Raw genomic sequence first — 57,671 nt, 5'->3', positions numbered from 1 at the left:
CGTGTTTATGTGATGGATGGCAATTTTTCTATGTGGAAGGCACGCGGTTTGCCTGTCACAGATGTGATTCCGGAATATGGTCCCGTGTCGTTCGAACCGGTGGTGCAAGCAAATTGGGTTGTCGATGTTGATGATGTTCGTGCGTCGCTTGGTTCGTCGGAACGGATTGTGGTCGATGCTCGTGCCCCGGAACGATTTAACGGTGAGAGTGAACCTATGGACGGCAAAGCGGGTCACATCCCAGGTGCGCAAAACCGGTTTTGGAAACAAAATTTGGAAGGTGGCCGGTGGAAGTCTCGCGATGAATTAGAGCGGCGATTTTCTAACTTACATGATGAAGAAGTCATTGTCTATTGTGGATCCGGTGTGAGCGCCTGCCCAAATATTTTGGCGATGCAGGAAGCCGGCATTCAAAACGTCAAACTGTATCCGGGCAGTTGGAGCGATTGGATCAGTTATGACAATAACCCCATTGAAACAGGTGAATCATAGAAAGTGTCAAAGGCTGCTCTGTTTAGGGCAGCCTTTTCACTTGAGGACGCGCTGTCCCATAGAGGTTGCGCTTGTCCCATAGAGGACGCGCTGTCCCATGGGTGTCCCGTACTGAAATAAAAGAGTCCCGTATTGAAAAGATTCTGTCCCGAAAGTCAAGGATCTTGGAACGTACTTGTCCCATAGAGGTCGCGCTGTCCCATGGGTGTCCCGTACTGAAATAAAAGAGTCCCGTATTGAAAAGATTCTGTCCCGAAAGTCAAGGATCTTGGAACGTACTTGTCCCATAGAGGTTGCGCTGTCCCATGGGTGTCTCGTACTGAAATAAAAGAGTCCCGTATTGAAAAGATTCTGTCCCGAAAGTCAAGGATCTTGGAACGTACTTGTCCCATAGAGGTTGCGCTGTCCCATGGGTGTCCCGTACTGAAATAAAAGAGTCCCGTATTGAAAAGATTCTGTCCCGAAAGTCAAGGATCTTGGAACGTACTTGTCCCATAGAGGTTGCGCTGTCCCATGGGTGTCCCGTACTGAAATAAAAGAGTCCCGTATTGAAAAGATTCTGTCCCGAAAGTCAAGGATCTTGGAATGTACTTGTCCCATAGAGGTTGCGCTGTCCCATGGGTGTCCCGTACTGAAATAAAAGAGTCCCGTATTGAAAAGATTCTGTCCCGCAAAGCACGGATCTTGGAACATACTTGTCCCATAGAGGACACGCTGTCCTATGGGTGTCCCGTACTTGTCCCATTGAGAGCATGTATTTCATCTGGTTAATTTTAACGCCATTTGCATCAAGTAACTGACCCCTTCGGCTATTCAATTAAGGTGAATCATGAGATAATAAACATTGGATTATTAGATTTGGAGTGATCGGTTATGGCATTACGTCTGTTGATTGGACGGTCGGGCACAGGGAAAACACAACAGGTACATAAGGAGATCATTGCGGAACTGAAACAGCGGCCGCAGGGTAAGCCGCTGATTCTGATTGTGCCCGATCAAATGACGTTTGCCACAGAATATGATATTGCGACAGCGGCAGGTCTCGGTGGCACAACGCGCCTCCACGTATTGAGCTTTTCCCGGCTTGCCCTTAGAGTGCTGCAGGAAACTGGTGGAGCGACGCGTCAGCACCTGTCACAGGTAGGCCTATCGATGCTGCTAAGGCGACTCGTCGAAAAACGAAGTGACGAGCTGCGCATTTTTCAGCGTGCTGGTGAACAGAAAGGTTTTTACGATATCCTGCGCCAATCGATTGCTGAGTTTAAACGGTATTGTTTATCAGCGGACGATGTTTTCCAGCAATATAAACAATTAGAAACAATGGAGCGGCAAGATGAAGTGCTGACGAAGGATAAACTGCATGACTTACAACTGATTTATACAGACTTCGAGCAGGCGTTGCTAGATAAATATGTTGATTCGGAAGACTACTTAAATTTACTAGCTAGGCAACTGCCAAAATCCCAGTGGCTCAAAGACGTTGACGTATGGATGGACGGGTTTGATCAGTTGATTCCACAGGAACAAGAAGTCGTCCAAGCCTTACTCGAAACCGCCTCCGATGTTGCGGTTACCTTGACAATGGATACACACGGGCTTCATTCAGGTGCTGGGGAAATGTCCCTGTTCCAAAAGCCGGTTCAAACTTATCAGCAACTGCAACAATTGGCAGTGGCCTCCGGTGTGACCGCCCGAGAACCTGAAATGTTTACCGATCCACGGCGATTCCGCCAGCAGGCGTTAGCCCACCTTGAACAAAACTATGAAAAACGACCGGCGCCTGAAGCAGCAGCTGGGCCTGCGATTCGGATGACGGAGACGGTTAACCGCCGTGAGGAAGTTGAGCAAACGGCACGGGAGATTTTAAAACTCGTTCGCGAGGAGAGTTACTGCTATCGTGATATCACGGTTTTAACCCGTGATTTAACTCTCTATTATGATCTAGTTGATTCCATCTTCCAAGATTACGAGATTCCGGTGTTTCTTGACCAAAAGCGGCCGATGCACCACCATCCGCTGATTGAATTTATCCGCTCGGCTTTGGATGTCATTCAGCAAAATTGGCGGTATGAAGCAGTTTTTCGTTGTGTGAAGACCGATTTGTTATTTTCAACCGATGCTGATTGGTCTGTAGAACGAGAGAAAATGGATCAGTTAGAAAACTACGTGATCGGCTTCGGCGTCCACGGTTCCCAGTGGCGGAGCTCGGAACCATGGATCTACCGGGAATACCGTGGGCTCAGGGAGGAGGACATCCCGCAATCGAAAGAGGAGAAACAACATCAATATAAGCTCAACCAATGGCGCGAAATAGTTCGCCGGCCGCTGATGCAATTGGAAAAAGACTTGTCTAAGGCGAAGACAGTGATCGATAAATGTACGGTACTCTATCAATTTTTAGAAACGATGAATATTCCGGAGAAAATTGAAAGCTTACGAAACCGCGCGGAGGAAGCGGGCCGATTGGATGAAGCACGGGAACATGATCAAGTTTGGCGGACGGTGCTTGATTGCTTGGATCAGCTGGTTGAAACGGGTTCGGATGATGCTTTGTCGTTGGAGGTGTTCATCAATGTTTTAGATACCGGGCTTGATTCGTTAACGTTTGCGCTTGTGCCCCCGGCGCTTGATCAAGTGTTGGTCGGTAGCATGGATCGAACGCGTATGTCCGGCGCCAAGGCCGTATTTATTGTCGGCGCCAATGAAGGCTTGTTGCCGATGACACCCACGGAAGATCACATCTTAAATGATGATGATCGTGCGGTGCTGGAGACTTATGAATTTAATATCGAAGAGACGAGCCGGGATCAACTGCTACAAGAAGAGTATATGATCTACAAAGCATTCGCGGCACCGAGCGAGCGTCTCGTGATTTCCTATCCGTTAGCAACGGAAAATGGTGACGCACTAATGCCATCAACAGTTATTAACCGGATTAAGCGACTGTTTCCGGACATCACGCCTCTTTTAATCACTGGTGATGCCCATGAACATAATGTGATGACCCAGCTTGATTTTGCTAGCCGGCCGATGAAGGCGCTCAGTCATACCGCAGCGCAAATTCGCCGCTGGCGGCGCGGTTATCCGATCTCAAATATTTGGTGGGATGCCTATAACTGGTTGGTAACAAATGACTGGTGGGCGGACAACACGAAGCAAGTGTTAAGCAGTCTATTTTATTATAACCGTGAACAGCCGCTTGAGCCCGATGTTGCCCAAGCGTTATACAGTAGTCATATCAAGGCGAGCGTGTCACGGATGGAACTGTATAAATCCTGTCCGTTTGCCCAATTTGCTTCTTACGGGCTAAAGTTGAAAGAACGGGATACTTATCGTTTGGATGCGCCGGATATCGGACAATTGTTCCACTCTGCGTTAAAATTAATGACGGAAGAATTAATGAAGCACAATCGTCAGTGGTCAGAGCTTAATGATGATGAATGTGAAGCTTTGGCCCACAGGCAAGTCGAGCAACTCTCGCCAAAGCTGCAAAAACAAATTCTATTGAGCTCAGCGCGCCATGAATATTTGCAGCATAAATTGTCGCAGGTCATTATTCGCGCGGCGAAAACGATGCGGCAGCAAGCTAAAGCAAGTGGTTTTTCTCCCGTCGGTTTGGAATTACCGTTTGGTCCTGATCAACCTTTGCCGCCGCTAACGTTTGAACTGCCTAATGGTTGTCAAATGGAGATTATTGGACGGATTGACCGCGTGGATCGGGGTTATAGTGACCAAGGCATGATGCTCAGGATCATTGATTATAAATCAAGCGCCACGGACTTGAATCTATCGGAAGTCTATTATGGATTGGCGCTGCAAATGCTCGCCTATCTGGACGTTGTGATCACCTATGCGAAGGAATGGCTGGGTGAGGAAGCGGATCCTGGTGCGGTTTTATATTTTCATGTCCATAATCCGATGCTGAATGATCCTGAAGGGGCGGCTCAATCTGTTGAGCGTGAATTGCTTAAGCAATTTAAAATGAAAGGTCTTGTACTGGAAGATGAGGACGTTGTTAAAGGCATGGATCAAACGCTTGAGTCCGGAAATTCCGACATCGTCCCGGTCGGTTTGAAGAAAAATGGCGGATTCTACAGTTCGTCTTCCGTTGCCAGTCCTGATGATATGGCCTCCTTGCGGGATTACGTCCGGGAAACGATGGCAGATATCGGGACGAATATCACGGACGGTGATATTGACATTTCACCTTATAAACTTAAGAACAAGAAGCCTTGCGAGTACTGTGCTTTCAAATCGGTGTGTCAATTTGACGAGTCGCAGCCGGAAAATGAGTATCGCGCACTCAAGCAAACCAAAGACAAGGACATTCTGGAACAAATCAGAAAGGAGGATGACGACGGTGACCAAAATCAATAAACCGGCGGAGAGCATATGGACCGATGAACAGTGGCGGGCCATTAGTGAAGACGGACAAAATATGCTCGTGGCTGCCGCGGCAGGCTCGGGAAAAACAGCCGTCCTTGTTGAACGGATCATTAATAAAATTGCCCGGGAAGACGCACCTGAGGATGTGGACCGGCTGCTGATTGTGACATTTACAAATGCTGCCGCCGCAGAAATGAAGACGCGGATTGGTCAGGCATTGGATCAAGCGTTGGCACTAAACCCCGGTTCACTTCATTTGCGCCGGCAATTAACGTTATTGAATAAAGCATCGATTATGACGTCGCACTCGTTCTGCCTTTCTGTTGTACGTAAGTACTATCACCAGCTTGATCTCGATCCGGCGTTTCGCATTGCTGATGAGACAGAAGTGGAACTCATTCGTGAGGAAGTCATGGAGGAGTTGCTTGAAACCTACTATGGCGGGGAAAAGCAAGCTCTTTTTTACGAATTAGTGGACCGGTATACGAATGACCGTAGTGATGCGGAGATGCAGGCGCACATCACTCGTCTCTTCAATTTTTCTATGAGTCATCCTTGGCCTGATCGTTGGTTAGATGAGCTTGCAGGCGCTTATCAAATCGATGAGACGACAACGCCGGAGGATTTGCCTTGGATTCCGCCGCTAAAAAACGACATTCGCCGGAAACTTGACGGCATGATCGCCATGATTGATCAAGCTGAGATGATCGCCGATCAACCAGGCGGTCCAACGCCTTATCTAGCCAACCTTAGTGATGACAAGCTGCTGATAAGACAATTAAGAGATAGCTGCGAGCAACATTGGCAGGACATGTATGAGCAATTTTCCGCAGTTTCATTCGGACGGTTAAAAGCTTGTAAAGGTGAGGAATATGATGGGCATTTGATTGATCAAGTTAAAGCGATGCGCGATCAATATAAGAAGGAAGTTAACAAACTAAAGGAAGAAATGTTCACCCGTTCACCTGACGAGCAATTGGATGATCTCAACACGATGCAGCCGTTTATCAACCTATTGGTTGAGCTTGTGAAAGATTTTAAAGCGAAGTATGAAGCGGCGAAAAAAAAGAAGGCGGTCGTTGACTTTAATGATCTTGAGCATTATTGTCTACGGATTTTGCGCGGAGAGCAGGCTGAACCGGGGTTTGAGCACCCATCAGACATTGCCCGGCAGTATCGTGCTCAATTTTCGGAAGTTCTTGTTGATGAATATCAGGATACGAATATGGTTCAAGAAACGATTTTACAATTGGTGTCTCATGATGAACATGAAGGCGGCGGGAATATGTTCATGGTTGGCGATGTTAAACAGAGTATTTACCGTTTCCGCTTAGCTGAGCCGACGCTATTTATGACGAAGTACAAACAGTTTAAAGACGAACAAACGTCGGGAGAACGGATCGACTTATCCAGGAATTTTCGCAGCCGCACTGAAGTGATTGACGCGACCAATGATGTATTCAAACAAGTGATGGATGAGGCGGTTGGAGAAATTGACTATGATTCGGATGCCGAACTGAAAATGGGAGCGAACTATCCACAGGGGGCACGTCCTGGTGAGTTGCTCTTGATCGACCGGGGTGAAGCTGCTGAGGATGACGATCAACAAATGGAAGATTACCAGACGGCAGAATTAGAAGCGCATCGTATTGCAGGTGAGATCCAGCGTTTAATTGGCAAAACGGGTGAGGAGCCGCTTGAAGTTTATGATAAAACCATCGACAGGATGCGGCCGGCGCAGTACAGTGATATGACGATTTTATTACGGGCGGCTCGGAACTGGGCCCCGGTGATCACTGATATTTTAACGCAAAAGGGCATCCCGGCACATGCTGAACTCTCTGGGGGTTATTTTGAAGCGATTGAAGTGTCCGTCATGTTGTCACTCTTGCAGACCATCGATAACCCTTATCAGGATATCCCGTTGTCTGCTGTTCTGCGCTCGCCCATGGTCGGTTTGACAGGCAATGAAATGGCCCGGATCCGGGTGGCCTCGAAGGACACACCTTATTATACGGCGGTTCGACAATATGCTGACAATCATCATGATCATTTGGCTGAAACATTATCCATGTTTCTCACCCGATTGAGAGAATGGCGTGATCGGGCCCGCAGCGGGGCACTCGCTGATTTGATTTGGCAAATTTATCGTGAAACGGGGTATTTCGATTATGTCGGAGGATTAATGGGTGGCAATCAACGTCAAGCGAACTTAAAAGCTTTGTATGACAGAGCACGACAATATGAGGCGACATCGTTCCGCGGTTTGTTCCGGTTTTTACGCTTTGTGGAACGTCTAAAAGACCGGGGCAGTGACATGGGTGAGGCGCGTGCATTAAGCGAGCAGGAAGATGTCGTACGTGTGATGACGGTGCATAAGAGTAAAGGATTGGAATATCCGATTGTGTTTGTCGCTGGTATGAGCAAACCGTTTAACCGGATGGATCTGAATCAGAAAGCCCTTTTGCATAAAAATTTGGGATTCGGAACGAAATACATTGATCCTGAGCAGCGCTTGACTCGACCGACGTTACCTTTTGTAGCGATTAAATATCAAATGCAGCAGGAAATGCTCGCTGAAGAAATGCGGGTTCTATATGTCGCGTTAACCCGTGCGAAAGAAAAACTGTATTTAACCGCAACTATGAAAGATGCCGCTAAGACGGTGCAGACATGGGAGCGGATGTTGGCTGAACAAGATTGGCTTCTGCCTGAACATGAACGCCGGATGGCCAAGAGTTATTTGGATTGGCTAGGTCCAGCGCTCGTCAGACATCCAGATGTTGAAGCATTACGGCAGCTAATGAATGATCAGCCAACACTTGGCACTGTGCTTGACTTTCGATCATCGTGGTCAGTTCAGTTATCGGCAGCCAAGGATGTCGTCAATGAAGACACGGTGGATGATGATGAATCGGAAATTTTGTCACGTCTTCAAGCATGGCAACCGGTTGACTCGGCGTCAGCTTATCAGGATGAACTCGCCCGGCGGCTAGAATGGCGGGAAGCGCATCAAGATGCCAGCTCCCATATGGCGAAGCAGACAGTGACTGAAATTAAGCGGCAACAAGAGATCACTGCAGGCATCGATTCGGATGACCAGTTTATTCGCCGTTTCCGGGATCCAATTGCTGAACGTCCCCGGTTTTTACAGAAGGATCGCGTATCAGCGGCTGAGGTGGGGACCGCCACCCATGCTTTGATGCAGCATATTTCTTTAGCCCAGGAGCCCAGTAAAGAAGGGATCAATAGGGAGATTCAACAATTGGTCAAGCGCGAATTATTGACGGATGAAGAAGCGGAAGCCATTGATACTGACCGTGTGTTTGCCTTTTTCCAGCAACCCATTGGTCAAAAATTGTTGCAAGCTAAGCGGGTTGAACGCGAGTTACCGTTTAGTTTGACGATGAATGCCTCGGAAGCTTATGCGACTTGGCAGCATCCCCAGGAAGAGCCGGTGCTCGTTCAAGGAGTGATTGATTGTCTGATTGTTGAAGAAGACGGGATCACGTTGCTAGATTATAAGACGGATGCCATTACGGAACGGTTTTCGTCAATTGAAGAAGCCGAAACACTTATGAAGCAAAAATACGGTGTCCAACTGCGCATGTACTGCCGGGCCATCGAACAAATTTGGCAGCAACCCGTAAAAATAGCCGGTCTCTATTTCTTTGATGGGGGTCACTATTTTCAAATGTAAGAAGGGAGGATAATGGATGCGTTTATTGCATACGGCCGATTGGCATTTGGGACGGACGCTTGAAGGGCGGTCACGTCATCAGGAGCAAGTTGATGTTTTAACAGAAATCTGCCAAATCGCCGAGGATGAACAGGTTGATGCTGTACTCATGGCTGGTGACGTGTTTGATACCGTCAACCCCCCAGCCGAGTCGGAAACGTTGTTTTATGAAACGGTCAAACGGCTGAGCGCCGATGGTGAGCGTCCTGTATTGATTATTTCCGGTAATCATGATAGTCCCGCACGTCTGCAGGCAGCACGACCACTTGCGGCCATCCACGGCGTTGAGTTGATTGGGCAACCTGTCCCACAGCCCGTGCAGATCCCGGTTCGGACAGGGGAAGTGTTAGTGTTAAGCCCTGTTCCTTACCCGTCCGAAAGCCGATTAAATGAATGTCTTAGTCAACTGAATGATGATCGTGTCCTGCAAACGGCTTACAACGAACGGGTCAGCTATCTGTTTCATGAACATGCTCATACGTTTCGCGAGGACACCGTTAATATTGTCATGAGCCATCTTTTTATGGCCGGTGGCAGTGAATCCGATTCAGAACGTCCCATACAGGTTGGTGGGGCTTATACGGTTACGAGTGACGCTCTGCCCGGGGTGGCTCAATATACAGCCTTGGGACATCTCCATCGGCCGCAAACGATAAGAAAGGATGAACAGCCGGTGCGCTATGCCGGTTCACCGCTGGCTTATAGCTTCAGTGAAGCTCACCAGCCGAAGTCGGTAACGATGATTGATGTGGTCCCTGGAGGCAGTGCTGAATGGAAGGAAGTTTATTTATCTTCAGGCAAACCCCTTGTGAAGTGGCAAGCGACAGGTGGTATGGACGATGTTTATCGATGGTTGGAAGAAGGGCGCGACGCTAATGCCTGGATTGATTTGGAAGTGACTGTCACGGAATCTCCGTCCATTCAGGAAATCCAGAACATCCGTCGCTGGCATCAAGGTATCGTTCATATACGACCCGTGTTTGTCGGCAACCAAGTGCCTATGGACGATGACACGGTGAATCCGGAGCAATTGCCGCTTGACGATATCTTTAAGCGATTTTATAAAAAACAAACCGGCGGTGGAGAGCCGGATGAAGCGCTCACGGAGCTGTTTTTAGAATTGGTTCATGAGACGGATGAAGATCATCATGATTAGAATACACCGCTATTACGCTAAGCCTAACCTTATCAATTTAATAGGAAGTTTTATCAATGTTGTTGGCATATATACAGAAGAAGGGAGGTCACCCATATGCGCCCGGTTGAAATGACGATTTCCGGTCTTCATAGTTTTAGAGAAAAACAGACGATTGACTTTGATACTTTGTGTCAAGGAGGCGTATTCGGGATTTTTGGTCCGACGGGGAGCGGCAAATCCACGCTGCTTGATGCGATGACCTTGGCTTTATATGGAAAAGTTGAACGTGCGATGAATAATACGAAAGGGATTCTTAATCACGGTGAACAGCAGTTGACCGTCACATTGACATTTGAACTGGGTTTAAATGAATCGAAGCGTTACCGTGTTGAACGTGTTTATAAAGAAGCGAAAACCGGCGGCTTGCAAATCGGCAGTTGTCGTATGCTTGATGTCACCGGTGAGGCGACTGTTCTAGCGGATAAAGAGCGCGATGTGACCCAGTTAGTTCAAAATCTCCTCGGACTAACGCATGATGACTTTACAAGGGCTGTTGTTCTTCCACAAGGGAAATTTGCTGAATTCTTGACGTTAAAAGGGGCCGAACGCCGCCGAATGCTGCAACGCCTCTTTCATTTGGAACGTTATGGCGATCGTCTGAATGATACGATCCGAGGTCGCTTGCAAGATTATCAGTCTCGTTATAGTAATGTTGAAGCCGAAATGAATGGTCTCGGTGATGCCTCTAAGGCGACTTTAGATCATGTTAAAACACAGTATGACGCGGCCAATGAAAAGTATCAACAAGCTTATAAACAATTAACCACAACAGAACAGGAATACGAACGAAAGAAACAACGTTACCAATGGACGAATGAACGTGACGCGTTACAAGAGAAACAAACGTCTCTTCTTGAGCAGCAAAAGAAGATCGAGACCCTGAAGCATTCGCTATCGCAAGCTGAAGAGGCGGAACAGCTTAAGCCCTACGTGCAAGATGTCGATCATATCAACGAGGAAATAAAACAATTAGAACAAGATATGCGTGCTTTAGAAAGGGAATATCAACACAGAAAGACGCAAGAACAGGAATCGTCGAAGCAGTTTACCGAAGCTCGCGACAGGCGCTCAGAACAGGAACCACAACTGCAGGCAACCATTCAGCAATTGAACCAAGCGCAGCAGATCGCGCATGAGCTTACTGTTAATCAACGAACACTGTCCGATGAGCAGCAAAAGTTGACGGCTTTAGATAAAACAGTAGACAGCTATCAAAAACGATATGACAGCAAGCAACAAGCGTTGGATGAAGCGAATCGCAAAGTCAAACAGATTCAAGATGCTATCCAAAAGGCGGCCATCACTCCTGAACACAGGGAACATCTGCGCCAAGCGTCGGAAGATAGGAAGGCGATCATGGCGCTGAAAGAGCAATATACGGCACTCAAAAAAGACAAGCATCAATATGAGGAACAACTGACCGCGCTGGATCAGACCATTCGTCAGTATCAGAAACAGCTTGAATCGAGTGCTGCTGAGTTAACTCGAGTTTACGACCGTTGTTTGAACCTCTACCATTCTGTCGCGAACACCCAGGAACAATTGCTTGTGGATAAGGATTGGATTGGACAAAGGAGACATATTGATCAACAACAGGCCGATAAGGTGAAAGAGAAGCACCTTGTCACCCAACTCATCCATAGATTACAAGACGGTGAACCTTGTCCAGTTTGTGGTGCCGAGCATCATCCAGATCCAGCTCATGTTGATGAAGAAAGTAGGGATATAGAGAGTCTATTAGAACGATTAGAAGAGGCGGATCGCTATACCACCAATATAAATGAAGTCTTACCTAAGTTGGAAGCTCTTAAAGAGCGACTGGAAGATATGGCCCAACAATTAACAGATATAGACGTCAATGCTTCTCAAGATACACATGCAGCTGCTGCTGATGATGACGATGAATCCCCCTACTCACATCGGGATCGGGTGAACCATGCACAAGGTTTGTTGGATCAATTTAAGCCATTGCAGCAAGATGTGTTGCAATTGAATGAACAACTGAAGACAGTCTATCAACAGGAACAGCATCATCGACAAGGTCTAACATCAACAGAAACCAAGCGACAAACAGTGGCAGTTGAGGAGGAGAAAGTTCAGGCTAAGTTGGTGGAACTCAAAGACATTAGCCTTTCTCGATTTAAAACATGGCAAGAGCAATATGGTTATACTTCGTTTGATGAGCTTGATGAAGACTTGCAGACGGTACAAAAACAAGACGCCCGTCACGAACAGTTGCAAAAACAACTGCAAGACACCCAAAATCATGTTGAACAAGAACGCCAAGCGTTGGATGATGTTACACGTGCGAAAAATCAAGCAACGTCTGAACGGACGGGTATGGCAACACGCATTGAAGAAATAGAGAAGACTATCGTTCAACAAACGGAGCGGTACGAGGCCCTAACAGCGACGCCTGTCGCTGATCTGGAACAAGTGCTCACTGATACGAAACAATCCGTTGAACAAATGAAACAACGGGAACAATATACTTATGAACAGTGGCAGGAAGCGCAACAACAACGGTTTGCCGCCGAAAAATCTTATTCCAATCAAAAGAGTGCCTATGACGATGCACTGAAACGAAAAGAAGCCCATGATCAAAAGCTTATACAGGCTTTGAAAGCAGGTGGATTTGCCAGCCGCTCAGATGCCGAAACGGTGATGCTCTCCGAACAAGATAAAACGAGTATGAAACAACAGATTGAAGCCTATGAAAAAGAGTGGCACGTCGTTCAGTCGGAATTAAAAAAGCAGGATGATCTGTTGGGGCATGAACGCATCACCCAAGAGCAATTTACAGAGGTCAGTGAGCGACTTGAAACCTTAAAATCTGAGTATGCCACCATCGGACAAGATGTAGCGACTTTAAAAAGTGAATGGGAGCGATTGTCCGAAAAGCATCAAAGGTATCAAGAATTAGAAACACAGAAACGCGAGTTAGAGCAGCAATTAGATCAAATTAAACAATTGCAATCGATTTTTAAGGGCAATAGCTTTGTCGAATATATCGCTCAAGAACAGTTGATGCATATCAGCCGTGACGCGTCACAGCGTTTGGGTCAACTCACGCGCCAACGTTACGCGTTGGAAGTGGATGTCGACGGCGGGTTTATTATCCGCGATGATGCTAACGGCGGTATTCGCCGACCGGTATCATCTCTATCAGGCGGGGAAACCTTTTTAACATCGCTCGCCCTGGCATTAGCGCTCTCAGGCCAGATCCAGCTACGCGGCGAAACGCCACTACAATTTTTCTTCCTAGATGAAGGGTTTGGTACCCTGGATCATGAATTGCTCGATACTGTTGTCACCGCCTTGGAAAAATTACAAACAAATAATATGGCGATTGGTGTCATCAGTCATGTTCCTGAACTGCAGCAACGTTTACCACGTAAACTTGTGGTTCATCCCTCTGAACCCTCCGGACGCGGGACACAAGTCGAACTCGCTGTATTATAAAAAAGAGGCTGGGACAAATCTAAGACAGGATACTCAGGAAGCCAAACAATAAGATATGAAAGCAAGTCTAAGCGTCGTCAAAATACGTAGACGCCTGCGGGAACAGCACGAACGCCTCAGAATAAGCTTCTTTGGACTGCGACGAAGCATCTTGCTTCTCTGAATAGGTTTGAAGATGCAGGAGCACGAGCCGAAGATCCACTTGGTAAAGGGTTTTTCTTTACCAAGTTAGCTGAGGCCGTCCCCGCGGCAAGCGAAGGATTTTGACGAAGCGATGACAGCCATGATAATTTCAACAAATCATCCGAACTGTAATAAACCAGTTCGGATGATTCTGTGACTCATATACTTCTGTCCAAGTCGCTTTCCGACATTATTCCCCAGGAAATGATAAACTAACGTGAAAAACTTGTATTATGCTTAAGAGCTATCATTCCCACAAATCGACAGAATCACATTCTTGCGGTAAAACTACAATATTATGATCATTAATCGTCATTTGTTTGCGTGAAGATCATAATATATTTGATCAACTCCAAAAGAGCAATCAGCATGGATGCGACATAGGTTAAAGCTGCGGCGTTAAGGACCTTATTCACACCGGTTCTCTCTTGCTTTTCAATGATACCTTCAGTAACAATCCAACGTTTGGCGCGAGCGCTGGCATTGAATTCAACGGGCAGCGTGACGACTTGAAATGCAACGGCGAGGGAGAAAAGAATAATCCCTAACCCAATGAGAGACGATTGTTGTAGCAAGAAACCACCAATCAACATAAAAGGGGCTACCCCCGAACTAAAATTAGCTACAGGGAAGATTTTATGACGCAGAACAAGCATACTGTAACTTTCTTTATCCTGAATGGCGTGACCAATTTCATGGGACGCTACAGAGATGGATGCGATCGAATGACCATAGTAAACGGGTTCAGATAAGCGGACGACTTTTTTGATTGGATCATAATGGTCGGATAAAGCACCTTGAACGGGTTCAATCGGAATATGATGAAGACCGTTTTGATCAAGCATGCGCCTTGCCGTTTCCGCTCCAGACATGTGCGATGATGCAGCAACCTCTGACCATTCATTAAAATTGTTTTTAACTTTATATTGAGCCCATAAGGCAAGCCCGAAGGCAATGATAATTAAAATATCCATAGGGTGAAAAAACATTGTAATGCCTCCCCTAATCCATTATATAATAAGCTTTTTATACTATTATACATTAACATAATGAAGAATACTGCTTATATCCTATAGATGTCATAGAAAGTTTGAAGTTTTGGAATAACACACCAAATAAGAGAGGTTCAATTAATAACAGGGTCTGGGGTGAAAGAATCATTTATATGATAACATGTCTAGAGCGTTTAGCCCTGTAAAAATTTTTGCCTGTAAATGAATACTTTAATTTTTTAATGACTCCCCGCCCTTTTTAAGCGGGGAGGGCCTTTCATAATATAAAAAGTAATAAAGGGATCGTGACCATACTAAGTAAAGTTGAGAAAAATAAAGCACTCGATACGTACTCAGACTTCATGTCAAATTTAATGGATAATAATGTAGCGGTCGCGGCTGTCGGAGTTGCGGCTTCTAAAATAAGTACTTTACTCGGCAACGAATCGAAAGGATAAAAAAAGTCAATAACAAGGAGTGCTATGCACGGAAATACCATCAATTTAAAGGCACTCGCCAAGCTGATAAAGGCTTTAGCCTTATTGATACTAATCGTTGATAGCGTCACTCCTAGTAAGGTTAGTAAAGTGGGGATCGCCGCTTGACCCAATAGTTCAATAGGATCCATGATCGATTCAGGGACTTGGAAATGGACGATCTTAATGAGAATAGCCAAAATAATGGCTGTGAATCCCGGCATCTTTAGAATGTTCATTAGAGCTTTTTTGGCGCCGTTTTCAGCACTCTGGGAAGCATAGAAAACCCCAACGGAATTCATAAGGAACGATTGGACAACCATATAAATAATGGCGACAGCGACACCTGCCTGACCGAAGGCAAACATGATAATCGGCAATCCATAATTACCTGAATTCGGAAATGAACTAGCCAAGAGCAGCGCATTAATATTAGAACGACTTGTTTTAAATATCGCACCTAATATTCGGACAAGCACATCAAATAGACCTAAGACAACAAATGCAAATAAGGCGATTCTGCCCAAATCCAGTAAATTTAGCTGCGAGGTCACCACGGAGTGAAAAAACAAAGCCGGACTAAAGACATATAAACATAAATCAGAGATCGGCTTAGTGTCAACTTTTAAACATTTGCCTACAATGACGCCGATGATAATAATAACAATAACAGGAATAATCACATTAAAAATTTCTAGGATTGTCATTTTAATCGCCTGCCTAAATAGTTAATGAATGAGTATTCATTTCATGCTTTTTCTATAGTTTACCAGATCATCATAATAACATAAAAGTTTTTTAGACTTTGTTCGTATAATTTTTACAAGGGACTTTTAAAAACAGATTTGAAGGACAAAACATCCTGTGACCGCTTGCTAATGATCTGAAATTATTTTATAATTAGCTTAATTATGACGGAACGGAGGTGTGGAATCGTGTTATCATTCATTGGCCGGACGCAAACGCAAATGTATTTATACTTGTGCCGCGCCATTATTTCTGGTGTTTCTTTGACATGGGTGACGTATGCCCATTTTGAGGACAACACTATATGATTTGAATGTGATGCGATTCCAGCCAAAAAACTTTAGTTTAGCTATTCCTGAGGGAGAGTGGGCATCACTCTCCTTTTGTGTGTATTATTTTGCCAAAACCCTGGGTGATATCGGATCATCCAGGGTTATTTTTATGTTCGGAGGTCTCAAAAATGATCGTTTGTTCTTTGAATCATGCCAGTAAAAACATCTACAATAAACAAATTTTGAATAACTATTCGATGGAAATCAAGTCAGGTGAACGAGTCGCCCTCGTCGGACCTAATGGATGTGGAAAAACAACATTGCTGCAGATGATTGCTGGTCAGGAACCGTTAGATGAAGGGGATATCCATTATAAAAAAGGCCTGTCTATCGGTTTTGTTGAACAAATACCAACAGTCGAGGCAGGTAAAACAGTTGATGCGTTACTTTGGGAAGCCTTTGGTGATTTACATCTCATCGCTGAACAAATGCGTGAAATTGAAACTAAAATGGCTTCAGAATCAGAGGAGAACCAATTAGAGAAATGGCTTCAACAATACGGAATGTTACAAAGTGATTTTCAAGACAAAGGCGGCTACACCATGGAAGCTAAAATTAATCAGGTAGCCACAGGTCTTGGAATTCACGCGTTTCGGAAACGCTTGTTCTATGAGTTAAGCGGCGGTGAGCAAACTAAAGTCATGCTCGCTATTAATTTATTGAACGAACCGGCGCTGCTTTTAGTCGATGAGCCAACGAACCACCTAGATATTACTGCAATGGATTGGCTTGAGCAATTTTTGCGCCAATACGGTGGCACCGTTGTGATGACAAGCCATGATCGTCATTTTCTCGATCAAGTTGCGACGACAATCTATGACTTAGATGATCAGGACGCGCCATCTTATGAGGGTGGGTATACACATTTCACGATTGAAAAAGAAAAACGGATGATGGCGCAATTTGCGGCTTATCAAGAACAGCAGAAAAAAATCAAAAAAATGCGGGCAGCCATCAAACGTCTAAAAGCATGGGCGAATCGCGCTAATCCACCGAACGATGGTTTGCATCGACGGGCGAAAAGCATGGAGAAGGCATTGGAGAAGATGACAAAGATCGAGCGGCCCAAAACGGAACAAGACCAAATTTCTCTTAGCTTTCAGGCAGGAAATCGCAGTGGTAATGACGTAATCATACTGAAAGACGTTTCATTTGGTTTTGATGACGTGTTATTTGACCATGTGAATATGCATATCCGCCAGGGTGATAAAGCGGCGATAGTGGGAGATAATGGGTCTGGCAAGTCAACGATATTGAAGTTAATCACGGGTGACTGGACGCCTAAGACAGGTGTTGTTCAAGTCGGATCGAATGTCAAACTTGGGATATTATCACAACAGGTCACTTTTGCGGAAGACTATGGTACAACGGTATTAGATGTGTTTCGTTATGCCGCAGCCATGAATGAAGAAAAGGCCCGTCATATCTTAGCCAAGTTTTTGTTTTTCGGTGCTTCAGTATTTAAAAAAGTCGACGCACTCAGCGGCGGTGAGCGGATTCGCCTAAAGTTAGCTCAGCTGATGTATCAGAACATGAATTTATTGCTGCTGGATGAACCGACCAACCATTTGGACATTGAATCGCGGGAGGCTTTGGAAGAAGCGTTGCGCCAATATGATGGCACCGTTTTGGCAGTTAGCCATGATCGCTACTTTCTTAATCGAATGTTTAACAAGACATTTTGGTTATCATCTGGCGCACTCACAGCGTATCCGGGGCGATTTTCTTATGCGAAAGAAAAACGACAATCGGCGCATGAAAACACGTCATCTATGGAAAAATAAAGCAAGCGAGGTTTTGCGCTAAACCTTTTTAGGGAAATTATTCTATGACAGCCTTGAAGGAGGGGTATGATGGCACAATACGATTTTGCCAATTATATTAATGGGACATGGACAGGTAAGGAATTAGATACGATCACCGTCCACAACCCCGCGACGGGTGATCACATCGGCTCGGTGCCAAACGCTGGTGAAGATCATGTTAAGCAAGCGATTGACGCTGCATCCGAAGCCTTGCCCGAATGGTCGAAAAAGACAGCTGCGGATAGAAGCGACATTTTAAGAAAGTATTTTGAATTAATTATGGCTCATGAAGACGAGTTGGCGGAAATCATGACCAAAGAGAACGGGAAACCATTGAAGGAATCAAAGGGTGAAGTCCAATACGCAGCATCTTTCATTGAATGGTATGCAGAGGAAGGAAAACGTACTTACGGTCGGTTAGTCCCTGGAAAACGCGAAAACCACCGAATTAAGGTGATTAAACAGCCGGTCGGTGTCGTTGCGGCGATCACACCATGGAATTTTCCAGCAGCGATGATTACTCGGAAGTTAGGCCCAGCATTGGCTGCTGGTTGTACATTCATCGTCAAACCACCGGAAGAAACCCCATTAACATGCATGCGTCTTGCTGAGTTGGCAGAAGAAGCAGGCATCCCGAAAGGCGTTTTCAATGTTGTCAATGGCAACCCGGAAACATTCTCAGAAACAATTATGGGAGATATGCGGGTACGCAAGTTGACCTTTACCGGATCAACGCCTGTGGGTCGGTTACTCATGAAGCAAGGCTCTGAACAAATTAAGCGGCTATCACTGGAACTAGGCGGACATGCTCCTGTCATTGTCTGTGATGATGCTGATTTGGATCAAACCGTGGAAATGCTTATGGCGGCGAAATTCCGTAATAGTGGACAAACCTGTATTGCCGCTAACCGTGTCTATGCGCAATCCAATATTTATGATGAACTGATTAAACGTTTAGAGGCAGAAGTTAAGACACTGAATACTGGAGATGGCATGAAGGATACCACGGATGTCGGTCCGCTTATTAATAAAGATGGTTATGAAAAAGTCGACCGCCATGTGAAGGATGCCCAAGACAAAGGAGCTAACATAGTGGTTGGTGGTGAAGGTGAAGCGAATAGCGATAAAAACACTTATTTCTATCAACCAACGCTCATTTCTGATGCGAATCATGACATGGTGATGATGAATGAAGAAACGTTTGGACCTATTTTGCCGATTGCGGAATATGATAAAGATGATGAGGCGATCAAAGCAGCGAATGATACTCCATTCGGCTTGGCAGCTTACTTCTTTACCCAAAATGTGTCGCGCGGAACACGCATTTCCGAAGGGCTGGACTATGGTATTGTGGGTTGGAACGACGGTGTCCCATCAGCTGCCCAAGCTCCGTTCGGTGGTATGAAACAAAGCGGTCTCGGCCGTGAAGGTGCTGAAGAAGGTATGGAAGAATATCTAGAAGTTAAATATGTATCATTAAGTATTTAATGTAAATGGAGAGGCTGGCACAAAAGTTTCCCCCTATTTAGGAAAAACACAGGCTCGTTTTATATAACACCCCCAGATCTATGGAATCTGGGGGTGTCACTATTTATCCCTTACTTGGGGCGATATCGGAATTGACCTGTTCTTGATTGTTTTCGTTTAGTTCCAGTTCTTCTTCAGGCGGCTTAGACCGCTTGATAAAGAATGAAAGGACGAGAGCAAGTCCAGCCAGTCCGGTAGCCACCATGAAAGCATCATTAATACCTTGGATCGCAGCATGTTTGGCTAAGGATGCCAAGTGTTGCTGCATCTCAGCGGAAATGTTTGCCCCACCGCTGGCTGTATTACCAGAAGAGGCGGCATCGGAAAGTTTATCAACCGTATCAGGAGATAACCCAGCTGATGTGGCCTTATCTGTCAAATGGGCTTTTGTTTGGTTCGTCATAACGGTGACAAGGAAAGCTGTTCCGAGTGATCCGGCAATTTGCCTCATTGTATTAACCATAGCCGTACCGTGCGCATTCATTTTTTGCGGCAAGGCGTTTAGTCCAGCCGTCATAATGGGCATCATTAACATTGACATCCCAAACATTCGCGATGAATATAAGACAATTAACCAAGCATAAGTCGTATCATCCTGCAGATTAGAAAATTGCCAAGTTGTGATAAGGGTGATCACAAGACCTGTCACAGCCAACCATCTTGCACCGATTTTATCAAAAATTTTACCTGTTATAGGTGACATGATCCCCATCAGAATCGCACCTGGTAACAGCATTAAACCTGATTCCAGTGGTGTAAAGCCGCGGATATTTTGCAAGTAAATGGGGACTAGAATCATCGCGGCAAACATCGCCATGGTGACGACCATATTGATGACCGTTGCTAAAGAAAACATCCCATGCCTAAAGACTCTAAACTCGAGCATCGGCGTTTTCATTCGAAGCTGACGGGTGATAAATATGATTAGACTAATCGCACCGACAGCAAGAGAAATCATGACTTCATTACTATCCCACCCATTATTTCCAGCATTACTGAATCCGTATAAGATTCCGCCAAAACCAATCGTTGATAAGATAATGGATAAAATATCAATTCTCGGTTTGGTTAACTGAGTGACATTCTTAAGCAGGAAGGACGCTAAAATCACGTCAATAATGGCAATAGGTAAAACGATATAGAATAAAACGCGCCATGAGTAGTTTTGGACAATCCAACCTGACAGCGTCGGACCAACAGCCGGTGCGAAAATCATGGCAACACCAATCAGTCCCATGGCCGAGCCACGTTTTTCGACGGGGAAAAGTGATAATATCACATTGGTCAATAACGGCATCATAATGCCGGCGCCGCAGGCTTGAATGACCCTTCCAGTTAGCAATAATGGGAAGTCCGGTGCCACAGCGCAAAATAATGTACCGGTGGCAAAGAAACTCATCGCGGCAATGAAAAGTTGTCGCGTTGTGAATCGTTCCATTAAAAAGGCTGTAATCGGAATAAGCACACCGTTAACAAGCATGTAAGCCGTTGTTAACCATTGAGCCGTATTCGCTTGGATGGCTAAATCTTGCATCATTACGGGTAAAGCAACGTTCATTAAAGTTTGGTTTAATATCGCCACAAAAGCTCCCATAATCATTACAAATATTATAGGGGCTTTTTTAATCGGCTGGTGTTGTTCAATCATTGTGCCTGACATTTTCTACTTCATCTCCCGATTGTTCTAGTTTCTCTATAATTTGTTCATGCAGGGTGATCAGGTGTTGATAATCCTCATCAGATATATCTAGAAAGGTCGAAAAACGTGTCATAAACGCTTCGTGAGTTTCGGCTTTTTTCTTCTGACCCTGTTCTGTTAATGTCATCGTTAAAGAACGACGGTCGTTTTGGTCTCGCTCTCGTGTAACGAGCCCCTGTTTTACCAGTCGCTCAATAATTCCGCTCATTGTACTATTGCCAACCTGCAATTGATCTGCCAACTCTCCTAGACCGATATGGGGGGTTTTCCACAAAGCACTTAGAACCATGATTTGAATGACAGTACTATCCAGTTCATCGGCCTCTTCACGTGCAACTTGGTAGAAAACGCGTTGGACAGATCGGAACGAATGAATAATGTCGATTATTTTTTGTTCATCCATGGATCATTCATCCTTTATTAAAATCAATGTATTTATTTCGTGTGAAAATGTTTCGGGTGCGAAATAAAACAAGATCTATTTTACTCCTTGTGTGTTGAATGTCAATAAAAAAATTTCGATAGGAACATGCAGAGTAATTAAAAGCATTCTGGGGATAAAAGCATTGCTAAAAAGAAGGGAAGGAAGCAGTCGCGGATCGATCATGGAAGCCAGTTGATCCTTGAGGATCAACTGAGCCATTTATAGAGAAGGACATCATCAATGTATTGGTCATTAATGTAAAATTCGTTTTTTAGACAGCCTTCTTGCTGATAGCCGTATTTTTCATAAAAACGCAACGCTCTTGGATTAGATGCCATCACGCGCAAGGAAATTTTCTTAATATGGTCAGCTGTCAGCCGTTTCTCTGCGTATGACAGCAAAGACGCTCCTAATCCGCTGCCACGAAAATCAGAATGAATACCGATCGCTAACTCGGCAATGTGAGCACGTGACGCTATGTCACCATACTGCATTTCAACATAACCGCATATGTTTGCTTCGGGTTGTTCTTCAGCGATTAAGATTCTCCCTGTCCGTGATGACAAAAATTCCTCCTTATTATTAAAATGAATGGGGATCGGTGTGTTTCTATGATTCCAAATCGAATTTTCAATTACGATAAGTTGTTCAATGTCTTGTTGTTTAAATGGCCGTATGGCTATAGTCATTAAAAACTCCCCCTCGGGCCAGGTTCCGTTAACAGGACAATGAATACCCCGGCGGCCGACCGGGAGTATCCGTATTAATTGGCAAGAACAGCTTTAATTTGGGTTATAGCCCAGTCTAAATCGGCTTGACTGATGATCAAAGGCGGCGCAAAACGAATCACATTCTCATGGGTTTCTTTACACAATAATCCTTTTTCCTTTAATTGTTCACAGTACGGGCGTGCAGGTTGATTGAGTTCCACACCTATGAACAAGCCTTTTGAACGAATCTCCTTAATTCTTGGATGATCGATGGTTTTAAGTTCTTTGGCGAAATGTGCGCCAAGCCTTAATGAGCGTTCCGGTAAATTTTCTTCTTCAATAACTTCCAGTGCTGCCACAGATACAGCGGAGGCTAAGGGATTACCGCCAAACGTTGACCCATGTGATCCTGGGTCAAACACGCCGAGGATGTCTTGATTCGCAGCGACACAAGATATCGGCATAACACCCCCGCCAAGGGCTTTACCAAGAATATAGACATCTGGTTCAACGTCTTCCCAATCGCAGGCGAACATTTTACCAGACCGCCCGAGGCCCGATTGAATTTCATCAGCCATGAACAAGATATTTTCTTGGCAGCAAAGATCATAGGCATCTTTAAGAAACCCGTCTGGAGGCATAATGATGCCGCCTTCCCCTTGAATCGGTTCCATTAAAAACGCCGCCGTGTTCGGAGTGATGGCCGCTTTTAAAGCTTCAAGATCACCGTAAGGAACCGTTTTGATACCAGGGAGTAATGGGCCGAATCCACGCTGATTGTCTGCTTCTGATGACAGGGATACAGCTGACATCGTCCGTCCGTGGAAGTTTCCTTCACAAGCAATGATTTCCGCTTGATTCTCTTTAACTCCTTTAACCTCGTAACCCCAGCGCCGGGCTGCTTTAATCGCAGTTTCGACAGCTTCGGCTCCGGTATTCATTGGCAGAATCATATCTTTATGGGTGATATCAGAAACTTTTTCGTAAAACGCTCCTAATTGGTCATTATGAAACGCACGAGACGTTAGCGTGACGCGATCAGCTTGCGTTTTTAACGCCTCAATAATCTTAGGATGTCTGTGTCCTTGATTCACCGCTGAATAGGCACTTAACATATCCATATATCGGTGACCATCAGGATCTTCAACCCATACGCCTTCTGCTTTTGCGATGACCACCGGAAGTGGATGGTAATTGTGAGCACCATATTTTTCAGTTTGATCGATAATTGCGTTTGCTTGACTCATATCAACACCCCTTGTCTGAAAAATCACAATCAATTTTATTATATCAATAGATTGGATGAAAGCCTATACATATTTCATTAAAAGTTAAAAAAACTGTTGGACATTCGTCAATGAATCATAAGCGAAAAGGTGATATGATAATAGAAAACAGATATGAATAGGGAGTGAGAAGTTAATGTTACATAGCCATGTCGGATTATGGACGCTGGCCATTGTGTTTTTTATTATTAGTTTTATCCTATTAAAAGCGGGTAAAGACAAAGGGCAAACCATCACTCATATGATTTTACGGTTGTTGTATGTGCTTGTATTTATTACAGGTTTCATGCTTGTTAATAGGTATGGATTTTCGCTTCTGGCCGTTATCAAAGGGTTGTTTGGATTACTTGTGATTGCTGGAATGGAAATGACATTAATAAGAAGTAAGAAACGGGCATCATCAGGGTTTTCCTGGTTTTTACTGATTATCGGCCTTATCGGCGCCTTCTATATGGGATATGGTGTTCTAGGAGCTTGATGGCGAAACCATCGGTCAATGTGATCGGTGGTTTTTTTATGATCATGTGTCACAAGATAACGGTCTTTTACGTAGGTTAGGATATGGGCAGTTGCCCGGGAAAGGAAGGATCAAGCAATGTGTGGTATCACAGGATGGATTGATTGGAAACAAAATTTAACCCATCAGCAATCGACCATCGAGCGAATGGCTAAGACACTGCATCACAGAGGTCCTGATGAACGAAAAACTTGGGTCTCGCCGAATGCCGCCTTCGGTCATGCACGTCTTATCGTTGTTGATCCCGATGGTGGCCGGCAGCCGATGACGAAGACAGTGAATGCTGAGTCGTACACCATCGTTTATAACGGGGAACTATACAACACGGAAGATATCCGAAATGTTTTAAAGGAAAGTGGTTATACGTTCGGAGGTCATTCCGATACAGAAGTATTGTTAACAGCCTATATCAAATGGGGTGAAGATTGCCTCGAGCGATTGAATGGCATCTTTGCTTTTGCGATTTGGGATGAGAAGCGTGAAAAAGTGTTTATGGCCCGGGATCGATTGGGTGTTAAGCCGTTGTTTTACAGTGAACAAAACGGCTCATTGTTGTTCGCATCAGAGCCTAAAGCAATTTTGAACCATCCTGACATGCATGCGGTGATCGACAGTGAAGGATTATCAGAAGTATTTGGCTTAGGTCCGTCGAGAACGCCGGGACACGGTGTTTTCAAAGGTATACATGAAATCCGGCCGGCTCATGCTCTCCATTTTACTAAAAATGGTGTCCGGACATGGCGGTATTGGAATGTTCAGAGTTATGACCATCTTGACTCAGAGGAAGACACTGTCGAACAGGTAAAAACGTTATTTGAAGATGGCGTTCGCAGACAACTTTATGCCGATGTACCGGTGGCGACATTTTTATCTGGTGGTGTTGACTCCAGTGCCATTTCGGCGATTGCGGCTAAAGTGTTCAAGGAAGACGGGATATGGCCATTAAATACGTTTTCCGTTGACTATCAAGATAATGATCGCTTCTTTCAGGCGAATGATTATCAGCCAAATTCGGATGGTCCTTATATTTCTAAAGTATCACAAGACATCGGTTCGTCCCATCATAATTTAGTCATTGATAACGAACAACTTGTCGATCATCTAAAAACAGCGATTGATTTTCGTGACATGCCGGGGCAAGCGGATGTTGATGCTTCTTTATTGTGGTTCTGTCAAGGGATTAAGCAAGAGGCCACGGTCGGGTTATCAGGGGAATGCGCTGATGAAATATTAGGGGGTTATCCATGGTTCCATAACCCGGAGACAGCTTCTGATGCTGGATTTCCATGGATTCATTCGATAACCGAAAGACAACAATTACTTAATGATGCATGGCATGAACGATTGAACCTGAGAGACTATACGTTGCAGCGGTATCATGAAAGCAGAAAGGAAACACCGTTTAGAGGCGATGAAACCAAGGATGAGGCCCGCCGGCGCGAACTTTTTTATCTTAATATGACGTGGTTTATGACAGCCCTGCTGGATCGGAAAGACCGTATGAGTATGGGAGCGAGTCTTGAGGTGCGTGTCCCATTTGCTGATCATCGCCTGGTTGAATATTTGTGGAATGTTCCGTGGAATATGAAGATGATGGGCGGCTATGAAAAGGGCGTGTTCCGGAAAGCGATGGAAAGCTACTTGCCTAAGGATGTCTTGTACCGGAAGAAAAGTCCGTATCCGAAGACGCATCATCCTCAATACACACAAGCGGTGTCTGAGTGGCTGCAGAGTATTATTCAAACACCTTCAGCACCGATATTAGAATTGCTCGATAAAAAGCAATTGCAAGATTTGATTGACACCCAAGGATCGTCGTTTGATAAACCGTGGTTCGGCCAACTTATGAACGGTCCGCAACTTATTGCCCATCTTGCACAAATTAATTATTGGCTGGAAACCTATAATGTCAACATTGAAGCTTAAAGAGACTGGGACAGAAGTCTATTCGTCACAGAATCATCCGAACTGGTTTATTAATCCGTTCGGATGATTTGTTGAAAATAGTCATTCCTTCATCGCTTCGTCAAAATACTTCGCTTGCCGCGGGCACGGCCTCAGCTAACTTGGTAAAGAAAAACCCTTTACCAAGTGGATCTTCGGCTCGTGTTCCTCCCGCAGGCGTCTACGTATTTTTGACGGCGCATAGAACTTGCTTTCATATCTTATAGTTCGGCTTCCTGAGTATCCTGTTTTAGATTTATCCCAGTCTCTTTATTAATTGCGATTGGGGATGTTATCCAAATCAATGGGTTCAGGCGGTTCTTCCATCCAGTGATTATTAATCATAATTTTGCCGCCGTCTTTGGCGTACAGACCAATTTCTGCGGATAAACGTTGATAATTTAGAATCAAATCCGTCCGCATGCTGGCCGTGGCAGCAGTTGAATAATTGCCTTTGCCAGAAGCACTAAGCACACCGATTATATACATTTTTAGCTTATCTGAAAATGGGGATATGGTGGATGTTGTTACGGCAGTGTCCCATGTAATTGGTGATTGAATGCCATCATTTAATAAGGTGTCGGAGAAGATTTTAATATGTTTCTTAGAGATTTCCCGGCCGCGTTTCATATAGTTTTTAATTTCATTAGATGATGTCGTCTGTTCGAAACTGCGGCATAATTGCATGCCAATAAGGTTCGTTTGTACGTTGGCATAAACGTGGGAGATCTCAATAAAATTGATTTTTCGTTTATCACTGAACGGATTCATGCCTTTTAAATAGCCTTTACCTTGAATGAACTCAGCACCGTATTGCGGCCACAAATAAGGCGCGCGAATATATAATCCCTTATTTTGTTCCGTTTCCACACAAGTATCAAATAAGTTTGAAGTACTGGATAGGCACTGGGAAAAAAACGCACGAATATCTTGACGGGGTGAAAAGGTCTTAGATAATCCATACTCTAGGATACCGACTTTAGCCATATTCGATATGTATGAAAGCATAAAATTATCCGAGTACAGTTTTGGGGCATCCAAATTAACATCTTGAGTTGAAAAACCATAGGGTATGGTGATATGGGCCTCGTTGAAAAACTCAGTAATGGTATTCAGATTTTGTGTTGACATATTCAGTGTTTGCGAAACAATAGGTTCGATATCCGGGTCTTCTACTGTTTTCAAAAAATAGCTCATTATTTGGATGGACATGCTATTGTTCATATAGCCCGTCCACAGCATGGCAATTTCTGTTGATGTCAATTTGGGCTGTGTACCAGTCATTGAGATCATCCTCCCTTTATAAGGTATATCATTTTAAGTATGTGTCATTAAGATGGTCATTATAAGTATGAAACGGTTTCGATGCTAAAATGTAAAAAAAAGAAGGCCTGAAAGTGGCCTTCTTTAAGTGATAGTATTTTGAGTTCGGATGTAATAGGCATCTTCCATCGTGACTTGAGCCTGTCTGGCATGCATAAACGGGGGTGATCCTTTCTCAACAAAGATTTTCACCGTTGCATTCTGATCATCGATCAATTGCGAATGAATGCAAGAATAATGGGTTTGTACAAGGGGCAATTGATGAGCATCTATGTTAAGTTCATAGACTTGCTTGGCTTGGGGTGCAGCTAACCATTGCTGAATGGACCCGGAAAAAGTCAACTGTCCTTGATCGAGCCATAGCACTTGGTCGGCCACGCCTGCCCATTCATTAAGCTCATGGGTTGCAATGATAAACAGTGTGTCTCTCGATAACATGCCAATCACGTTTGTAAACAGATGTCGTTCATGAATGTCCAAATAAATTAATGGCTCATCCAAAAACACATAACGCGGCTTGCCTAATAAAGCTTGCGCTAAACCGAGTTTCTGCTTTTGTCCATGTGACATTTTTCGGATTTTCCGTTTTAATAACGGTTCAATTTCCAAAGTGCTAATCAGCTCGTTGATCAGCGCTTGATTATCCATACTCTTTAATTGACTCATATAGGTTAGAAATTTTCTTCCGGTCATATGGTCGTAAACGGTTGTTTTTGTCGGCAAATAGCCAATATCAGCCCGGATAGCAGGGAGCTTGTCTTTGACCGATCGATGATGGTAGTGAATCTTCCCGGCATCAGGGGAAGTGGCTGTTGCTAATAGATTAAGCAGGGTTGATTTCCCGGATCCATTATGGCCGACGAGCAAATGGATTCCAGGATAAAGCGTCAACTGGTCCACTTCAAGTTGAAAGTGAGACCGTTTTTTAACCAAATTTTCAAGCGTTATCATGCCTGCACCTCATTCTGTATTAAGGCAATACCGGTATTTACTTACTTGAAGGGTGTGGTAGATCGTCACGAGGCCGGCAATAATCAAGCCACACTGGATGAAGGGAATCACGTGCCATCCTGGATGAACCACTGACAAAACTTGAGGGATTAGCAAATATACAACCCAAGCAGCACCGGATAATAGAAACCCTGCCATTATCCCTCTTTTGAGCATGACGATGCCAATGACACTAAAAATTAAGACCGGAGGGGTAAAGGCACTTAAGAGCATATAAGTGTGCCAGTCCGCACTATATTTAAGAAATGATAATAACACCGTGATGCCGATAAATCCAAGTGTGATGACGAATACATTCAACATGCGGCAAAGTAAAATCAAGGCCGGTGGAAACGGCGTTACACTTTCAACCATGCGCATGTGTTTGTTCCATGACCGGAATGTATAGAAAAACGCCAAAACTAAATAAATGGGTAAAACGAATGACAGCGGTTGATAGTAGAGCTGACCGATCGTTATACTTAGCGGTTGGTCTCTCATTGGCTCTGGGTCCATCATTAAGTAAAGCATGAAAAAGATCGCGGCGCTCCCGATCCAGAACGGCCATGACAGCTGTTTAAATTGATTTTTGCATTGCTTAATGATCGATGGATGTTGGATGCTTTCCTCCCGATTGACCGTTTGTACTAAATCGTCCATTTCCGGCTGCAAACGCTCAATCAACTGCTGTGTATCTTGAGATGACGGGGATTTGGTCAAATAAGAACCCATCATTTCTTTTAACTCATGTTCCATATGCAGCAGCTCTTGATCACTTGAATTTTCGTTCATGGGATTCAGCCCCTTCCTGACCGGATAATGTTGCTTTTAAAAATGCCATCGAATGAAACAATCGCGATTTAATGGTTCCTATTGGACAATCGAGAATCTCGGCAATTTCTTTTAACTTCATGTCATGATAGAAACGTAAAATCACAATTTCACGTTGTCGTTCCGGCAGTTGATTGAGAACAGCGAGGATTTCCTTCCTAGTTTCCTGTTTCTCATAAATATCAACCACGGAATCATTCGGACTTTCTTTCTCCGGAATGTATTCGAGCACATGCTTTTCTTTCTTATAGCTGGCGCTGCGCCAATGATCGCGGCACATGTTGGCGGCGACTTTAAATAACCAAGCTTTACTGTTATCAGGGATGCCTTTTTCCTTCAATTGCCTAATAAATTTGATGAAAGTTTCTTGAACAAAGTCTTCAGCTTTGCCCGGGTCTTGCAGCATTCGTTCGATAAAATTCAATAATGGACCATGATAGCGATGGATGAACGCTTCGAATGATGCTTGATCGCCCCGGGCGATCGCCTGGGTCAGTGCTTCATCATCAACGATGGTCATCGCCCCCCTTTTGCTTCAAAAACTTGCTGCCATGTTCTGTTCCAGTCTTTGATTGTAATGTCTGGCGTTCCGTTAGCGCCCTTAATATGTTCGTCATAAATGTGTTTTAATACCCGTTTGAGTTTGTCGACTTGCTGCGTGCGGATTGCTTGTTTCGTATCTAGTTGAATCTGGCTGTTATCGTTAAGTAAGTTCATCCATTTTTGATCTAGGTTCTGGTCATAATTGTAGACCGCTTGGTAAGCTCTCGCTAAATCTTCCCTTAATTCTAGTGGACTCTGTTTACGTTTCCCATATAATCTGATATGAGCAAGTACACTCGAATCAAGGTTCAAGATGTGCTTAAATATCGAGAAATGCTTGTCATTATAATACGTTTGAACATAGTTTGTTACTTGGTTTAACGAATTGACAGGGATTAATACACTGTCATCTAATCGATCATAGTAATTATTTCTAATGACTAAGTCATTAACCGGGAGACAAAGGACTTTTACCGGGTGGTTCGCGTTTAACCATTCATTAAAATAACGATGAATGTCGATTAAACGTTCAAAATATTGGTTTCCATTTTTTTGTAAATAGCTAGGGGCGATCATTTGCATTTGTTCGTCACGATTTTGCCAGCGCTTGAAATCCCCAGAAAATAGTGATAATCCCGTTGTATTTTTTTCCCTAAGTATGGTTTCTGTACCTTGTCTTTGAGCCGCCTGCAGTGAACTCGAATGAACCGGCTGATTGAACCCTGATAAATGCACATGAAAATCGGTGGTCCCATTAGACGACTGATTGGCATGATGAGCATCATAGACATGATTATATCGGTATCTCACGAATAACGGTTGTTTGCCGGGCAACGGGTACCAAGCTAGATAGGAAGGGATGAACATTGCTCGATCACGAGTAAATCCCAACCATTGACTTTTGCCGGAAGCATTGGCATATCCCCATTCATTCAATAATCCGTGATAACGGACTTTGATGGTTTGCTGTTTTGCATTGTTATCATATTGACTTGATGAAATATAGAGGACTTGACTTTTTTGATAAAACATGACTTTATGATCGTTCACTTTAACAGAAGAGACGCGAAAATCAGGATTTATAGTGAAAAGCCAGCGGCCGTCATTTTTGACCGATTGAGTTCCGATTTTGATCACCGTTGTGATTTGCCAGTCATCATTCGTCCTTTTGACATTAATATCATAGTTCGATACCGAAAAGGGCAGGGATAACGTTTCGTGTTTTTCAGCAACAGCTTCAGCTTCATGTGTATCTAATTCAGACAATCGTTTGTTCCATAAATACCCGTATGGTATAAAAGCGCAGGTGGTAAGCAGGCTGATCATAATGGCTGCTACGGTCGACGTTTTCATCCATTTTTCTGGGCGGCGTTGTTTGAGCAGCACGGCAGACCAAACAATCAGCATAAGGGCGAAGGCCGCGACAAATAACCAGGACCGCATGATCTCTGGCCGCTTTAAGATGTAACCCCATGTAGGCCGGGCGACATTCATATCATTTAAAAACAAGAATTGACTTAAATGAAAGACTTTGAGGTAGAGCCAGTTCATCTTTCTGATCAACGCCAATTCCATAAAAAAGGTACCAAACATCAAGCCGCAGAACGAGATAACTAGAACACTGCGGTTGCGAATGATGGCCCCAAGAAACAGTCCCAGAGCTGTTGTTACCAAATAAGATATTTCATATTGCCAACCAAATTGATAGAAATACATCCAAAATACATCAGGGTCAAGTGCTGTACGCCAGCTTAACAACGAGTAAACCGTAAGCATGATAACGGTAAAGCTAGCACTAAACGTTATAAGAGCGAACCACTTCGTTGTGATTAATGTCCAATGTGATGTCGGTAATGACTGTTGCCAATCCGATTTTCCAGGTCGATAGTCTGATAACATTAATCCGTTGGCTAACATGAGACAGAGTCCAAGGGTTACCGTATGCGCAATCGCATGAATGTGGTACCAGTTATTAATGACTCCAGATGAGACATCTAGGTTAAACACCCATATGAACAACGTAAAACCAATGAAGGCCAACCAATTGTACCAACGACTGAATAGCCATTTAACATCTTGACCGTACAAATAGAACCATCTATACATGCTGTGAACTCCTTGTCAAATACAGATAACCATCCATAACAGTAGGTTGGGCACTTTGGCTGTCAGGCTGTGGTGGGTGGTCACTGATATATTTGTAACGGTAATCCGCTTTCCTTTGTTGAATGAAAAGCGTGTTCTTTTTATCGACGGGCGGCCGGTCGCTTTGGACATCCCAAATTTTCCCTTCCGCTTGTTTCGCTAAAGCGGTTGGCTGTCCGGAGAAAACCAATCGACCTTCTAATAGAACTTTCAAATCTCCGCAGCAGCCGGTGATATCACCTGGGATATGCGTGGAGAGAATAATAGTGCGACTTTGTCCCAGGTGAGCGATTAAATTTCGGAATCGAATCCTTTCAATCGGGTCCAGTCCAACTGTAGGTTCGTCAAAGATTAACAAATCAGGATCACCGATCAAAGCTTGCGCAATGCCAAGACGCTGTCCCATACCTGTGGAATAATGCTTCACAAGCGTGTCAGCCGCGTCAAGTAAATTCACTTGTTTTAGAGCAGCTTCAACGGTCTGCTGCCTTATTTGTTTTTGCTTGAATCCTTTAATTACCGCTGTTTTCATTAAAAATTGCCGGGCCGTGCGTTTGGGATGGATGAAAAAGTTTTGTGGTAAATAGCCGGTATGCTGGCGAATCACATTAGGTGAATGATCCCATGTCGTTTTTCCATAAAGGATGCGACCCGCGCTCGCTTTTTCATTGGCCGCCAAAATTTTCAGCAACGTGGTTTTACCCGATCCATTGGGACCCACTAAACCAATAATGCCTTGTCCAAAAGTGGTTGAAATATTATTGAGAACAGCATGATATTTGTATGATTTCTGGATATTGTCTAGAGTTAACATGTCATCACCATAACTTATAGCTTCTATAGTATTAAACGAAACAAAAAGGGCAAAGGTTTTATAATTGACGAAAAAATTCACCCGGTGATCTATTTGCCGGGTGATGGTGTCTTAATGAGCGGCGATTTTCGTCGCTCCATTTTTTCGTAGCAATCTTAAGTGCAGCACGTATTCCATAATAGTAATCGTAAAGGCTGTTAATAACGCACCGAACGTTCCAATATAGGCATCGCCGTACATATTAGCACCAAAAAATAGGATACACATGGCTAATAGAAAATCAGAAATCGTTGCAACCCAAAAGAGGCCTGGGCGAAACAGCAAATATTCCAAGCCGATATTAGCACAAGCCACCGCCCAACCCACGATCAGGGCTTCATATACAGAGCCGAAAATCACATCGTTACCAAGAAATAAATCAGCGAAAATAACAATAACTGGTGTCAGCACTAATTTCAATAGAACGTTTGTCATTTCGTCAACGTCCCTCCTTTCTGTTGGTCTTTTAATGCTTGGAGCACTTGACCAAAATTTTGTTCCTGTTTAGCTTTTTGGAATAAGGCCATTGGACAACCTCGTTGCTTCAGTCGCTCCTCCATCATGGGAATCGTAAATGTATCGGGCTCAAGGTCATCATTAACTTCATCCCAATGAATCGGCGTGGCCACCGTGGCTTGAGCGTTCCCCCGTACCGAGTAGGGGGCAATGATGGTTTTACCTTCATCATGTTGGAGGTAGTCCACATATAGACGGTGGTGGCGATTCTTTTTTAGCCGCTCCGTGGTAAACCAGTCGGGTTCTGATTCCGTCAGATAACTGGCGATGAATTGGGTGAAATCACGTGTGTCATCGTAAGTGAATGTTTCATCAGGTAAAGGTATATAGACTTGTAAGCCTTTGTTTCCGCTGGTTTTAATAAATGCCGTCAGATGAAGCCGGTCAAGGACATCTTTAATCATAAGCGCTGCTTGAATAGCCATTGGGAATTCATCCCTTGATGGTGGGTCCAAATCCAATACAATTTCTGACGGTGATGCTGATGTGATCGGTTGAAACGGTACGTGGTATTCGAAGGCCAATTGATTAGCTAACCAAATCAGCGTCGGTTGATCGGAACATAAAATGTAGTCAATATCTTCGACAGTCGCTGTTTTCACAAAATCCGGCGCGTAATCCGGACAATTTTTTTGAAAAAATGATTCTCCCTTCACACCGTGCGGGTACCGGACGACAGTGAGAGGCCGGTCATTTAAAAAGGGTAACATCTTGTCAGCAACGACATGGATATATTTGATAAAATCCGCTTTTTTCAGGCCTTGCTCCGGCCATAATGGCTTATCCAAGGATGTGAGTGATACGGTTTGCTTGCCGATTCTAACGGTTTGGTCTGGGTCATTCATTATAACCCCTCCTACAATGTACAGTCTTCCGGTGATTGATCAACAAAGGCTTGGATGCTCGGCTGCCTGAGTGTACGACCTTCGGGCCATTCAATAAAATTGACTTTGACTGTTAACTGTGGCTCAAGCCATATGGCATCTTGGGACCGTTCCGGCTGATTAACAAATGGCTTGATTTTAGTGATGAGCGGTTCAACCCGTTCTGTTAAGTCGCGCCAATCATGGGCGGTCAGCTTCCCAGTACCGGTATGGCCAATATAGTGAAGGCCACCAGTGTGATCATATAGCCCGAGGAGCAAGGCGTTAACAATGCCTGATCGCTTTGTTACACCACCCACGACGGCCGTTAAATCACGATAATTTTTCACCTTTACCCAGCGGTCGTCTTTACCTTTGATTTGATAGGCTCTTGTGACATCTTTGACAACAATGCCTTCTAATTGATGCTTTTTGACGACTGAGAATAATGTGTCGCTATCTGAGTGGGATGGGACCACCTGAATAGTGTTACTTGGGATAATCACTTTCTTAAGGAGCTCCATACGTTCCTGTAGCGGCCATTGGTCTATCCATTCACCGTTATAATAAATCATGTCAAATATCATATAAGAAATGGGTATCTCTTGCCGTCTTTGTTCGACCTTTTCGATATTACGAATGCCGTCACGACGCATGACCTCGTGAAATGACGGTTGACCATCGGTACCTAAAGCGATAACCTCACCATCTAAAATCACGGATGATGCGTCACAGTAGTTTTGAATCTCAATTAATTCGGGAAATTGCTCTGTACGATTATTTTGTTTGCGATTAAAAAGATTCACCGTTTCGCCGTCATAATAGGTGAGCACCCGAACACCATCCCATTTCACTTGGGCAATTAAAGATTCGCCATTTGGAGCTTGATCCATTCTTATCGGTTCAAATGGGACAATGGGTTGTAGGTTCATATGAGTCGCCTCGTTTTATAAAAAGTGTTACGAGCTTTTCTGCTTTTTCTTTTTGCCAGCAGCGGTTTTTTTGCTCGGTTTTGTGCCGGTATTGGCCGGTTCATCGTCATTTTTTCCCGTTTTTTCGGTTGATTCGTCCGTTTCATCAATACTTTTTTGCAAGGCGGATAGTAAATCAACGACATTTTCTTTTTCAGGTGCTTGCTCTGGTTTGGCTATCTCATTACCATTGATTTTGGCTTCAATCATGTCATGCAAGTCTTCACGATATTCGTTGGTATATTTCTCCGGATCGAACTCGGCTGTCAATTGTTCAATCAATTGCTTTGCCGTATTGAGTTCTTTATCATCGACATTGATGTCTTGATCAATACCAGGGACGTTACCAACGTCACGGACTTCTTCTGGATAATAAATGGTTTCCATTAGAAGCCCTTGTTCGTAGCAACGGACGATAGCTAGATGCTGCTTGGAATGCATGGTTATTTTGGCAATGCCAATCTTGTTCGTGTCATCAAGGGCCTGTTTAAGCAAGGCATAAGCTTTTTCACCTTGGTCATTAGGGCCAATGAAATAAGATTTGTTAAAATAAATCGGATCGATGTCATCTAGATTAACGAAATCCATAATCTCAACCGAACGGGTGGTTTCTCCCTTGATTTCATTGATCTCTTCCTGGGATACGGTGACGAACTTACCGGACTCATATTCATAACCTTTAACGATGTCGTTATTCTCAACAGTGGTTTCACATGTCGGACAATATTTTTGATATTTTATCGGTGTATGGCATTCCTCATGCAGGGAACGGAAACGGATATCCTTATTCTCTGTTGCTGCGTAGATTTTTATGGGAATATTGACTAAGCCGAAGCTTATCGAACCTTTCCACATCGTATGCATTGGTCTTCACACTCCTTGTGAGCTTAGTGTCACCGAATTTTTAATGAGTATGATGGGTAATGAAAAAAGGCTTGTCACACTGCAGAAGAGGTTGTTATGATAAGAAAGCTTGAGCTCGAGTTGGAGGTTGACTAATGGGGAATACTTTTTTTAATCATCATCGTGAGGAGGGATGATATGTACAATGAAACAAAGATTTCAGTCATAGTTGTTGCAGGTGCTATTATTAATGCTTTATCGCTTAATTTATTCCTTATTCCAGCTAATGTGTTAGCCAGTGGTTTTACCGGTGTGTCGCAATTTTTAGCAGCGGTGCTCGGAGAGTATACACCTTTAGACGTAAGCACAGGGGTTTTACTATTCATACTCAATATTCCTGTCGTCTATTTAGGCTGGACACGCGTAGGTAAAAGGTTTACTGTTTACAGTCTTTTAAGCGTTATCGTCACAACGCTTGCTCTAAGTCTGATTCCTGTCCAATCGTTAACCGACAAGATTATGCTAAACGCTGTATTCGGCGGGGTTCTCGCCGGTGTTGGTGTCGGAATCACTTTGAAATGGGGGGCGTCAACAGGCGGAATGGACATTGTCGCCATGTTGTTATCTCGAATGAGAGATCAACCCATAGGTGTGTATTTACTGGTTCTAAATGGCTTAATGGTTATTGCGGCCGGTTTCTTCTTTGGTTGGGAACAAGCGCTGTTTACCCTTGTCACGCTTTATGTGACCTCACGGGTGATTGATACCATACATACACGCCATGAGAAAGTCACCGCGATGATCATTACCGGTAAAGGGAAAGAAATCCAACAAGCCATCCATAAAAATATGGTACGCGGTATTACCCGTGTCCCCGCCAAAGGGGCATTTACTGATGAAGATAAAGAGATGCTGATGATCGTGATCACACGTTATGAACTCTATTCGCTTGAACAACTCTTAAAAGAAGTGGATCCCACAGCCTTTACCAATATTGTAGAGACCGCAGGGATTTTTGGATTTTTTCGTACAAATTAAAGAAGTCAGGAGGATTCCGGCATAGGGAGCCTCTTTTTTTATGGGACTGTTCTGCTACAATGCGGGACAGTTTTATTACGGTACGGGACACCCTCGGGACAGCGCACGTCTTATGGGACAAGAGCGTTCCAAGATTCATGATTTACGGGACAGAATCTTTACAATGCGGGACAGTTTTATTATGGTACGGGACACCACAGGGACAGCGCACGCCCTTGGGGACACAATCTTCGTTCAACGGGACAAAAATCAAAAACAGCTGCCCATCTTGGGGGCAGCTGTTTTCATTATATCAAGCGGTTTATGAAGCTGAGTTAAACACTTCTTCAATTTTGGCAACGAGCTCGTCCCAGTCAGCGTCCATCGTTTTATTGACTGTAACGAAATCACCATAACCAAAGATATTATCAACACCGTCGAGTTTAAGTAATTGTTGTGCTAAAGCGTGGTCAACATCGTCACCTTTACTGGCAATGACTCGATTGTCAAACAACTTTTTCGTTGCAGTAAATTTCATTGCATTAGGATTCGGCGTTGTGTCAGCTCGAACATCGATGCTCATCATATCTCTCCTTTGTATGACCTAAATTTATTTTACATGATGATATAAGATAATGACAATAAAAGCTTCTTTTTATGAAAAAGTGAAGCCATAACGTTTGGATACAACTTCATAGAAACCTAAAGAATTGTACATATGTTTCGTTACCGAATTGTTAACACCTGTCTCTAGTTCAATCGTCTTAATATTTTCTGATTCGGCGAGATGAATCGTATATAATAGTAGTTCTTTCCCAACGCCCTCATTTCGGTGTTCATTATCAACGTACAACTCGTTGAGCCATAGATAATAGCCGCCGGTTCGCAGGCTGATTCCGAAATTCATAAATGCCACACCTAATAAATCATCAGCAATTTCTGCTACAATAATACGTGATGTAGCGTCGTTTTTCAAAGACAAACGGACCGCTTCAAGCACCTGATCGTAAGAAGAAGGGTCATCAGAAACCGAAATTTGTTGCATAAATAATGCTGCAATGCGATGGTGCAATGCTTCACTGTGTTCTTGTGTGACTTCATAAATTTTCATAACCTATCACCTCTATGACAATGGGATTCTGAAAGGAGATGCTAACATGGATCAAGTTGCGGTGTCATGGAGCGGTGGCAAAGATTGTACATGGGCATTACATGAGTTGCTCCATCAGCAAAATATTCATGTTGTTAAACTATTAACAACGATCTCCGGAAAAACGGGACGCGTTCCCATGCACGAAATATCATTGAATCTAATTCAAAAACAAGCTGAATCGATGGGGGTGCCCATCGATTGTATCCAGTTACCTGATCAAGCGGATAATGCTGCGTACAATGCCGCTTTACGACGTACCTTTCAAGATTACAAAAAAGATGGTATGAATGCGATTGTGTACGCCGATCTAAATATCGCCAGTATTCGCGAATTCCGTGAACAACTGCATGCATCATCATCAATTCAACCATTGTTTCCTCTGTGGCAGAAACCGACTGATGTGATCGCCAAGGACTTCATTAACAGTGGTTATCAGGCGATCATCACTTGCGTCGATACTAACTATCTTTCAACCAATTGGCTTGGTTGTCCATATAATTCAACAACTTTGGCTTCATTACCTGAAGGGGTGGACCTTTGCGGTGAAAATGGCGAGTTCCATACATTTGTTTATGATGGTCCCATTTTTGAGCAAGCGGTCGCTTTGACCATTAAGGATCGCATGAGTACGTTCAACGGTCGGTTCAGGCAACTATGGCTTGATGGGTGATGAATATTTAACTTGAGAAAAACGTTTCTAAATAGTTTCCGATACCATCCTGATCATTGGTATCAGTCGTGTCAAAGGCGATCTGTTTAACCTCACCTGCCGCATTACCCATAGCTATTCCGTATTGGGCGTAACTGAGCATTTCTAAATCGTTATCTTCATCACCAAAGGCGATGATCTTATCCTGTGGGATACCAAGGTCATGAGCGACAAGTTTTAATCCTTCCGCTTTCGATACACCTGAACGGATCACTTCGATAATATTGGACGGATCGCCCCATGACCGTTGTTTGATAGCTTGGGCATGATGCGTATCCAAAGCGCGAATGACATGGTCAACATCCTGATGATTCACCTCAATTAAAACGCTCGTTGGGTGATCGGTCAGCATGGCCTGAACATTTCCCGTCGTAATCCGCGGGTTGCCAGATTGAAATGCTTCGATCACTTCAGGGTTTGGATGCTGAATATAGACGTCATCACGAACTTCAGCGATAATGTTATTTAAACGATACGTTTCACACGTTTTTAACACGCTAACAGCGGTTTCCAAAGTCATTGGAAAGTGATGGCTCCCCCATGTGGTATCTAAGGGATGGTGTATAAAAGCGCCATTAAAGTTGATAATGGGGGTATCAAGCCCAAGATCATCATAATAGTTTTGGCTAGCACGATAGGGGCGCCCGGTTGAGATTACAAACTGATGTCCTTGCCTTTTTAAGTTCGTGATGACTGACTTTGTTCGTTCAGAAATGGTCTTGTCACTGGTTAGTAGTGTTCCGTCCAAATCAAGAGCGATTAAATATGGCGTCATAAGATTGTCCCTTCATTAATGGTAATGGATTCATTTTATTATTTTACCATGGTTGGGCTGTCTATTGTAAAATTAAATTAAGTCTTTATAGAAAAGGTTGATATCAATGATTACATTGCGTCAAACGAGCGTCAATCATATACCGATCATCGAAGCAATGCCTAAAGGGCAGGAGGATGCACCGTTGCCGACACTTCTATTTTGGCATGGGTGGACAAGTTATAAAGAGAGAAATTTGCATTATGCTTATTTTTTAGCGGAAAAAGGTTATCGGATTGTGCTTCCTGAGGCGACTGGACATGGTGAGCGCCATGCTGAACTCACAGAAACAGAGCGGCGCTTTGGCTTCTGGGAAGTTGTCCTGCAAAGCATTCATGAATCGGATGTGATTAAAAAGGATTGGTTGGACCGGCATCATCTTGTGCAAGACAGTCGCATCGCTTTGGCCGGAACGTCTATGGGGGCGATCATTACATTGGGGGCGTTAACCCAATACTCATGGATATCTGCTGCCATTTCATTAATGGGCACTCCCTATTATATGTCCTTCACTGATGCTCTCTTGGAGCAATACAAAATTCTATTGGGTGAATTGCCCTATACGGATGAGCAAATTGATCAGTTAAAACAACAGTTGCTTGGATATGATTTAAGTCGCAATTTTGATCCAAGCCAGTCCATTCCCATGTTCTTTTGGCATGGTCAAAAGGATGACAAGGTTCCATTTTCTGGAGCGCAAACTTTTTATGAAAAGGTCAAGTATGAGGCACCGGAGGCGTCCATTGAATTCGTTGTTGATGAACAAGCCGGCCATGAAGTGACACGTGCAGGTGTGGGTGCTGCTGTCGGGTGGTTGGAGAAGCACTTGTGAGTTCACTCCGCTCATTTATGCGCGACAGTTCATCAACGCTTTATGGTTTGATGTTTGTTGAAAAACGTTTATAATAATAGTAATACAAATGACGAAAGGGGATGTTTGTGTGTCCCAGAGCAAAGAAGAAAAAGAAGAACAACTTATGGAAGCGCTCGAAGAAGTGATTGACCCAGAATTGGGTATCGATATTGTCAATCTCGGCCTTGTTTACGGTGCTGACATTGATGACAATGGCGATGTTGTCGTCACAATGACATTGACGGCCATGGGCTGTCCATTGGCAGGCACGATTCAGCATGAAGTCAAATCTGTTGTTGAACCATTGGAGTTCGTCAATAGTGTAGAGGCCAACATTGTTTGGAGTCCGCCTTGGAGCAAAGATAATATGTCACGCTATGCCAAGATTGCCTTAGGTATTTCGTAATGAAAAGCATCCTTAAAAAGGGTGCTTTTCTTACATAGGAAGCACTTCCCCGCTGCGCTAAGCACAACCATATCATTTTAGCAAGGAAGTCAAATCGACGTCGTAAAAATGATTGCAAAGGGAGCACTTCCCCGCTTCGCTAAGCACAACCATATCATTTTAGCAAGGAAGTCAAATCGACGCCGTAAAAATGATTGCAAAGGGAGCACTTCCCCGCTTCGCTAAGCACTACCGTATCATTTTAGCAAGGAAGTCAAATCGACGTCGTAAAAATGATTGCAAAGGGAGGAATGATGATGGTCGAAAGCCGCAGACCGATCACCGTACATAATGCTGTTGAACAGGTCATGCAACAGGTTACACTATTAGACACTGAACAAGTCAAATTAACTGACGCGGATGGCAGGATATTGGCAGAGGATATTACCAGCGATCACGATGTGCCTCCTTTTAACCGTTCACCTTATGATGGTTTTGCGATCCAAGCAGAAGATACCAAAGCAGCAAAAAAACATGCCCCCGTTCGCTTAACCGTGATTGAGACCATCGGTGCCGGTCAAATGGCATCTCAATCAGTTCAAACAGGTCAAGCCATCCGGATTATGACAGGGGCACCCATTCCCGAAGGGGCGGACGCAGTTGTTATGTTGGAAATGGCCTATGAAGCAGGGGACGGGTTGATCGACATCAAGCGTCCTTTCAACGCTGGAGATAACATTTCATGGCAAGGGGAGGATACTCCAGAAGACACCCCGCTTATTTCGTCGGGTCAAAAGATTCATCCAGGCACCCAAGCGGTCATGGCGACTTTTGGATATGCTCAGGTTTCAGTAAAAAGACAACCCATCGTCGGGATTATTGCCACGGGGACGGAATTACTCGAAGTGGATGAGCCGCTTGAACCCGGAAAGATCCGTAACAGCAATGCCTACATGATCTATTCGCAAGTGAAAAAAGCCGGCGGCAGGCCTATCATGCTCGGTCAATTACAGGATGATTTTCAGTCAAGCCATCGAGCTGTCCAACAAGCTTTAGAAAGGGTAGACGTATTGATAACCACAGGCGGTGTATCTGTTGGTGATTTTGATTTTTTACCTGCGATCTATGAGAAGTTAGGGGCTGAGGTGCTTTTTAATAAAGTCGGGATGCGTCCGGGTAGTGTCACAACGGTGGCTCGTTCAGGTGACCAACTTTTATTTGGTCTTTCAGGTAATCCATCGGCTTGTTTCGTTGGTTTTGAATTGTTCGCCGCACCTTATATCAAAGCGATGCAAGGATATCAATATCCATATTTACAAACCATCCGTGCGGTCCTTGACACTGATTTTCCCAAACTTAACCCATTTACACGCTTTGTGAGAAGTCAATTACACCCGACACGTGAAGGACTGGCGGTGCGTTCTGTCGGTCTCGATAAGTCGAACGTGGTCACATCCTTGGCATTCGCTGATAGTTTAATGGTTATACCTGGAGGGGCACGGGGACTTCAGTCCGGTGATCCCGTCGACGTACTGATGTTAAAAGAAGAAAGCGGGACCTTTTTGTGACAGTGAACGTTCTGCAATTCGTCGGCTATAGCAATAGTGGGAAAACCACGCTAATGTCTGAGCTGGTGGAGCGGCTGGTTCATAAAGGCTGCCAGGTCGGTGTCATTAAACATCACGCCCATAGGGATAAGAACCAGTTTCTTAATCCCAATAAGGATACGGGACGCTACCAGCAGCATGGTGCTGCTGTTGTGGGTATGAGTGGTCCCGGGGGTTTCCAATTAGCTAGCCAGTCCCAAATGCCGCTCTCGGCTTATATCCAGTTTTATCAAGAGATTTTTGATTGTGATACGGTTCTTGTGGAAGGCTATAAACAAGCTGAGTACACTAAGATTCTCGTACTCCGTCATCGAGCTGACTGGGAAGCGTTACAGACCTTGGAGAATATTGCTTTAATTGTGGTGCCGGCGGACACTAACTGGCAGCCTGATGCGGCTATACGAGCTATACATAATGATGACCCACAGTTATTGGACACTATAGAACAGATGATGGAGGGTGGTCCGAGTGAATGAAGCGCAGCGTTATCGCGTCATTAATGAGCCTATCGATGTGCAAATGGTGATTGATCAAGTATCCCATCGCAACGCGGGCGCAATTAATACCTTTATCGGAACAGTACGGGAGATGACCGCCGGTAAACAAACCACTTATCTTAAGTATGAAGCCTACACATCAATGGCTGTGAAGCAATTGCAGAAGATCGCTTCAGAAATTAGCGAGCAATGGCCTGAAGCCGAAACGGCGATTGTCCATCGTACGGGTGAGTTAGACATTCAAGATATTGCTGTTGTGATTGCTGTTGCAACACCTCATCGTGCTGATGCCTTTGAAGCTTGCCGCTACGCTATTGAAAGAATCAAAGTGATTGTTCCAATATGGAAGAAAGAGCATTGGGATGATGGGGCCACTTGGATAGGTGATCAGAAGGAAACGGTTTCTTATGCTAATAATGATCAACATGATGGTGGTGAAGAGGTATGATCGAGGTTCTCCTATTTGCCGTTGTCAAAGAACAAATCGGAGCTAGCCGCCTGCAGCTTAATTACTCTGGTTTAACGGTTCGAGACGTGAAACAAACATTAGAAGATGATTACGGACTAAAGGACACTACGAACTTAATGATGGCTGTTAACGAGGAGTATGCGGGGGATGATGTACAGTTACAAGCCGGTGATACAGTGGCCGTGATCCCACCTGTTAGCGGTGGTTAAAAACCAACAAGCGAGCTCTTTTAGTCGCTTGTTGGTTTTTTTGTACTGGATTAAGTTAAAAATATGAGCACAAGGGCGCCGACGATCACGCAATAGATAGAGAAAATACCTAAACGTCCATTTGCCATTACATTTATAAGCCACTTCAGTGAGAAGTAAGAAGCAATCAATGATATAACAAAACCAATAAGATAAGGCATCCATAAGGAAGCCAAATCAGGACTGTTAATCAAATCACTGATCGATAGAATTCCCGTACCGAGACTTACAGGAATATAGAGCATAAATGAAAAACGCAATGCTGTGTCCTGCTTCATACCGCGACCCATTGCCGCAACAATCGTGCCTCCAGAACGGCTGATTCCCGGGATTAACGCAATTGCTTGTCCGAGGCCGACGATCGCGGCATCCTTAAAACTAAGATCCTGATCAGCTTTTCGTCCACGTAAATTCCGAATGATCCAAAGCGCTATACCCGTGATAATAAGAGTGACGCCCACAGTTGAAACCTTGGACAATTGTTCTTCAATAACATCACCGAATAAAACGCCTAAGACCCCAGCAGGGATTGTGCCGACAATCAAATAAATGATGAACATAAAATCAGATTTTGAGGATGCTTCCCTCGTCGTTAGATAGGCAATGCCGTTCTTAATCAACCGGATGAGGTCACGCCGATAAATAATTAACACTGCGAATAATGATGCAAAGTTTACAAAAATTTCAAAAGTGAGCCCTTCCAAATCCATGTTCAATAATTCTTGAATAATAACCAGATGGCCGCTAGATGATATTGGAATTGGCTCAGTGAAACCTTGGACGAGCCCTAAAAAAGCATATTTGATTAATGTAAGTAGTTCTTCCAACTTTGTCTCCCCCAATAATCAATCACAAGTGATCGTTTGTCTTAAAACATCTTATCATATTGTGCTGTTTTTTATGAGATGATGAGAACAATTTTATTTTTTTATCGAAATGAACACATTTGTCTTAGGTGAATAACATGGTGATGAAAACGGTAGTTGCTGGAAAAAGGAGGACATTCAGTGATGGAGAAAGATATTCGTTCCATTTCTTCTGATGAATGGCAAACGTATTTAAATCAAAATATTCAACTCACTTTGGTTGATGGTCAAACATTAAATGGGTTCCTGTCATCCGTTGATAATCGCCAAGTTTATTTACAGATAGCAGGTATCAATCAAGATAGAGCTTTTGGTTACGATGGTTATGGCTACGGCGGCGGATTTCCGGGTGCTGGCTATGGTGGCTATGGTGGCTATCCAGGCGGTGGCTACGGTAGTTTCGGTTACGGCTATCCCGGTGGCGGTTACGGTGGCTACGGTTACCCGGGTGTCGGCTATGGAGGATACGGCGGTGGCTATCCAGGAGGATACGGTTATGGCGGAGGCTATGGCGGATTCGGACAAATTGCCTTTCCGCTAGCAGCCATCAGTGCTTTATCGCTACTCAACTAAAAGATTCTCCAATGAAGGGGAATATACCCTCACTCTGAGGAGATCGCCGGTTATCATTGGTAAGCATTGTGACTGGCGATCCTCATTTTTTTTAGGTCTTATGCATAGGTATAGTGAGGGACGGCTTAACGAATGGAAATTGATGATGGAGTGATGGCTATCCATGCAAACACGTTCGTTTAAAATTGACCAACAATGGCAAATGATTCACGAACCGGATCGGCCGAATGGTTTCGGATTGCTCATTATTGGTGACGTTAACAACTATGTCAATGAGTATCAAAGTCTCTGGACCCAGAATGAGCAAAGGCTCAATCTGTTGTCTAAACTGGTCGAACAGGGTTATACCGTTTTTTATTCGAATCTTATGGGACGTCAATGGGGGAGTCCTGATGCTATTAACTTTATAAGCAAAATTTTCAAATGGGTGTCTAAAGATTGTACATTGAACCCGAATTATCACGTATTGGCCGAGGGAACAGGAGCTATCACTGCATTAATGTTAACGCAACAACATCCCTCGTCTATCCGATCGCTCGCTTTTATTAATCCTTGTTTGGATTTGGAGCAACAACTGAACCATGCCAAGAAAAGCCGTCTACTTTATGACAGTTTAGAAACTGAAATAGCCGATGCCTATTATGTTGAACATTATGAGGATCTACATAAACTGATTCGGGAAGAGCGAAATCTACAAGACTATGATCAATGTCATCCCATTGCGATTTGGCATGATATTCGCCACTTTCATTATCCAATAGATATCCATAGCCGAAACTTTGAAAAAATATGTAAAGAAAAAAATATACCCTTGGAGTTAAAAATAAGTATGGATGACCAACCATTTGCTCGTGAGGAAGGGTTGAAGCATTTCTTTAATAAACATGAGTCTGTATTGAATTGAGGGGGATGTTATGCTGACAGTTGTTTATGGGGGACTGGATGGTATCGGTTTTACGCTCACTCAATATTTACTCGAACAAGAGGTTACACTTGCGGCCATCAGCACCGGCATGAATGAAGATGAGAAGATGGAGGATGAAGAGAATGAGATGGCCTGCGGACGGCATGCGCTATTTCAACCGATATATAGTCAAGAAGCATTTTCTGATGATACGGATGTATCAGATTTATATGTGATCTGCGAACGGTTGTACCGAAATGCTGACACTAGCAAACGTCTGCAGCACATCGAACAATGGTTGGAGACAGTGATGAGCGCAGCTTCTCAAACGATCAAGCATTTGGTTGTTCTATCACACTTAGATATATATGGTGACGCTGTTGGTGATGTCGATGAGCAAACCGCGGTTCATCCTTCTACAGAACAGGGACATAACGCTGATAAACTAGAACAGATGGTGATTCGCCAAGTGTTAAAATATCGCCAGCAAACGCCTGTCGAACAGGTGAATATCATGCGTTTACCCGATGTTAGTTATAACTCAACCACATATGACCCAGGTAGTGATAGAGAAAAAGTAATCAGCACTCTGTACCAAGCAGGGACAAATGATCATTTGTCAGGCGGGATTCATATATTCAATGTTTCAGATCATCAAGTTTATCAAAATAGCGCGGGTGAAAAGGTACGGTTTTTGAATCAAAAGGTTCAATCCTTTTTTATTTCACCTAAAAAAGACGGATAAATAAACAAGCATGCTGGTGACGCATGCTTGTTAGCTACTGCTTTTTAAACATGTTTAATAAAGGTGATAGCTGCTTAATCATCGGCTTGGTCTTATCAACCATTTTAAAGACTTGATCAGCGCCATCCATCAGTTTATTCATATCTAGATTACCGTTATCATCCATGAAAGATGACATCATGGCTTTGATGTCTTGAGTTTGATTTGGTTGTTGGTCCTGTGATTGTTGTTGGGGCGGGGGACCGGTTGGTGGGCCAAAAAACATCATTTGGTTAAACGGATCAACTGGAGGCCCTTGATCATTATTTTGACGAGCCATAGACAAACACTCCTTTTATAATCATTTTTACTACGTGCTTTCCCCCGATGTTAAAATGATATAGTAGTGCTTAGCGCAGCGGGGGAGTGCTCTTTTTATATTGTCGTACTATAAAATATGAGTCATCATTCGATTTGGTTCACTGGAACAGAAGGAAATGCAGCTTGAATGGGAAAAATAGACATATGTCAAGGAATGTTAATGGACAAACCTTATAAAATGAATTAAGATTAGTACCAAGTCATAATAATAAGTATTAACCTTTATTCACGAGAGGAGTGGTCAAAAGATGGGGGCTGGCGTTTTGGGCGTAGGTAAATTTTCTCCCGAGAAAGTCTTAACCAATTTTGACTTAGAAAAAATGGTCGACACATCCGATGAGTGGATTCGGACACGGACAGGAATAGAAGAACGCCGAATTGCTGATGATGATACAGACACATCAGATATGGCCTATTATGCATCAGTTAACGCGATGAAGGATGCAGGCGTTCAAGCAGAGGATTTAGATTTAATTTTAGTAGCCACAGTGACACCAGATTATCCGTTTCCGTCCGTTGCCTGTTTGATTCAGGAAAAGTTAGGTGCTTGGAATGCGGCAGCGATGGATCTCAGCGCCGCGTGTGCCGGGTGTATGTACGGCATGATTACAGCTAAGCAATTCATTGAGTCGGATACTTATAAAAATATTCTTGTGGTTGGTGTTGAAAAACTATCAAAAATCACCAATTGGGAAGATCGTAACACAGCGGTTTTGTTTGGTGATGGTGCAGGTGCTGTTGTTATGGGGCCTGTTACTGATGGCAGAGGTGTGTTATCTTTTGAACTTGGTTCCGATGGCAGTGGTGCCAAGGAATTATTTCAAGACGAACCAGGTATCTATATGAATGGTCGTGAAGTCTTTAAATTTGCTGTCCGGCAAATGGGAGAATCAGCCGTTAATGTTGTGGAAAAAGCGGGACTTACTAAAGGGGATATTGATCACCTTATTCCGCATCAAGCAAATATTCGTATTATGGAGGCTTCGCGTCAGCGTCTTGAATTACCGGAAGATAGAATGGTAAAGACGGTGCAAAAATATGGGAATACCTCGTCTTCGACAATTCCTATCGCTTTGGCTGAAGCGTATGAAGATGGTAGAATAAATGATGATGATATTGTCGTCCTAGTCGGTTTTGGCGGCGGTTTAACTTGGGGTGCCGTCACCTTGAAATGGGGACAATAAATAAAGGAGCGATTGAAACAGATGAATAGGCGAGTTGTTGTTACTGGTATGGGTGCTGTTACGCCTTTGGGTCAAGATGTGGCAACGACCTGGGATCGGCTCATTGCTGGTGAATCCGGGATCGACAGCGTCACTCGCGTGAATGCCGATGAATTTCCCGCAAAAGTTGCCGGTGAAATCCAAGATTTTGATCCAAAGGATTATATGGATAAGAAAGAAGCCCGCAAAATGGATCGTTTTACACAATTTGCAGTGGCAGCTGCGAAAATGGCCGTGAAGGACGCTGATCTTGATATTACAGAGGAGATCGCACCCCGAGTGGGGGTCTGGATTGGTTCAGGTATCGGCGGCATGGAAACATACGAAACACAATTTCGTACAGGTATGGAAAAAGGATGGCGCCGGGTCAGTCCGTTCTTTGTACCAATGATGATTCCTGATATGGCATCCGGGCAAGTGTCCATTCAATTGGGTGCTAAAGGGATTAATTCATGTACGGTGACGGCATGTGCTACAAGTACTAACTCCATTGGAGATGCGTTTAAAGCGATTCAACGCGGAGACAATGATGTCATTATCTCCGGCGGAGCTGAAGCACCAATTGTGAATATATCTTTTGCTGGCTTTAGTTCGGCAAAAGCTTTGTCGACGAATCCAGATCCAAAGACGGCAAGCCGTCCGTTTGATGCGGATCGTGATGGATTTGTCATGGGTGAAGGGGCTGGCATTCTTGTCCTGGAATCCTTAGAATCGGCCCAGGAACGGGGCGCAAAGATTTATGCAGAAGTTGTTGGCTATGGAGCAACGAGCGATGCTTATCATTTAACAGCTGTTGAACCCGGCGGTGATGGAGCTGTTCGTTCGATGAATCAAGCCCTTGATGATGCTGACATGCAGCCAGAAGATGTGAATTACATCAATGCCCATGGGACAAGCACCCAATTAAATGATCCAAACGAAACAGAAGCTGTTAAGACAGCGTTTGGTGAGAATGCTTACAATATTCCTGTCAGCTCAACCAAATCATCTATTGGTCATTTATTAGGTGCATCTGGCGGTGTTGAAGCGATTTTCTCTATTAAGTCTATCGCTGATTCCATCTTGCCACCGACCATCAATTATGACACACCTGATGAGTCGTGTGACCTTGACTACGTGCCTAATGAAGCCCGTAAGCAGAACGTTGACGTTGCTTTAAGTAACTCATTAGGATTCGGTGGCCATAATGCGACAATTATATTCAAAAAATATCAAGATGAATAATGTTTGGAGCATGCCCTATCTGTTAGATGGGGCATGTTTTTTCGTTTGGAAACGTATTTGTGGCGTGGGAAGTGCGCTGTCCCGAGGTTGTCCTGTACTGAAATAAAAGTGTCCCGTACTGTAAAGATTCTGTCCCGAAAATCATGAATCCAGGAACGCACATGTCCCGTTGAGTGTGCGCTGTCCCAAGGTTGTCCTGTACTGCAACAAAAGTGTCCCGTACTGTAAAGATTCTGTCCCGAAAATCATGAATCTTGGAACGCACATGTCCCGTTGAGTGTGCGCTGTCCCGAGGTTGTCCTGTACTGAAATAAAAGTGTCCCGTACTGTAAAGATTCTGTCCCGAAAATCATGAATCCAGGAACGCACATGTCCCGTTGAGTGTGCGCTGTCCCGAGTTTGTCCCGCACTGCAACAAAAGTGTCCCGTACTGTAAAGATTCTGTCCCGAAAATCATGAATCCAGGAACGCACATGTCCCGTTGAGTGTGCGCTGTCCCGAGTTTGTCCCGTACAGCAACAAAAGTGTCCCGTACTGTAAAGATTCTGTCCCGATAACCAAAGGATCCAGGAACGCACTTGTCCCGTTGAGTGTGCGCTGTCCCGAGTTTGTCCCGTACAGCAACAAAAGTGTCCCGCACTGTAAAGATTATGTCCCGAAAATCATGAATCTTGGAACGCACTTGTCCCGTTGGAGTCACGCAGTGCCGCTCTACTCCTCAAAAACTTTAATAAATTGTAAAAATTTTAAATAACATTGCAGGACTTTTATAAAAAAGTACGGAATCTAAATTAAGATTTAATTATTGAAAGGGAGTGACTTTTATTGATCAAAAAGAAACGGACGGTTCCATTGAGAATCTTGCAGGCAGGGGCGTTATTACGGCGTCTTCCAAAACATCACAAAAAATGGACCATTATTTACGATAGTTATAATCGACGAAAGAGTGGGTATGAAGGTGAAAAGTCAATGGACTATCAATTAAAGTTTTTAACTAGAAACAACTATAATATTTATCAGGGACTGCGTTTGCCTGGTGAGGATAACGATTTCCAACTTGATACCTTCGTTGTTACATCTCAATTTGCGGTCATTATTGAAGTTAAGAATATTTCCGGAACTTTGAAGTTTGATAAAGCTTCCGGGCAACTTATCAGAATTACAGAGACAAAAGAAGAAGGTTTTCAGGATCCAATCCCCCAAGTTAAACGCCAGCGATTCGAGTTACAAAGATGGATGCATCATCACAAACTTCCAAGTATCCCCATTGAATATTTAGTAGGTATTAGCAATCCCTCCACACTTATAAAAACCTCTGAAAATAATCATGAGCTATTCCAAGTCCTCTCGCACGTAGATAAAATTCCTGAAAAGATCACCAAAATGCAAGAAAAATATAAACAAGAAGTTATGGACTCGCGAACATTAGGCGTATTTAATCGTTTCTTACTGGAGGAAAACCATCCAACTTCTGAGGATATCCTTGCCATTTATGATGTTACGCCACAGGAGTTGATTAAAGGTGTAATGTGTCCTAGATGCCTTGCACCTATGAACCGGTCTAGCGGTTATTGGATTTGCCGCTCGTGTCACGAACGTTCCCAGGATGCTCACAAACAGGCCATTGAAGATTACTTCTTATTGGTTCGACCAACCATAACCAATAGGCAATGCTGTAATTTCTTACAATTAAACAATCGAAAAATGGCTTGGAGATTACTTTCCGAAATGAATCTTAACCGAACGGGTACAGGGAAAGGTGTTGTTTATCATAAAGGGGAACCAAACGAGAATAGCTGTTGATAAAATAGTCTGTCCTCTTCGTTCGTCCCATACATGTCTCGTACTGTAAAGATTCTGTCCCGAAAATCATGAATCCAGGAACGCACCTGTCCCGTTGAGTGTGCGCTGTCCCGAGTTTGTCCCGTACAGCAACAAAAGTGTCTCGTACTGTAAAGATTCTGTCCCGCAAAGCACGAATCTTGGAACGCACCTGTCCCGTTGAGTGTGCGCTGTCCCGAGGTTGTCCCGTACAGCAACAAAAGTGTCTCGTACTGTAAAGATTCTGTCCCGAAAATCATGAATCCAGGAACGCACATGTCCCGTTGAGTGTGCGCTGTCCCAAGGTTGTCCTGTACTGCAACAAAAGTGTCCCGTACTGTAAAGATTCTGTCCCGAAAATCATGAATCCTGGAACGCACATGTCCCATAGAATTCACACACCACCCATACATCACCGCTCGCACTCATTCAACAACCATTACACACAAAAACATAATCAAAATCCCTAAAGCATACGATGGTAAATAGGACAGGCACAACTCACCAAACTCCATTACCGTGACAGGGATTGGTTCAATATGTTAACTAGAGTCTTTTTTTTATTCGTTGGATTTGGACTAGCTGTATCCGGCGGGGTCACTATCATTGCCTTTCTAAACCTGCTGACCATCGGGCAAAATTATCTTGGTTATTTGCAGTTTCTAACTGACCGCCCCGAAACCTATCTGCTCCTTGCCGGGATTGCGATTATGTGGCTAAGCATCTATTTTCCGAAGTTCAAGTAAATCATGGAACCGAAGTAAAAATAACGAACCAAAGGGAATAAATCCGTCCCCCACTGACCATACTTATTGGCAAATACATAATTAAGAAGTGAGGGACGAACACCATGGAGATGATCGGAGATGTATGGGTCAATTGGTTTGAAGGAGAAGAGAATGGATATAACGTCTGCGAATTTCATGAATGGCGTAAGCATGATTTTATAGAATTGCTTGATCAAGTCCCAGTACTGAAAATTGAAACGCCCTTGTTTATTTATATTGAAAACGGATTGAAAGATCTGCCTCACCAATTACTTGAGGACATCCGTAATAAAAGTTATATTAGAAAAAATAATCAACGCGAAGTCATTGAGTACTGCTTTATCGCAACCGACGGTGAACAACATCTTGTTGCGGATACGTTAGGGTACACACTGCCGATTCGAAAAAGCCGCTTGATACCTCGACAAGAAAAACTCGTCGCGGAAAAAGTTAAAGAAATGGAAACCACTCATTATGACTTTGAGGATGATGAAGAAGAGCAAGAATACCATATCTTATCACCTGATCCTGAGTGGATGCGGGGATTGACACGTAAAGAAAGACAGCTGAAACAGTTGTTGTTCATGGCTATGGATCAATTATATTCTGTTGGCAATCTTGAAGAAATGCGATACTGGTATACGGAATGGTTTCCGAAACAGTATCACGAAAGTCGGACATTATCATTCGAGAATGCTTGGCAACGCCTCTATGATGAAATAAAAGAAGGTTGGTCTAAGCGGCACTATGCGATTTGTGAGCGAATGATTAAAGGACAACCTTATTTTGAAAAAATTTGGGAACTTGAACACGGGGCAAAAGTCAATTAATAATGAGACCCGCCGATAGCCTTCATTAGAAGGAACGGCGGGGGTAAATTTTGATCGGCTAACGCTTTTTGCGGCCTAATCCCATAGCACGTTCTGCTTTGGTGACCATTTTATTAGCGACGTGAGCAGCTTTTTCCGCCCCGTGGTCTAAAATCTCATCCAATTGCTCGGAGGCCATCAACTCGTAATATTTCTCTTGAATGGGCTTTAAGGTGTCAACAACAGCCTCAGCGACATCGGTTTTAAAATCACCATAGCCTTTACCAGCATAGGCCGCTTCAATCTCTTCAAGCGTTTTCCCTGAGCATAGTGAATAAATCGCCATCAGATTGCTGACACCCGGTTTGTTCACCTTGTCAAACCGCACCGTCATATCCGAATCAGTCGTCGCACTCTTGATTTTCTTCATAATTTGTCTTTCGTCATCAAGCATGAGAATAAAGGATTTTTGGTTGTCATCGGATTTGCTCATTTTTTTGGTCGGCTCGGTTAATGACATGATTCGTGCGCCAACTTTTGGAATTCGCGCTTCAGGGATCGTAAAAATGTCATTGTGTTGCTGATTAAATCGCTCAGCCAAATTACGTGTTAACTCAATATGCTGCTTTTGATCGTCTCCGACAGGTACAATATCTGTCTGATACAGCAAAATATCGGCAGCCATGAGTGGTGGATAGGTCAATAGACCAGCGGATACGCCGTCACCTTGTTTTTGCGATTTATCTTTGTATTGGGTCATACGTTCTAATTCACCAACATAACTGACACACTGCAGGATCCAAGCCATCTTAGCATGGGCGGAAACCTCTGATTGAATGAACAAGGTCGCCTTCTCAGGATCGATACCACAAGCCAAATACAAGGCCGCTAAACTCTTGATATTTTCGCGCAGCTTGAGTCGATCTTGCGGAACGGTGATCGCATGTTGATCCACAATGCAGAAATAACAGTCATAGTCATCCTGAAGTTCAGTAAAATGTTTGAACGCCCCTAAATAATTACCGAGTGTGGGACTGCCGCTCGGTTGAATACCGGAAAATATCGTACTCATTATAAATAACCTCCATAATTTTGAATATAAAAAAAGCCCAATCAACCCTAGAAAGGGACGATTGGACCGCGGTGCCACCCTTGATTGCCTCAAAATATATTGAGAAACCACTTAACCGTTTAACGCACGGAAACGCCGGATCCTACTAACCATAGCATAGGGTTCGGGCCGGTGCTAAAAGGCCATTCAGCAACGTTCCACTGCCTGAATCCCAGCTATGACAGGCTCTCTGTAAGTTTCCCGCTTGCCTACTCTTCTTTATCATCGCGCACAGTATTTTACATGATTATACATAATTACAGATCTCAATGCAAGCTAAATGGTATAAGCCAATGCCATCGAAATGCAACCAAGGAGACAGCCGCTTATAAGTATCGGGTATGTCCATGGAAAATCATGATCCTTTGGAACAAGGGCTTCTTCTTCGTCAGCACTCGAGATATCATTCATGATATCCCCTTGTCTCGATGTCCGCCGGAAAAATCGTCGGAAACTGTACGTGATCCCATTAAAAAATCCGCCTTGAATGATATAGAGGACAAGACCGACGATTAAATAAAAGAGACCTACCAAAAAACTGCCGTTCACAATCGTTAGCATGTTTATCTGTTTATATATCAAAAAAGTTATAAGAACACTTAATATCACGCTAGAAATAAATGAGGACAGGTACAACTGGAACTTCGTCATGACCTTGATAACTCCCTTTAAAGTCTTTTGGGGAAAGGATTCCCTCGAATTTTTACAACTTATATGATACCAATCCAAGGTGATAAAGAAAAGCGTTGAAAGTATTACGTTTATCTAAAGATAACTACAAAAGTATCAGCAGAATTTCATAGGCCATAAGACCTAATTTAAGTCATTGAAATGTAAATTTGGTGCGAATTTAATAAAAAAATTAAAAAAATGTAATGCGAAATCATTAGAAAACTTGTATAATACTCACATAGGAAATTTCGCAAATCTGAAAATTTGTGAGATTTCTTATCACAACATAAAATTTTGGGAGGGTCTTATCTTGAGGAGAGGTAAAACTTTTTGGTCGATGGCCGTATCGATCGTACTTGTACTAAGTCTATTCCTTTCAGCCTGTTCCGGCGGCGGTGGCAGTGAAGATACTGGCAGCAGCTCCGGTGACAGTGAGGGAAATACAGAGAAAGAACTGGCTGATAAGCAGGAGCTTCATTTTCGTGAGCCTTCTGATCTTCCGTCCGCTGATTTATCTAAAGCAACAGCAGCAGATGCACATGCTTTATTGGAAAGAGTTAAAGCTGGTCTGATTTTTATTGAAAATGGGAAAGCCGTGCCAGATATGGCTGCGGAAATGCCAAAAGTTAGTGACGATGGAAAGACTTATACTTTCACCATTCGTGATGACGCCGTTTGGTCTGACGGTAGTCCGGTAACGGCGCAAAACTTCGTTTATTCTTGGCGCCGTGGTATTGATCCTGATACAGCATCTCAATATGCTTACATTTTCGGTGAGGCAAATATAAAAAATGCGACCAAAATTACGAATGAAGATAGTGACTTATATGGTAAAGTCAAAAAACTAGGTGTTAAAGCACTTGATAAACATACCTTACAGGTTAAGCTTGAACAAGCGACGCCTTATTTTACAAGCATGATGTCGTTCGCAACCTTCTATCCTTTGAAGAAGTCATTTGTTGAGAAGCAAGGTGAAGACTACGCTCAAGAACCAGAAAACCTTCTTTATAATGGTGCTTATACTTTCAAAGAATGGGATCATGGCTCCAGCTATACAATAGTTAAGAATGATAAATATTGGAATGCTGATAAAGTCAATATAGAAAAGGCAACCTTTAATGTTGTCAAAAAGACAAATACGGCAATTAATTTATACAAAAAAGGAAAAATTGATCTAGTCGGACTTTCTGGTGATCGTGTAGACAAGTATAAGGATAGTTCTGAACTTAGCCAGATTCTCGACAACTGTGTCTATTTCCTTAAATTAAATCTTGACACTGATCCAGCGTTAAAGAATAAAAAGGTCCGTCAAGCTATGTCAATGGTCATGAATCGTAAAGAAGCAACAGATGTGTTGATGAATAATGGTTCAATACCAGCACAATATATTGTCCCTAAAGATTTTGTTAAGGGACCAAATGGTAAAGACTTCCGCGCTGGTGTGGATGATTACTTGCCTGGCGACCAAAAAGAAGCTAAGAAACTTTGGAAGGAAGCCAAAGAGGAACTTGGTTTCGATACAATTGAATTAGAGCTATTAACCACTGACAGTGAGTATGCGGGTAAATTGGCTGAAAATAACGCCAATGCACTTGAGCAGCTTCCTGGATTAAAAGTGAGTATTAACAAACAGCCTTGGAATTCTTATTTGAAGAAGTCTAATACTGGTAATTATGAAATTGCCGGGGGATCCGGTTGGTGTCCTGACTATAGGGATCCAATGACGTATTTAAGCTTATTTGTGAGCAGCAATGAGTCTTATCATCCTGTTGGCTGGGAAAGTGATAAGTTTGATAGCTTGATCAACAAAGCTAATCAACTTGGTAATCAGCAGGAAAAACGTTGGGACGTTCTACATCAAGCAGAAGAAAATCTGATTAAAGAGGCTGCGATCATCCCGACCTATCAAAAAGGTGTTTCTCAGTTGGTTAAGCCTTATGTAGAGGGAATGAAGTTCCAGAACTATGGACTTAAAAAATTCTTTAGATATGCTAAGGTTTATAAACACTAATGTTTGATTGAAAAAGTTTTTTGGAGAGGGGGTACGTGTCGATTGATCCGATATGTACCCCCTCTTTTTGTATGAATTTAAAGAGTTAAAGAACTAAATAATTACCAAAATTTATAAAGTGTGTGACTATTCTTGACTTTACTCGACATTTGTCGCAAAATAATAAATGCTACAAAAGGATTAGGAGGTGTGGTCAGTGGCGTTATATACGCTTAAACGTGTGGCATATATGATAGTAACAATCTTTGTTATTATCGCTATCACTTTTTTTATTATGAAATTATTGCCGGGGACTCCATATAAAAATGCAGCGAAATTGACACCTGCTCAGATTGAGGTACTTAATGAGAAATACGGATTAGATGAGCCAATCCCCGTCCAATTTGTTCAATATGTAGGCAACATGGTAAAAGGGGATTTAGGCATTTCATTTCAGTATGATGGCCGATCTGTTACTAAGATTATTTCGAATAAACTGCCTGTTTCCGCTCAACTTGGCTTTGAAGCAATGATTGTTGGGGTTATTCTAGGCATCATCCTGGGAATTATTGCTTCGCTTAGGCGCGGGACAATACTTGACTATGGTGCGGTCTTTCTAGCTGTGCTAGGAATATCAATCCCATCTTTCGTATTTGCTCAATTGTTGCAATATTATGTTGGATTGCAATGGGACTTGCTACCGATCGCTTATTGGAAAGGTCCATCGTACCATATATTGCCGGTTATTGCGTTGGCTATTGGCGTTATCGCCAATATTTCTCGTTTTACTAGGACAGAGATGGTTGAAGTATTGAATCAAGATTATATTACGACAGCTAAGGCAAAGGGACTAAGACGTTTTACAGTGATTATGCAACACTCAATTCGAAATGCGATGATCCCGGTGATTACGATTGTTGGCCCATTGGCTGCCAGTATAATGACAGGCTCGCTTGTTATTGAGAACATTTTCGCGATTCCTGGCATTGGAGAACAGTTTGTGACTTCAATATTGACTAATGACTATCCGATGATTATGGGAACAACGATTCTAATC

General features: G+C 43.6%; 50 protein-coding genes, 1 pseudogene and 1 other annotated feature (2 of these 52 cut by a window edge). Of the genes and pseudogenes, 28 read left to right on the top strand and 23 right to left on the bottom strand.

All coding sequences use genetic code 11. The annotated features are described in order from the left end of the window. The 5 genes from B9Y89_RS04130 to B9Y89_RS04110 form a co-directional block, all read left to right on the top strand. On the top strand, positions 1 to 492 hold the 3' portion of the coding sequence (locus tag B9Y89_RS04130) for a sulfurtransferase (RefSeq protein WP_085521816.1). The gene continues 339 nt to the left of window position 1, outside the view; the window shows 492 of its 831 coding nt (coding positions 340-831); its start codon lies off the left edge, out of view; the stop codon is at positions 490 to 492. A gap of 873 nt (positions 493 to 1,365) precedes the next feature. After that, the gene (gene addB, locus B9Y89_RS04125; protein ID WP_085521814.1) at positions 1,366 to 4,869 is read left to right on the top strand and encodes a helicase-exonuclease AddAB subunit AddB; all 3,504 of its coding nucleotides are present in this window, start codon (positions 1,366 to 1,368) and stop codon (positions 4,867 to 4,869) included. Then, on the top strand, positions 4,844 to 8,578 hold the full coding sequence (gene addA / locus B9Y89_RS04120; protein WP_085521812.1) for a helicase-exonuclease AddAB subunit AddA: 3,735 nt from the start codon (positions 4,844 to 4,846) through the stop codon (positions 8,576 to 8,578). The genes addB and addA overlap by 26 nt, the downstream gene beginning before the upstream one ends. 16 nt (positions 8,579 to 8,594) lie before the next feature. After that, positions 8,595 to 9,773 (top strand): exonuclease SbcCD subunit D, encoded by a 1,179-nt coding sequence (locus B9Y89_RS04115; protein ID WP_085521810.1) that lies wholly within the window; start codon positions 8,595 to 8,597, stop codon positions 9,771 to 9,773. Positions 9,774 to 9,869: 96 nt separating this feature from the next. Continuing rightward, positions 9,870 to 13,277 carry an AAA family ATPase gene (locus B9Y89_RS04110; RefSeq protein ID WP_085521808.1) on the top strand — a complete coding sequence of 1,136 codons (3,408 nt, stop codon included), beginning with the start codon at positions 9,870 to 9,872 and terminating at the stop codon, positions 13,275 to 13,277. 488 nt (positions 13,278 to 13,765) lie between these two features. Here the strand turns inward: B9Y89_RS04110 and B9Y89_RS04105 are convergent, their stop codons facing one another. Both B9Y89_RS04105 and B9Y89_RS04100 read right to left on the bottom strand, forming a co-directional pair. After that, positions 13,766 to 14,449, bottom strand: a complete 684-nt coding sequence (locus B9Y89_RS04105) for a zinc metallopeptidase (RefSeq protein ID WP_085521806.1) — start codon at positions 14,447 to 14,449, stop codon at positions 13,766 to 13,768. Between the two features lie 280 nt (positions 14,450 to 14,729). Next, a complete protein-coding gene (locus B9Y89_RS04100; RefSeq protein ID WP_085521804.1) occupies positions 14,730 to 15,635 on the bottom strand; it encodes an AEC family transporter in 906 nt (301 codons plus the stop codon). Between the two features lie 500 nt (positions 15,636 to 16,135). On the opposite strand from B9Y89_RS04100, the pseudogene abc-f reads away from it, so the two are divergent. Continuing rightward, positions 16,136 to 17,749: pseudogene (abc-f, locus tag B9Y89_RS04095) on the top strand (ribosomal protection-like ABC-F family protein); the annotation flags it as partial. 111 nt (positions 17,750 to 17,860) lie between these two features. Continuing rightward, the gene (locus B9Y89_RS04090; RefSeq protein ID WP_254901177.1) at positions 17,861 to 19,300 is read left to right on the top strand and encodes an NAD-dependent succinate-semialdehyde dehydrogenase; all 1,440 of its coding nucleotides are present in this window, start codon (positions 17,861 to 17,863) and stop codon (positions 19,298 to 19,300) included. A gap of 103 nt (positions 19,301 to 19,403) precedes the next feature. Here B9Y89_RS04090 and B9Y89_RS04085 read toward each other — a convergent pair whose 3' ends face one another. The 4 genes from B9Y89_RS04085 to B9Y89_RS04070 all read right to left on the bottom strand — a co-directional run bounded on the left by B9Y89_RS04085 (position 19,404) and on the right by B9Y89_RS04070 (position 23,419). After that, positions 19,404 to 20,999, bottom strand: coding sequence for a DHA2 family efflux MFS transporter permease subunit (locus tag B9Y89_RS04085; RefSeq protein ID WP_085521799.1), 1,596 nt, complete (start codon positions 20,997 to 20,999; stop codon positions 19,404 to 19,406). After that, entirely contained in the window at positions 20,980 to 21,441 is a 462-nt protein-coding gene (locus B9Y89_RS04080; RefSeq protein WP_085521797.1) for a MarR family winged helix-turn-helix transcriptional regulator, read from the bottom strand. Before B9Y89_RS04080 ends, B9Y89_RS04085 begins: the two co-directional genes overlap by 20 nt. 227 nt (positions 21,442 to 21,668) lie before the next feature. After that, the gene (locus B9Y89_RS04075; protein WP_085521795.1) at positions 21,669 to 22,151 is read right to left on the bottom strand and encodes a GNAT family N-acetyltransferase; all 483 of its coding nucleotides are present in this window, start codon (positions 22,149 to 22,151) and stop codon (positions 21,669 to 21,671) included. Between the two features lie 74 nt (positions 22,152 to 22,225). Then, positions 22,226 to 23,419 carry an ornithine--oxo-acid transaminase gene (locus tag B9Y89_RS04070; RefSeq protein WP_085521794.1) on the bottom strand — a complete coding sequence of 398 codons (1,194 nt, stop codon included), beginning with the start codon at positions 23,417 to 23,419 and terminating at the stop codon, positions 22,226 to 22,228. Between the two features lie 175 nt (positions 23,420 to 23,594). Between B9Y89_RS04070 and B9Y89_RS04065 the strand changes: the two genes are divergently transcribed. Both B9Y89_RS04065 and asnB read left to right on the top strand, forming a co-directional pair. Then, positions 23,595 to 23,936: a DUF1516 family protein gene (locus B9Y89_RS04065; RefSeq protein WP_085521792.1), complete on the top strand. Its 342-nt coding sequence runs from the start codon at positions 23,595 to 23,597 to the stop codon at positions 23,934 to 23,936. 117 nt (positions 23,937 to 24,053) lie between these two features. After that, positions 24,054 to 25,901: an asparagine synthase (glutamine-hydrolyzing) gene (gene asnB, locus B9Y89_RS04060; protein WP_085521791.1), complete on the top strand. Its 1,848-nt coding sequence runs from the start codon at positions 24,054 to 24,056 to the stop codon at positions 25,899 to 25,901. Between the two features lie 291 nt (positions 25,902 to 26,192). Here the strand turns inward: asnB and B9Y89_RS04055 are convergent, their stop codons facing one another. The 10 genes from B9Y89_RS04055 to ku form a co-directional block, all read right to left on the bottom strand. After that, positions 26,193 to 27,203 (bottom strand): DUF3231 family protein, encoded by a 1,011-nt coding sequence (locus tag B9Y89_RS04055; protein ID WP_085521789.1) that lies wholly within the window; start codon positions 27,201 to 27,203, stop codon positions 26,193 to 26,195. 123 nt (positions 27,204 to 27,326) lie between these two features. Continuing rightward, on the bottom strand, positions 27,327 to 28,193 hold the full coding sequence (locus tag B9Y89_RS04050) for an ABC transporter ATP-binding protein (RefSeq protein ID WP_085521788.1): 867 nt from the start codon (positions 28,191 to 28,193) through the stop codon (positions 27,327 to 27,329). A 9-nt stretch (positions 28,194 to 28,202) separates the two neighbouring features. Then, positions 28,203 to 29,024, bottom strand: a complete 822-nt coding sequence (locus B9Y89_RS04045) for a hypothetical protein (protein WP_085521786.1) — start codon at positions 29,022 to 29,024, stop codon at positions 28,203 to 28,205. Further along, entirely contained in the window at positions 29,005 to 29,583 is a 579-nt protein-coding gene (locus B9Y89_RS04040) for an RNA polymerase sigma factor (protein ID WP_085521784.1), read from the bottom strand. The genes B9Y89_RS04045 and B9Y89_RS04040 overlap by 20 nt, the downstream gene beginning before the upstream one ends. After that, complete coding sequence (locus B9Y89_RS04035) at positions 29,580 to 31,712, bottom strand: hypothetical protein (protein WP_085521783.1); 2,133 nt, start codon at positions 31,710 to 31,712, stop codon at positions 29,580 to 29,582. The genes B9Y89_RS04040 and B9Y89_RS04035 overlap by 4 nt, the downstream gene beginning before the upstream one ends. Further along, positions 31,705 to 32,565, bottom strand: coding sequence for an ATP-binding cassette domain-containing protein (locus B9Y89_RS04030; RefSeq protein WP_085521781.1), 861 nt, complete (start codon positions 32,563 to 32,565; stop codon positions 31,705 to 31,707). Before B9Y89_RS04030 ends, B9Y89_RS04035 begins: the two co-directional genes overlap by 8 nt. Positions 32,566 to 32,676: 111 nt before the next feature. After that, positions 32,677 to 33,039, bottom strand: coding sequence for a hypothetical protein (locus B9Y89_RS04025; RefSeq protein ID WP_085521780.1), 363 nt, complete (start codon positions 33,037 to 33,039; stop codon positions 32,677 to 32,679). Continuing rightward, entirely contained in the window at positions 33,036 to 33,965 is a 930-nt protein-coding gene (gene ligD, locus B9Y89_RS04020) for a non-homologous end-joining DNA ligase (protein ID WP_085521778.1), read from the bottom strand. The genes B9Y89_RS04025 and ligD overlap by 4 nt, the downstream gene beginning before the upstream one ends. Positions 33,966 to 33,976: 11 nt before the next feature. Continuing rightward, on the bottom strand, positions 33,977 to 34,915 hold the full coding sequence (locus B9Y89_RS04015) for an ATP-dependent DNA ligase (protein WP_085521777.1): 939 nt from the start codon (positions 34,913 to 34,915) through the stop codon (positions 33,977 to 33,979). A 27-nt stretch (positions 34,916 to 34,942) separates the two neighbouring features. After that, positions 34,943 to 35,818, bottom strand: a complete 876-nt coding sequence (gene ku / locus B9Y89_RS04010) for a non-homologous end joining protein Ku (protein WP_085521775.1) — start codon at positions 35,816 to 35,818, stop codon at positions 34,943 to 34,945. 177 nt (positions 35,819 to 35,995) lie between these two features. Between ku and B9Y89_RS04005 the strand changes: the two genes are divergently transcribed. Further along, entirely contained in the window at positions 35,996 to 36,835 is an 840-nt protein-coding gene (locus B9Y89_RS04005) for a YitT family protein (RefSeq protein ID WP_085521774.1), read from the top strand. Between the two features lie 40 nt (positions 36,836 to 36,875). Beyond that, the gene (locus B9Y89_RS04000; RefSeq protein ID WP_085521772.1) at positions 36,876 to 37,142 is read left to right on the top strand and encodes a hypothetical protein; all 267 of its coding nucleotides are present in this window, start codon (positions 36,876 to 36,878) and stop codon (positions 37,140 to 37,142) included. Here B9Y89_RS04000 and B9Y89_RS03995 read toward each other — a convergent pair. Both B9Y89_RS03995 and B9Y89_RS03990 read right to left on the bottom strand, forming a co-directional pair. After that, positions 37,137 to 37,397: a NifU N-terminal domain-containing protein gene (locus tag B9Y89_RS03995; protein ID WP_085521770.1), complete on the bottom strand. Its 261-nt coding sequence runs from the start codon at positions 37,395 to 37,397 to the stop codon at positions 37,137 to 37,139. The genes B9Y89_RS04000 and B9Y89_RS03995 overlap by 6 nt on opposite strands. Positions 37,398 to 37,469: 72 nt before the next feature. Then, the gene (locus B9Y89_RS03990; protein ID WP_085521769.1) at positions 37,470 to 37,925 is read right to left on the bottom strand and encodes a GNAT family N-acetyltransferase; all 456 of its coding nucleotides are present in this window, start codon (positions 37,923 to 37,925) and stop codon (positions 37,470 to 37,472) included. 46 nt (positions 37,926 to 37,971) lie between these two features. Between B9Y89_RS03990 and B9Y89_RS03985 the strand changes: the two genes are divergently transcribed. Continuing rightward, positions 37,972 to 38,637, top strand: coding sequence for a Dph6-related ATP pyrophosphatase (locus B9Y89_RS03985; RefSeq protein ID WP_085521767.1), 666 nt, complete (start codon positions 37,972 to 37,974; stop codon positions 38,635 to 38,637). A 7-nt stretch (positions 38,638 to 38,644) separates the two neighbouring features. Here the strand turns inward: B9Y89_RS03985 and B9Y89_RS03980 are convergent, their stop codons facing one another. After that, positions 38,645 to 39,451, bottom strand: a complete 807-nt coding sequence (locus tag B9Y89_RS03980) for a Cof-type HAD-IIB family hydrolase (protein ID WP_085521765.1) — start codon at positions 39,449 to 39,451, stop codon at positions 38,645 to 38,647. 106 nt (positions 39,452 to 39,557) lie between these two features. Here B9Y89_RS03980 and B9Y89_RS03975 point away from each other — a divergent pair, with 106 nt between their 5' ends. The 6 genes from B9Y89_RS03975 to moaD all read left to right on the top strand — a co-directional run bounded on the left by B9Y89_RS03975 (position 39,558) and on the right by moaD (position 43,510). Next, positions 39,558 to 40,322, top strand: a complete 765-nt coding sequence (locus tag B9Y89_RS03975) for an alpha/beta fold hydrolase (protein WP_085521763.1) — start codon at positions 39,558 to 39,560, stop codon at positions 40,320 to 40,322. Positions 40,323 to 40,467: 145 nt separating this feature from the next. Beyond that, positions 40,468 to 40,749 carry a metal-sulfur cluster assembly factor gene (locus B9Y89_RS03970; protein WP_441351464.1) on the top strand — a complete coding sequence of 94 codons (282 nt, stop codon included), beginning with the start codon at positions 40,468 to 40,470 and terminating at the stop codon, positions 40,747 to 40,749. A 296-nt stretch (positions 40,750 to 41,045) separates the two neighbouring features. Continuing rightward, positions 41,046 to 42,296, top strand: a complete 1,251-nt coding sequence (locus tag B9Y89_RS03965) for a molybdopterin molybdotransferase MoeA (protein WP_085521760.1) — start codon at positions 41,046 to 41,048, stop codon at positions 42,294 to 42,296. Continuing rightward, positions 42,293 to 42,811 (top strand): molybdopterin-guanine dinucleotide biosynthesis protein B, encoded by a 519-nt coding sequence (gene mobB / locus B9Y89_RS03960; protein ID WP_139822708.1) that lies wholly within the window; start codon positions 42,293 to 42,295, stop codon positions 42,809 to 42,811. Before B9Y89_RS03965 ends, mobB begins: the two co-directional genes overlap by 4 nt. Next, the gene (locus B9Y89_RS03955) at positions 42,804 to 43,280 is read left to right on the top strand and encodes a molybdenum cofactor biosynthesis protein MoaE (protein ID WP_254901176.1); all 477 of its coding nucleotides are present in this window, start codon (positions 42,804 to 42,806) and stop codon (positions 43,278 to 43,280) included. The genes mobB and B9Y89_RS03955 overlap by 8 nt, the downstream gene beginning before the upstream one ends. Further along, positions 43,277 to 43,510, top strand: a complete 234-nt coding sequence (gene moaD / locus B9Y89_RS03950) for a molybdopterin converting factor subunit 1 (protein WP_085521757.1) — start codon at positions 43,277 to 43,279, stop codon at positions 43,508 to 43,510. The genes B9Y89_RS03955 and moaD overlap by 4 nt, the downstream gene beginning before the upstream one ends. Positions 43,511 to 43,560: 50 nt before the next feature. Here the strand turns inward: moaD and B9Y89_RS03945 are convergent, their stop codons facing one another. Continuing rightward, complete coding sequence (locus B9Y89_RS03945) at positions 43,561 to 44,376, bottom strand: undecaprenyl-diphosphate phosphatase (RefSeq protein WP_085521755.1); 816 nt, start codon at positions 44,374 to 44,376, stop codon at positions 43,561 to 43,563. A gap of 180 nt (positions 44,377 to 44,556) precedes the next feature. Between B9Y89_RS03945 and B9Y89_RS03940 the strand changes: the two genes are divergently transcribed. The 3 genes from B9Y89_RS03940 to B9Y89_RS03930 all read left to right on the top strand — a co-directional run bounded on the left by B9Y89_RS03940 (position 44,557) and on the right by B9Y89_RS03930 (position 46,637). Next, positions 44,557 to 44,988 (top strand): LSm family protein, encoded by a 432-nt coding sequence (locus B9Y89_RS03940; RefSeq protein WP_176222095.1) that lies wholly within the window; start codon positions 44,557 to 44,559, stop codon positions 44,986 to 44,988. A 163-nt stretch (positions 44,989 to 45,151) separates the two neighbouring features. Next, positions 45,152 to 45,892 (top strand): alpha/beta fold hydrolase, encoded by a 741-nt coding sequence (locus tag B9Y89_RS03935; RefSeq protein WP_085521753.1) that lies wholly within the window; start codon positions 45,152 to 45,154, stop codon positions 45,890 to 45,892. Positions 45,893 to 45,902: 10 nt separating this feature from the next. Beyond that, entirely contained in the window at positions 45,903 to 46,637 is a 735-nt protein-coding gene (locus B9Y89_RS03930) for an NAD-dependent epimerase/dehydratase family protein (protein WP_085521751.1), read from the top strand. Positions 46,638 to 46,671: 34 nt separating this feature from the next. On the opposite strand, the gene B9Y89_RS03925 is transcribed toward B9Y89_RS03930, so the two are convergent. Further along, positions 46,672 to 46,956, bottom strand: coding sequence for a YppG family protein (locus tag B9Y89_RS03925; protein WP_085521749.1), 285 nt, complete (start codon positions 46,954 to 46,956; stop codon positions 46,672 to 46,674). Between the two features lie 289 nt (positions 46,957 to 47,245). On the opposite strand from B9Y89_RS03925, the gene B9Y89_RS03920 reads away from it, so the two are divergent. The 5 genes from B9Y89_RS03920 (at position 47,246) to B9Y89_RS03895 (ending at position 52,862) form a co-directional block, all read left to right on the top strand. Then, complete coding sequence (locus B9Y89_RS03920; protein ID WP_085521747.1) at positions 47,246 to 48,181, top strand: beta-ketoacyl-ACP synthase III; 936 nt, start codon at positions 47,246 to 47,248, stop codon at positions 48,179 to 48,181. A gap of 21 nt (positions 48,182 to 48,202) precedes the next feature. Next, on the top strand, positions 48,203 to 49,444 hold the full coding sequence (gene fabF, locus B9Y89_RS03915; protein WP_085521745.1) for a beta-ketoacyl-ACP synthase II: 1,242 nt from the start codon (positions 48,203 to 48,205) through the stop codon (positions 49,442 to 49,444). An 825-nt stretch (positions 49,445 to 50,269) separates the two neighbouring features. Beyond that, positions 50,270 to 51,247, top strand: coding sequence for a nuclease-related domain-containing protein (locus tag B9Y89_RS03905; RefSeq protein ID WP_085521742.1), 978 nt, complete (start codon positions 50,270 to 50,272; stop codon positions 51,245 to 51,247). Between the two features lie 557 nt (positions 51,248 to 51,804). Then, the gene (locus B9Y89_RS03900; protein WP_085521740.1) at positions 51,805 to 52,011 is read left to right on the top strand and encodes a hypothetical protein; all 207 of its coding nucleotides are present in this window, start codon (positions 51,805 to 51,807) and stop codon (positions 52,009 to 52,011) included. Positions 52,012 to 52,115: 104 nt separating this feature from the next. Beyond that, positions 52,116 to 52,862: a DUF3603 family protein gene (locus tag B9Y89_RS03895; protein WP_085521738.1), complete on the top strand. Its 747-nt coding sequence runs from the start codon at positions 52,116 to 52,118 to the stop codon at positions 52,860 to 52,862. 58 nt (positions 52,863 to 52,920) lie between these two features. On the opposite strand, the gene trpS is transcribed toward B9Y89_RS03895, so the two are convergent. Together trpS and B9Y89_RS03885 are read right to left on the bottom strand one after the other, a co-directional pair. Next, a complete protein-coding gene (trpS, locus tag B9Y89_RS03890; RefSeq protein WP_085521736.1) occupies positions 52,921 to 53,913 on the bottom strand; it encodes a tryptophan--tRNA ligase in 993 nt (330 codons plus the stop codon). Between the two features lie 50 nt (positions 53,914 to 53,963). Beyond that, positions 53,964 to 54,187: a binding site (T-box leader), on the bottom strand. Between the two features lie 41 nt (positions 54,188 to 54,228). After that, positions 54,229 to 54,603 carry a DUF3899 domain-containing protein gene (locus B9Y89_RS03885; RefSeq protein WP_085521735.1) on the bottom strand — a complete coding sequence of 125 codons (375 nt, stop codon included), beginning with the start codon at positions 54,601 to 54,603 and terminating at the stop codon, positions 54,229 to 54,231. A 331-nt stretch (positions 54,604 to 54,934) separates the two neighbouring features. On the opposite strand from B9Y89_RS03885, the gene B9Y89_RS03880 reads away from it, so the two are divergent. Both B9Y89_RS03880 and opp3b read left to right on the top strand, forming a co-directional pair. Continuing rightward, positions 54,935 to 56,635, top strand: a complete 1,701-nt coding sequence (locus B9Y89_RS03880) for a peptide ABC transporter substrate-binding protein (RefSeq protein WP_085521733.1) — start codon at positions 54,935 to 54,937, stop codon at positions 56,633 to 56,635. Positions 56,636 to 56,831: 196 nt separating this feature from the next. Next, a protein-coding gene (opp3b, locus tag B9Y89_RS03875; RefSeq protein ID WP_085521731.1) for an oligopeptide ABC transporter permease crosses the window boundary here: on the top strand, positions 56,832 to 57,671 show its 5' portion. It continues 90 nt past the right edge of the window; only the first 840 of its 930 coding nucleotides appear in the window; its start codon is at positions 56,832 to 56,834; the stop codon falls past the right edge of the window.

The organism is Tuberibacillus sp. Marseille-P3662, assembly GCF_900178005.1.
GTDB lineage: Bacteria > Bacillota > Bacilli > Bacillales > Sporolactobacillaceae > Marseille-P3662.
This window is presented reverse-complemented; position numbering and strand designations above follow the sequence as displayed.

Excerpts from the sequence above, each read along its gene's own strand:
- addB (WP_085521814.1), top strand. The coding sequence starts at position 1,366 with ATGGCATTACGTCTGTTGATTGGACGGTCGGGCACAGGGAAAACACAA.
- addA (WP_085521812.1), top strand. The coding sequence starts at position 4,844 with ATGACGACGGTGACCAAAATCAATAAACCGGCGGAGAGCATATGGACC.
- B9Y89_RS04115 (WP_085521810.1), top strand. The coding sequence starts at position 8,595 with ATGCGTTTATTGCATACGGCCGATTGGCATTTGGGACGGACGCTTGAA.
- B9Y89_RS04110 (WP_085521808.1), top strand. The coding sequence starts at position 9,870 with ATGCGCCCGGTTGAAATGACGATTTCCGGTCTTCATAGTTTTAGAGAA.
- B9Y89_RS04105 (WP_085521806.1), bottom strand. The coding sequence starts at position 14,449 with ATGTTTTTTCACCCTATGGATATTTTAATTATCATTGCCTTCGGGCTT.
- B9Y89_RS04100 (WP_085521804.1), bottom strand. The coding sequence starts at position 15,635 with ATGACAATCCTAGAAATTTTTAATGTGATTATTCCTGTTATTGTTATT.
- B9Y89_RS04090 (WP_254901177.1), top strand. The coding sequence starts at position 17,861 with ATGGCACAATACGATTTTGCCAATTATATTAATGGGACATGGACAGGT.
- B9Y89_RS04085 (WP_085521799.1), bottom strand. The coding sequence starts at position 20,999 with ATGTCAGGCACAATGATTGAACAACACCAGCCGATTAAAAAAGCCCCT.
- B9Y89_RS04080 (WP_085521797.1), bottom strand. The coding sequence starts at position 21,441 with ATGGATGAACAAAAAATAATCGACATTATTCATTCGTTCCGATCTGTC.
- B9Y89_RS04075 (WP_085521795.1), bottom strand. The coding sequence starts at position 22,151 with ATGACTATAGCCATACGGCCATTTAAACAACAAGACATTGAACAACTT.
- B9Y89_RS04070 (WP_085521794.1), bottom strand. The coding sequence starts at position 23,419 with ATGAGTCAAGCAAACGCAATTATCGATCAAACTGAAAAATATGGTGCT.
- B9Y89_RS04065 (WP_085521792.1), top strand. The coding sequence starts at position 23,595 with ATGTTACATAGCCATGTCGGATTATGGACGCTGGCCATTGTGTTTTTT.
- asnB (WP_085521791.1), top strand. The coding sequence starts at position 24,054 with ATGTGTGGTATCACAGGATGGATTGATTGGAAACAAAATTTAACCCAT.
- B9Y89_RS04055 (WP_085521789.1), bottom strand. The coding sequence starts at position 27,203 with ATGACTGGTACACAGCCCAAATTGACATCAACAGAAATTGCCATGCTG.
- B9Y89_RS04050 (WP_085521788.1), bottom strand. The coding sequence starts at position 28,193 with ATGATAACGCTTGAAAATTTGGTTAAAAAACGGTCTCACTTTCAACTT.
- B9Y89_RS04045 (WP_085521786.1), bottom strand. The coding sequence starts at position 29,024 with ATGAACGAAAATTCAAGTGATCAAGAGCTGCTGCATATGGAACATGAG.
- B9Y89_RS04040 (WP_085521784.1), bottom strand. The coding sequence starts at position 29,583 with ATGACCATCGTTGATGATGAAGCACTGACCCAGGCGATCGCCCGGGGC.
- B9Y89_RS04035 (WP_085521783.1), bottom strand. The coding sequence starts at position 31,712 with ATGTATAGATGGTTCTATTTGTACGGTCAAGATGTTAAATGGCTATTC.
- B9Y89_RS04030 (WP_085521781.1), bottom strand. The coding sequence starts at position 32,565 with ATGTTAACTCTAGACAATATCCAGAAATCATACAAATATCATGCTGTT.
- B9Y89_RS04025 (WP_085521780.1), bottom strand. The coding sequence starts at position 33,039 with ATGACAAACGTTCTATTGAAATTAGTGCTGACACCAGTTATTGTTATT.
- ligD (WP_085521778.1), bottom strand. The coding sequence starts at position 33,965 with ATGAATGACCCAGACCAAACCGTTAGAATCGGCAAGCAAACCGTATCA.
- B9Y89_RS04015 (WP_085521777.1), bottom strand. The coding sequence starts at position 34,915 with ATGAACCTACAACCCATTGTCCCATTTGAACCGATAAGAATGGATCAA.
- ku (WP_085521775.1), bottom strand. The coding sequence starts at position 35,818 with ATGCATACGATGTGGAAAGGTTCGATAAGCTTCGGCTTAGTCAATATT.
- B9Y89_RS04005 (WP_085521774.1), top strand. The coding sequence starts at position 35,996 with ATGTACAATGAAACAAAGATTTCAGTCATAGTTGTTGCAGGTGCTATT.
- B9Y89_RS04000 (WP_085521772.1), top strand. The coding sequence starts at position 36,876 with ATGGGACTGTTCTGCTACAATGCGGGACAGTTTTATTACGGTACGGGA.
- B9Y89_RS03995 (WP_085521770.1), bottom strand. The coding sequence starts at position 37,397 with ATGAGCATCGATGTTCGAGCTGACACAACGCCGAATCCTAATGCAATG.
- B9Y89_RS03990 (WP_085521769.1), bottom strand. The coding sequence starts at position 37,925 with ATGAAAATTTATGAAGTCACACAAGAACACAGTGAAGCATTGCACCAT.
- B9Y89_RS03985 (WP_085521767.1), top strand. The coding sequence starts at position 37,972 with ATGGATCAAGTTGCGGTGTCATGGAGCGGTGGCAAAGATTGTACATGG.
- B9Y89_RS03980 (WP_085521765.1), bottom strand. The coding sequence starts at position 39,451 with ATGACGCCATATTTAATCGCTCTTGATTTGGACGGAACACTACTAACC.
- B9Y89_RS03975 (WP_085521763.1), top strand. The coding sequence starts at position 39,558 with ATGATTACATTGCGTCAAACGAGCGTCAATCATATACCGATCATCGAA.
- B9Y89_RS03970 (WP_441351464.1), top strand. The coding sequence starts at position 40,468 with ATGGAAGCGCTCGAAGAAGTGATTGACCCAGAATTGGGTATCGATATT.
- B9Y89_RS03965 (WP_085521760.1), top strand. The coding sequence starts at position 41,046 with ATGGTCGAAAGCCGCAGACCGATCACCGTACATAATGCTGTTGAACAG.
- moaD (WP_085521757.1), top strand. The coding sequence starts at position 43,277 with ATGATCGAGGTTCTCCTATTTGCCGTTGTCAAAGAACAAATCGGAGCT.
- B9Y89_RS03935 (WP_085521753.1), top strand. The coding sequence starts at position 45,152 with ATGCAAACACGTTCGTTTAAAATTGACCAACAATGGCAAATGATTCAC.
- B9Y89_RS03930 (WP_085521751.1), top strand. The coding sequence starts at position 45,903 with ATGCTGACAGTTGTTTATGGGGGACTGGATGGTATCGGTTTTACGCTC.
- B9Y89_RS03925 (WP_085521749.1), bottom strand. The coding sequence starts at position 46,956 with ATGGCTCGTCAAAATAATGATCAAGGGCCTCCAGTTGATCCGTTTAAC.
- B9Y89_RS03920 (WP_085521747.1), top strand. The coding sequence starts at position 47,246 with ATGGGGGCTGGCGTTTTGGGCGTAGGTAAATTTTCTCCCGAGAAAGTC.
- fabF (WP_085521745.1), top strand. The coding sequence starts at position 48,203 with ATGAATAGGCGAGTTGTTGTTACTGGTATGGGTGCTGTTACGCCTTTG.
- B9Y89_RS03900 (WP_085521740.1), top strand. The coding sequence starts at position 51,805 with ATGTTAACTAGAGTCTTTTTTTTATTCGTTGGATTTGGACTAGCTGTA.
- B9Y89_RS03895 (WP_085521738.1), top strand. The coding sequence starts at position 52,116 with ATGGAGATGATCGGAGATGTATGGGTCAATTGGTTTGAAGGAGAAGAG.
- trpS (WP_085521736.1), bottom strand. The coding sequence starts at position 53,913 with ATGAGTACGATATTTTCCGGTATTCAACCGAGCGGCAGTCCCACACTC.
- B9Y89_RS03885 (WP_085521735.1), bottom strand. The coding sequence starts at position 54,603 with ATGACGAAGTTCCAGTTGTACCTGTCCTCATTTATTTCTAGCGTGATA.